The 57,005-nt window shown below is 70.9% G+C and carries 49 protein-coding genes and 4 pseudogenes (1 of these 53 running past the window's edge); 29 read left to right on the top strand and 24 right to left on the bottom strand.

Annotation, left to right across the window (positions count from 1 at the left end; genetic code table 11):
- Positions 1-953, bottom strand: the 5' portion of a protein-coding gene (locus ABZ826_RS30415; protein WP_361455293.1) for a transposase family protein. The gene continues 4 nt to the left of window position 1, outside the view; 953 of the gene's 957 nt are visible here — the first part of the coding sequence; it begins with the start codon at positions 951-953; the stop codon falls past the left edge of the window.
- Between the two features lie 377 nt (positions 954-1,330).
- On the opposite strand from ABZ826_RS30415, the gene ABZ826_RS30410 reads away from it, so the two are divergent.
- Together ABZ826_RS30410 and ABZ826_RS30405 are read left to right on the top strand one after the other, a co-directional pair.
- Positions 1,331-2,014, top strand: a complete 684-nt coding sequence (locus tag ABZ826_RS30410) for an FkbM family methyltransferase (protein ID WP_361455276.1) — start codon at positions 1,331-1,333, stop codon at positions 2,012-2,014.
- A 16-nt stretch (positions 2,015-2,030) separates the two neighbouring features.
- Positions 2,031-3,182: a glycosyltransferase family 4 protein gene (locus tag ABZ826_RS30405; RefSeq protein WP_361455273.1), complete on the top strand. Its 1,152-nt coding sequence runs from the start codon at positions 2,031-2,033 to the stop codon at positions 3,180-3,182.
- 999 nt (positions 3,183-4,181) lie between these two features.
- On the opposite strand, the gene ABZ826_RS30400 is transcribed toward ABZ826_RS30405, so the two are convergent.
- A complete protein-coding gene (locus tag ABZ826_RS30400; protein WP_361455270.1) occupies positions 4,182-4,586 on the bottom strand; it encodes a DUF5997 family protein in 405 nt (134 codons plus the stop codon).
- A 58-nt stretch (positions 4,587-4,644) separates the two neighbouring features.
- Here ABZ826_RS30400 and ABZ826_RS30395 point away from each other — a divergent pair, with 58 nt between their 5' ends.
- Complete coding sequence (locus tag ABZ826_RS30395) at positions 4,645-5,433, top strand: LysR substrate-binding domain-containing protein (RefSeq protein WP_361455267.1); 789 nt, start codon at positions 4,645-4,647, stop codon at positions 5,431-5,433.
- A gap of 77 nt (positions 5,434-5,510) precedes the next feature.
- On the opposite strand, the gene ABZ826_RS30390 is transcribed toward ABZ826_RS30395, so the two are convergent.
- Positions 5,511-6,839, bottom strand: a complete 1,329-nt coding sequence (locus tag ABZ826_RS30390) for a geranylgeranyl reductase family protein (protein ID WP_361455264.1) — start codon at positions 6,837-6,839, stop codon at positions 5,511-5,513.
- 1,041 nt (positions 6,840-7,880) lie between these two features.
- Here ABZ826_RS30390 and ABZ826_RS30385 point away from each other — a divergent pair.
- Entirely contained in the window at positions 7,881-9,356 is a 1,476-nt protein-coding gene (locus ABZ826_RS30385; RefSeq protein ID WP_361455261.1) for a helix-turn-helix transcriptional regulator, read from the top strand.
- A 58-nt stretch (positions 9,357-9,414) separates the two neighbouring features.
- Here the strand turns inward: ABZ826_RS30385 and ABZ826_RS30380 are convergent, their stop codons facing one another.
- The 4 genes from ABZ826_RS30380 to ABZ826_RS30365 form a co-directional block, all read right to left on the bottom strand.
- Entirely contained in the window at positions 9,415-12,897 is a 3,483-nt protein-coding gene (locus ABZ826_RS30380) for a M28 family peptidase (protein WP_361455290.1), read from the bottom strand.
- Positions 12,898-13,148: 251 nt separating this feature from the next.
- Positions 13,149-13,718, bottom strand: coding sequence for a hypothetical protein (locus tag ABZ826_RS30375; protein WP_361455258.1), 570 nt, complete (start codon positions 13,716-13,718; stop codon positions 13,149-13,151).
- 104 nt (positions 13,719-13,822) lie between these two features.
- Positions 13,823-15,070: a serine/threonine-protein kinase gene (locus ABZ826_RS30370; RefSeq protein ID WP_361455288.1), complete on the bottom strand. Its 1,248-nt coding sequence runs from the start codon at positions 15,068-15,070 to the stop codon at positions 13,823-13,825.
- Positions 15,071-15,365: 295 nt separating this feature from the next.
- The gene (locus tag ABZ826_RS30365; RefSeq protein ID WP_361455255.1) at positions 15,366-15,851 is read right to left on the bottom strand and encodes an Lrp/AsnC family transcriptional regulator; all 486 of its coding nucleotides are present in this window, start codon (positions 15,849-15,851) and stop codon (positions 15,366-15,368) included.
- A gap of 437 nt (positions 15,852-16,288) precedes the next feature.
- Between ABZ826_RS30365 and ABZ826_RS30360 the strand changes: the two genes are divergently transcribed.
- The 3 genes from ABZ826_RS30360 (at position 16,289) to ABZ826_RS30350 (ending at position 20,575) form a co-directional block, all read left to right on the top strand.
- Complete coding sequence (locus tag ABZ826_RS30360) at positions 16,289-17,452, top strand: acyltransferase (protein WP_361455252.1); 1,164 nt, start codon at positions 16,289-16,291, stop codon at positions 17,450-17,452.
- A 369-nt stretch (positions 17,453-17,821) separates the two neighbouring features.
- Positions 17,822-19,327 (top strand): FUSC family protein, encoded by a 1,506-nt coding sequence (locus ABZ826_RS30355; protein ID WP_361455249.1) that lies wholly within the window; start codon positions 17,822-17,824, stop codon positions 19,325-19,327.
- 177 nt (positions 19,328-19,504) lie between these two features.
- Positions 19,505-20,575: a lactonase family protein gene (locus ABZ826_RS30350; RefSeq protein WP_361455285.1), complete on the top strand. Its 1,071-nt coding sequence runs from the start codon at positions 19,505-19,507 to the stop codon at positions 20,573-20,575.
- A 119-nt stretch (positions 20,576-20,694) separates the two neighbouring features.
- Here the strand turns inward: ABZ826_RS30350 and ABZ826_RS30345 are convergent, their stop codons facing one another.
- Positions 20,695-21,618 (bottom strand): hypothetical protein, encoded by a 924-nt coding sequence (locus ABZ826_RS30345; protein WP_361455246.1) that lies wholly within the window; start codon positions 21,616-21,618, stop codon positions 20,695-20,697.
- A 112-nt stretch (positions 21,619-21,730) separates the two neighbouring features.
- The gene (locus ABZ826_RS30340; protein ID WP_361455243.1) at positions 21,731-22,804 is read right to left on the bottom strand and encodes a BadF/BadG/BcrA/BcrD ATPase family protein; all 1,074 of its coding nucleotides are present in this window, start codon (positions 22,802-22,804) and stop codon (positions 21,731-21,733) included.
- A gap of 142 nt (positions 22,805-22,946) precedes the next feature.
- On the opposite strand from ABZ826_RS30340, the gene ABZ826_RS30335 reads away from it, so the two are divergent.
- A complete protein-coding gene (locus ABZ826_RS30335) occupies positions 22,947-23,624 on the top strand; it encodes a uracil-DNA glycosylase (RefSeq protein WP_361455240.1) in 678 nt (225 codons plus the stop codon).
- A gap of 159 nt (positions 23,625-23,783) precedes the next feature.
- Here ABZ826_RS30335 and ABZ826_RS30330 read toward each other — a convergent pair whose 3' ends face one another.
- On the bottom strand, positions 23,784-24,872 hold the full coding sequence (locus ABZ826_RS30330) for an exo-alpha-sialidase (protein WP_361455237.1): 1,089 nt from the start codon (positions 24,870-24,872) through the stop codon (positions 23,784-23,786).
- Between the two features lie 171 nt (positions 24,873-25,043).
- On the opposite strand from ABZ826_RS30330, the gene ABZ826_RS30325 reads away from it, so the two are divergent.
- On the top strand, positions 25,044-25,760 hold the full coding sequence (locus ABZ826_RS30325; protein ID WP_361455234.1) for a cupin domain-containing protein: 717 nt from the start codon (positions 25,044-25,046) through the stop codon (positions 25,758-25,760).
- Here the strand turns inward: ABZ826_RS30325 and ABZ826_RS30320 are convergent.
- A complete protein-coding gene (locus ABZ826_RS30320) occupies positions 25,748-26,290 on the bottom strand; it encodes a GNAT family N-acetyltransferase (RefSeq protein WP_361455231.1) in 543 nt (180 codons plus the stop codon). The two genes, ABZ826_RS30325 and ABZ826_RS30320, sit on opposite strands and share 13 nt — an antisense overlap.
- A gap of 86 nt (positions 26,291-26,376) precedes the next feature.
- Positions 26,377-27,101: pseudogene (locus tag ABZ826_RS30315) on the bottom strand (substrate-binding domain-containing protein); the annotation flags it as partial.
- 316 nt (positions 27,102-27,417) lie between these two features.
- Between ABZ826_RS30315 and ABZ826_RS30310 the strand changes: the two are divergent.
- The 9 genes and pseudogenes from ABZ826_RS30310 (at position 27,418) to ABZ826_RS30270 (ending at position 36,515) form a co-directional block, all read left to right on the top strand.
- Positions 27,418-27,798, top strand: a complete 381-nt coding sequence (locus ABZ826_RS30310; RefSeq protein WP_361455228.1) for a hypothetical protein — start codon at positions 27,418-27,420, stop codon at positions 27,796-27,798.
- Between the two features lie 169 nt (positions 27,799-27,967).
- Positions 27,968-29,065: an NADH:flavin oxidoreductase/NADH oxidase gene (locus ABZ826_RS30305; RefSeq protein WP_361455225.1), complete on the top strand. Its 1,098-nt coding sequence runs from the start codon at positions 27,968-27,970 to the stop codon at positions 29,063-29,065.
- Positions 29,066-29,720: 655 nt separating this feature from the next.
- Complete coding sequence (locus ABZ826_RS30300) at positions 29,721-30,806, top strand: ABC transporter substrate-binding protein (RefSeq protein WP_361455223.1); 1,086 nt, start codon at positions 29,721-29,723, stop codon at positions 30,804-30,806.
- Positions 30,807-30,939: 133 nt separating this feature from the next.
- A complete protein-coding gene (locus ABZ826_RS30295; protein WP_361455220.1) occupies positions 30,940-32,565 on the top strand; it encodes a sugar ABC transporter ATP-binding protein in 1,626 nt (541 codons plus the stop codon).
- A complete protein-coding gene (locus ABZ826_RS30290) occupies positions 32,562-33,533 on the top strand; it encodes an ABC transporter permease (protein ID WP_361455217.1) in 972 nt (323 codons plus the stop codon). The genes ABZ826_RS30295 and ABZ826_RS30290 overlap by 4 nt, the downstream gene beginning before the upstream one ends.
- Positions 33,530-34,591: an ABC transporter permease gene (locus ABZ826_RS30285; RefSeq protein ID WP_361455214.1), complete on the top strand. Its 1,062-nt coding sequence runs from the start codon at positions 33,530-33,532 to the stop codon at positions 34,589-34,591. Before ABZ826_RS30290 ends, ABZ826_RS30285 begins: the two co-directional genes overlap by 4 nt.
- A gap of 94 nt (positions 34,592-34,685) precedes the next feature.
- Complete coding sequence (locus tag ABZ826_RS30280; protein WP_361455211.1) at positions 34,686-35,714, top strand: LacI family DNA-binding transcriptional regulator; 1,029 nt, start codon at positions 34,686-34,688, stop codon at positions 35,712-35,714.
- A 55-nt stretch (positions 35,715-35,769) separates the two neighbouring features.
- A pseudogene (locus tag ABZ826_RS30275) lies at positions 35,770-35,935 on the top strand (thioesterase); the annotation flags it as partial.
- A 199-nt stretch (positions 35,936-36,134) separates the two neighbouring features.
- On the top strand, positions 36,135-36,515 hold the full coding sequence (locus ABZ826_RS30270; RefSeq protein ID WP_361455208.1) for a helix-turn-helix transcriptional regulator: 381 nt from the start codon (positions 36,135-36,137) through the stop codon (positions 36,513-36,515).
- A gap of 6 nt (positions 36,516-36,521) precedes the next feature.
- Here ABZ826_RS30270 and ABZ826_RS30265 read toward each other — a convergent pair whose 3' ends face one another.
- Together ABZ826_RS30265 and ABZ826_RS30260 are read right to left on the bottom strand one after the other, a co-directional pair.
- The gene (locus ABZ826_RS30265; RefSeq protein WP_361455205.1) at positions 36,522-37,940 is read right to left on the bottom strand and encodes an FAD-dependent oxidoreductase; all 1,419 of its coding nucleotides are present in this window, start codon (positions 37,938-37,940) and stop codon (positions 36,522-36,524) included.
- Positions 37,941-38,017: 77 nt separating this feature from the next.
- A complete protein-coding gene (locus ABZ826_RS30260; protein ID WP_361455202.1) occupies positions 38,018-38,704 on the bottom strand; it encodes a DUF305 domain-containing protein in 687 nt (228 codons plus the stop codon).
- Between the two features lie 158 nt (positions 38,705-38,862).
- Between ABZ826_RS30260 and ABZ826_RS30255 the strand changes: the two genes are divergently transcribed.
- A complete protein-coding gene (locus tag ABZ826_RS30255) occupies positions 38,863-40,353 on the top strand; it encodes a hypothetical protein (protein WP_361455199.1) in 1,491 nt (496 codons plus the stop codon).
- Positions 40,354-40,481: 128 nt separating this feature from the next.
- Here ABZ826_RS30255 and ABZ826_RS30250 read toward each other — a convergent pair whose 3' ends face one another.
- The 7 genes from ABZ826_RS30250 to ABZ826_RS30220 all read right to left on the bottom strand — a co-directional run bounded on the left by ABZ826_RS30250 (position 40,482) and on the right by ABZ826_RS30220 (position 46,054).
- Complete coding sequence (locus ABZ826_RS30250; protein WP_361455196.1) at positions 40,482-40,661, bottom strand: hypothetical protein; 180 nt, start codon at positions 40,659-40,661, stop codon at positions 40,482-40,484.
- Between the two features lie 69 nt (positions 40,662-40,730).
- Positions 40,731-41,432 carry an HAD-IA family hydrolase gene (locus ABZ826_RS30245; RefSeq protein ID WP_361455193.1) on the bottom strand — a complete coding sequence of 234 codons (702 nt, stop codon included), beginning with the start codon at positions 41,430-41,432 and terminating at the stop codon, positions 40,731-40,733.
- A 19-nt stretch (positions 41,433-41,451) separates the two neighbouring features.
- Positions 41,452-42,159 (bottom strand): phosphatase PAP2 family protein, encoded by a 708-nt coding sequence (locus ABZ826_RS30240; RefSeq protein WP_361455190.1) that lies wholly within the window; start codon positions 42,157-42,159, stop codon positions 41,452-41,454.
- A 33-nt stretch (positions 42,160-42,192) separates the two neighbouring features.
- A complete protein-coding gene (locus ABZ826_RS30235; protein ID WP_361455187.1) occupies positions 42,193-43,128 on the bottom strand; it encodes a M56 family metallopeptidase in 936 nt (311 codons plus the stop codon).
- 85 nt (positions 43,129-43,213) lie between these two features.
- On the bottom strand, positions 43,214-43,807 hold the full coding sequence (locus ABZ826_RS30230) for a DUF5134 domain-containing protein (RefSeq protein WP_361455184.1): 594 nt from the start codon (positions 43,805-43,807) through the stop codon (positions 43,214-43,216).
- A 140-nt stretch (positions 43,808-43,947) separates the two neighbouring features.
- Positions 43,948-44,772, bottom strand: coding sequence for a phosphoenolpyruvate hydrolase family protein (locus ABZ826_RS30225; RefSeq protein WP_361455181.1), 825 nt, complete (start codon positions 44,770-44,772; stop codon positions 43,948-43,950).
- Between the two features lie 28 nt (positions 44,773-44,800).
- Positions 44,801-46,054 (bottom strand): Tm-1-like ATP-binding domain-containing protein, encoded by a 1,254-nt coding sequence (locus ABZ826_RS30220; RefSeq protein ID WP_361455178.1) that lies wholly within the window; start codon positions 46,052-46,054, stop codon positions 44,801-44,803.
- A gap of 104 nt (positions 46,055-46,158) precedes the next feature.
- Here ABZ826_RS30220 and ABZ826_RS30215 point away from each other — a divergent pair, with 104 nt between their 5' ends.
- Positions 46,159-47,577, top strand: coding sequence for a PLP-dependent aminotransferase family protein (locus ABZ826_RS30215; protein WP_361455175.1), 1,419 nt, complete (start codon positions 46,159-46,161; stop codon positions 47,575-47,577).
- 22 nt (positions 47,578-47,599) lie between these two features.
- Here ABZ826_RS30215 and ABZ826_RS30210 read toward each other — a convergent pair whose 3' ends face one another.
- A complete protein-coding gene (locus ABZ826_RS30210) occupies positions 47,600-47,986 on the bottom strand; it encodes a VOC family protein (RefSeq protein ID WP_361455172.1) in 387 nt (128 codons plus the stop codon).
- Positions 47,987-48,315: 329 nt separating this feature from the next.
- Here ABZ826_RS30210 and ABZ826_RS30205 point away from each other — a divergent pair, with 329 nt between their 5' ends.
- Positions 48,316-48,864, top strand: coding sequence for a GNAT family N-acetyltransferase (locus ABZ826_RS30205; protein WP_361455169.1), 549 nt, complete (start codon positions 48,316-48,318; stop codon positions 48,862-48,864).
- Between the two features lie 12 nt (positions 48,865-48,876).
- Here ABZ826_RS30205 and ABZ826_RS30200 read toward each other — a convergent pair whose 3' ends face one another.
- Positions 48,877-49,560, bottom strand: coding sequence for a glycerophosphodiester phosphodiesterase family protein (locus tag ABZ826_RS30200; RefSeq protein ID WP_361455166.1), 684 nt, complete (start codon positions 49,558-49,560; stop codon positions 48,877-48,879).
- 520 nt (positions 49,561-50,080) lie between these two features.
- Between ABZ826_RS30200 and ABZ826_RS30195 the strand changes: the two genes are divergently transcribed.
- From ABZ826_RS30195 to ABZ826_RS30175, 5 genes and pseudogenes are all read left to right on the top strand, one after another.
- Positions 50,081-51,478 carry a DUF6421 family protein gene (locus ABZ826_RS30195; RefSeq protein ID WP_361455163.1) on the top strand — a complete coding sequence of 466 codons (1,398 nt, stop codon included), beginning with the start codon at positions 50,081-50,083 and terminating at the stop codon, positions 51,476-51,478.
- Between the two features lie 26 nt (positions 51,479-51,504).
- Complete coding sequence (locus ABZ826_RS30190) at positions 51,505-52,272, top strand: SDR family NAD(P)-dependent oxidoreductase (protein WP_361455160.1); 768 nt, start codon at positions 51,505-51,507, stop codon at positions 52,270-52,272.
- The gene (locus ABZ826_RS30185; protein ID WP_361455157.1) at positions 52,251-53,330 is read left to right on the top strand and encodes a low specificity L-threonine aldolase; all 1,080 of its coding nucleotides are present in this window, start codon (positions 52,251-52,253) and stop codon (positions 53,328-53,330) included. The genes ABZ826_RS30190 and ABZ826_RS30185 overlap by 22 nt, the downstream gene beginning before the upstream one ends.
- Before the next feature lie 74 nt (positions 53,331-53,404).
- Positions 53,405-54,004: a transglutaminase family protein gene (locus ABZ826_RS30180; RefSeq protein WP_361455154.1), complete on the top strand. Its 600-nt coding sequence runs from the start codon at positions 53,405-53,407 to the stop codon at positions 54,002-54,004.
- A 26-nt stretch (positions 54,005-54,030) separates the two neighbouring features.
- A pseudogene (locus ABZ826_RS30175) lies at positions 54,031-54,699 on the top strand (phenylalanine--tRNA ligase beta subunit-related protein); the annotation flags it as partial.
- A gap of 53 nt (positions 54,700-54,752) precedes the next feature.
- Here ABZ826_RS30175 and ABZ826_RS30170 read toward each other — a convergent pair.
- Positions 54,753-55,475: a lysophospholipid acyltransferase family protein gene (locus tag ABZ826_RS30170; protein ID WP_361455151.1), complete on the bottom strand. Its 723-nt coding sequence runs from the start codon at positions 55,473-55,475 to the stop codon at positions 54,753-54,755.
- Between the two features lie 230 nt (positions 55,476-55,705).
- Here ABZ826_RS30170 and ABZ826_RS30165 point away from each other — a divergent pair, with 230 nt between their 5' ends.
- The 3 genes and pseudogenes from ABZ826_RS30165 to ABZ826_RS30155 form a co-directional block, all read left to right on the top strand.
- The gene (locus tag ABZ826_RS30165; RefSeq protein WP_361455282.1) at positions 55,706-56,020 is read left to right on the top strand and encodes a thioredoxin family protein; all 315 of its coding nucleotides are present in this window, start codon (positions 55,706-55,708) and stop codon (positions 56,018-56,020) included.
- 196 nt (positions 56,021-56,216) lie between these two features.
- Positions 56,217-56,723: a flavin reductase family protein gene (locus ABZ826_RS30160; protein WP_361455148.1), complete on the top strand. Its 507-nt coding sequence runs from the start codon at positions 56,217-56,219 to the stop codon at positions 56,721-56,723.
- 201 nt (positions 56,724-56,924) lie between these two features.
- Positions 56,925-57,005 (top strand): annotated as a pseudogene (locus ABZ826_RS30155) (electron transfer flavoprotein subunit beta); the annotation flags it as partial.

Raw genomic sequence — 57,005 nt, 5'->3', positions numbered from 1 at the left:
CAGGCCGTCGTGCTGACGGGCACGAGTTCGGTGCTTGTCCTGCGCCGGGTGGGGCGTTTGGCTGCGCGGTCGGAGGCGAGCCCGGCGATGGCTCGGTGGGTGTCGCCGTAGGTTTCGCGGCGTCCGGTATACCGCTGGAGCGGGCGCCATTGCCGGTGTTCGGCGTTGGCGTGCTCGACGCAGATCCGGCGGGAGGACTGGCGGCGGCGCATTTCGCGCCATCCGTACCTCTCGCTCAGCGGTGCGTTGTCGAGGTCCTTCGGCTTCCTCGGTGGTGCCGAGATCTGTTCGGGAAACTCGTTGGCCAGGCCCCGGTATCCCTCGTCGACCTCGGCCCTCACAGTCGGGCGTTGACGGAACTGCTCGGCGATGCCTTCGGTGCGCAGGGCGGTCTGGTCGTGCATCCGGCCGGGCCGCTGGGCACCGGAGAACAGGGTGCGGCCCTGGTGATCGCTGATCGTGGTCGTCTTGATGGTGTTCTGCCGGCGCTTGCCGGAGATGAAGGCACGCCTGCCGGGACGGTTTGCCCGGGGGCGGCGGACTTGGGTCTCGGTGCCGTCGATCCGCAGCGTGACGTCTTCGGCCTCGGCGTAGGCGAAGACGTCCTCCAGGGTTCGCAGCCGCAGGCCGGGCCGGTCCGGCACCGCGAATCCGCGCTCGGCCAGCAGCGGGCGGATCTCGCCGACGGCACGGCCGATGGTCGAAGACCCCACTTCGTAGAGCACGGCCAGGGCATCGTGAGTCAGTCCGGTCCGCAGGTGAACCAAGGTGATCAACACCCGGTCGGTGAACACGAGTTCGTATTTCGGTCCGGCCCCGGCCTGCCGCCTGCGGTTGCCCCGGCGCCGCTGGTGCCGTCCGGACTCGCAGCGTGCCTCCCAGCGTGGCGCGAGTTCTTCGATCAACTCGCCGAGATGTTGGCGCGCGAGACCGCAGAGGGCAGGATGGGACATGGCCGCGCGGGCCTGCTTGATCTTCACACCTCAAGAACCCGCGCGGCCGTTGCCATGTCACGGCCGTTCCACGATCAATCGCGGGGCAACCCGTTAGCCCTGAGAGCTACGTCTCAGGTCTGAGTTGCCGGTCGATCTGCTCCTGAAGAAGGATGGGATCGCAACACATCCGATGATGCGATAGAAGGCCGATCGCGTGCGGTGTCGCTCGGCAGCAGCACCCGTACATTCCACAGGCTGAAAGGTGTTCGATGAGTGGCAGGCCGACACGTCACCCGGAACCCTCGGGCCTCCGGACCGGCGGCCGTCGGTACTCCGGGCTGCGTGTGACGTCGGTCGCGCGCACGCTGCGCTGGGCATCCTCTCGTTGGCACTTCGTGGAAGAGGAAGTGGCGGGGCTGCGACCGGTGGTGAGACCGGGCGCCGTCTGTCTCGACATCGGGGCCGAGTACGGCCTCTACACCTGGAGCCTGTCCGCGCTGGCCGGACCGGCGGGGAAGGTGCACTGCGTCGAACCGCTGCACGGCCCCGCGCAATGGCTGGGAATCGCGGCAGCCACTCTGGGCTGCGACAACGTCACCGTGCACCGCATGGCCCTCGCCGAGCGGGCGCACGAAGGCACGATGAGCCTGCCCCGGCGCCGGTTGCTGCCGGTCCACGGGCGTGCCTATCTCACCGAGGGCGCCTCAGGGCCCGGCCCCAACACGGAGTTCGCCACCTCCCGCCCGGTCGCCACACCCGTGCGGACGGTGGACGGGCTGTGTCACCACATGGGCCTGGACCGGGTCGACTTCATCAAGGCCGATGTCGAAGGGGCGGAGGCGGCCGTGCTGTCGGGCGCCCGACGCACACTGCTGTGCCACCGGCCCGCGCTCCTGCTGGAGATCGAGGACCGCCACCTGGAGAAGTACGCCATGACGCCGGACGAACTCGTCGGTCGGCTCAACGCTCTCGGGTACGACATGTACCGCTGGTGGAACCGGGGTTGGACGCCGGTGACCCACGTGACCGAAGACTGCCGCAACTACCTCTTCTCGGCTCGCTCGACCCCATCCAGCTGAAGGATCAGGCACATTCATGGGTTCCACCCTTGTCATCACCAACGACTTCCCGCCGCGTCAGGGCGGCATAGAGACGTTCGTCCACGCCATGGTCACCCGGATACCCGACGACGACGTGGTGGTCTACACCTCGCGCGAGCCGGGCGACGCCGCGTACGACGCGGCTCTCCCGTTTCCCGTCGTTCGCGACTCCAGCGGCATGCTGCTGCCTACCGGGCGGGTCACCCGCAGAGCCGTCGAGATCGCCGAGGAGCACGGGTGCGACCGGGTCTGGTTCGGGGCAGCGGCGCCGCTGGCCCTGATGGCGCCGGCCCTGCGCCGCAGCGGCGTCCGGCGGATGGTCGCGACCACCCACGGTCATGAGATCTGGTGGGCCAGGACACCTGGTGCGCGGCGGATGATGCGCCGTATCGGCGAGGGCGTGGACGTCGTCACGTACCTCGGCCGGTACACGCGCGCCCGGATCGAGCCCGCCCTCGGCCCACGTGCACGGATGAGCCGCCTGGTGCCGGGAGTGGACGCGCAGGTGTACCGGCCCGACGCCGATGCCGGATTCGACCTGCGGACCGAACTCGGCCTTCACGGCAAGCGTGTGATCCTGTGCGTGGCCCGGCTGGTCCCGCGCAAGGGCCAGGACATGCTGATCCGGGCCCTGCCGCTGATCCGGCGGGAGGTGCCCGACGCGGTGCTGGTGGTGGTCGGCCGGGGGCCGGACGAGGCCCGGCTGCGCAAAATGGCGGGACGCCTGGGCGGGAGTGCGGTCCGCTTCGTGGGCGGGAAGTCGCACACCGAGACGCCCGCCTATTACGCGACGGCGGACGTCTTCGCGATGCCGTGCCGCACCCGGAAGGCCGGTCTGGAGGCGGAGGGGCTGGGCATCGTGTTCCTGGAGGCGGCGGCGACCGGTCTGCCGGTGGTCGTCGGCGACTCGGGCGGAGCCCCCGACACGGTGCTCGACGGCCGCACCGGACAGGTCGTGGACGGCGCCGACGTCGCGGCCGTCGCCGGCGCGCTGACCCGGATACTGCTCGATGGGGATCTGGCGGCCGAGATGGGTGCCGCAGGCCGTGAGTGGGCCCGGGAGTCCTGGTCCTGGGACGCGTCGGCCCGCCATCTGACGCAACTGCTGAATCCCGAGAGCATGCCGGCGATCGCGCCGCAGGAGTAGGTCCGGCGACGGCGGGAGCGCCGTGAGAGGGAGGTGACGCGGCCCCGGACCTTGCACGGGCCACGAAGTCCGGGCCCCGCGTCGCCCCTTGGGCGCCACGGCGGAAGGCCTCAGTACGGAGGATCTCGCCCGTCCCAGGGAGGCCCTGGCACCGGTCGTGCCAGCGGGCCACCGGTGCCCGCCGATGAGGCCGCGCCGGCGCCACCGGCGGGCGCGCCACGACCCACCGCGCCGGAACAGGTCAGGAGAACGAGCCGGAAGGAAGGGCTTGAGACCCGGTGGAGCCGTGGCGAACAAGACCTCACCGAGGAACCGCGGGCAGTGCTTCAGCGCTACCGCTCGTTCTCCGACCGCCTGCTCAGCACGTGACCGGCCCCGCGGGTACTCCTCAGGCGCGCCAGGCCGAGGTTCAGGCGCGCAAGGCCGAGGCGAACACGGCCGGCACCCACGCCCAGGACGGCCGCGGTGCCAGCTCGGTAAGGCGACGGTCCGTCATGGCGGCGCTGCGTGTGGTGACGAACCACGGTGGCTTGGGGAAGAGCACGAGTTCGCCTCCCACAACCGACCTCGGGAAGGGCCGGAACGGCCGCCGGACGACGGTCCGCTCCGGGGCGTCGATGAGCAGGGCGTGGCGGCACCCGGGGCCGCCGCCGTGACCGCCGGACGGACGTGGTCGTAGCCGGGGGGTGCGGTCGGCAGAGCCCCTCGGTCGGAAGGCGGCTCGACAGCTCATCCACCCCGGTGACCCAGGTCAGCAGGGTGACCACCTCCCCCGAGCTGTACGCGGCGATCAGCCCCCGGGGGAGGGGCAGGGGCGCGCAGCCTCTCCCGGCCCATACCCATACCCAGGCCTGTGCTTCGGGGACCCGCAGGCGTGCCGCGGTCCGCATGGCGGACGTGACGCACCTGCGCCCTTGGTGCCGACCGGGCGGGGGCGAGGCGCGGTGGCGAACGCAACACGGGGTTCTGCGACTCACCCGCCCCGTCGGCACCCGCAGGTCAGGAACGAGGCGCGCGGGACTGATCGTCGCGGGCCGCGTTCCGCTCCTTGATACGCGCCGCTTCCTTCCGGACCTCGGCCTGGGTGGCGCGTTCCTGCTGCAGCCAGTCGGGGCTTTCCTTCTTCAGCGCTTCGATCTGCTCCGTGGTGAGGGCGTCCGTGACTCCGCCACGGGCGAGCCCCGAGATGGAGACGCCCAGCTTCGCCGCGACCACCGGCCGGGGGTGCGGGCCGTTGAGTCGCAGCTCCTGCAGCCACTCGGGCGGATCGGACTGCAGCGTGTTCAGCTCGGTGCGTGAGACGACACCCTCCTGGAACTCGGCGGGGGTGGCCTCTAGGTACACACCCAGCTTCTTCGCCGCGGTCGCGGGCTTCATTGTCTGGGTGGTCTTGTGCGACGTCATGATGCCAAGGGTATCGAGCGTGTGCGCCACCTCTGACCAGGGCCGGTAACCTGGCGGAGTGACAAGCTCGGAAGAAACCCCGTCGTTCCGCCTCGCGTACGTACCGGGGGTGACCCCCACCAAGTGGGTGCGGATCTGGAACGAGCGGCTGCCCGACGTTCCGCTGACCCTCGTCGGGGTGTCGGCCGCCGAGGCCTCCGACATGTTGCGGGACCGGGGCGCCGATGCCGGACTGGTGCGGCTGCCCATCGACCGGACGGGCCTCAGCGCGATCCCGCTCTACACCGAGGCGACGGTCGTCGTGATCCCGAAGGACCACGTCATCGCGGCGGTCGACGAGGTCTGCGCCGGGGATCTCGCCGATGACATCGTGCTGCATCCGCTCGACGACACCCTCGGATGGGAGCACCGTCCGGGACGCCCCGCGATCGAGCGCCCCGCCACGACGGCGGACGCCGTCGCGCTGGTGGCGGCGGGGGTGGGCGTCCTCGTCGTCCCGCAGTCGCTCGCCCGCCTGCACCACCGCAAGGACCTCACGTACCGGCCGGTCACGGACGCCCCCGAGTCGAGTGTCGCGCTGTCGTGGCCGGAGGACGAGACCACCGACCTGGTGGAGGACTTCATCGGGATCGTCCGCGGGCGGACCGTGAACAGTTCGCGGGGGCGTCCCAAGGCCCCGGTGCAGCCCGAGAGCAAGCGCTCCGGGTCGGGCGGCGCGCGACGCAAGCCCACGGCTGCCAAGGCGGCGGGGAAGAGCGCGCGGAGCGGTTCCGGCGGCCGCACCGCGCGGAGCGGTTCCGGTGGCCCCAAGGGCGGCAAGCGCGGAAAGCCGCGCCGCCGCTCGTAGCCGGGCCCCGCATCACCCGGCGGCACCCGCCGCACCACGGTCGTCACCGCTCGATCCGGGCGGCCCGGCCCCGGGGCTCAGCGCCTGCGTCGCACCTTCGGCGCCGGAACGAGACGGACGGCACCGTTGAGCAGGTGATCGATCAGGTCGCGCGAGGGCTTGTCCGTGAGATCGGTGAGCAGCCGGGCCAGGGTGTTGAGCAGAAACGGCGACCCCATGACGTAGCGGTTGAGGACCGGCTGGAATCCCGAACGGCTGAAGACGAGGTCGGCGGCGGTGTTCCCGAGACGGTAGTGGCGCCCCCAGCGGCGGTTCATCTCGACCGGGTAGCGGTGCAGCACCTGTTCCCGCCTGGGCCCCCGGGGGAGCGCGAGGGCGAGCGTGGCGGTCTCGGCCGCGACCTCGCCGGCCTCCATGGCCTGGGCGATCCCTTCGCCGTTCCAGGGGCTGATCATGCCTCCGGAGTCGCCGACGAGAAGGAGCCCGCGGGTGTAGAGGGGATGGCGATTGAAGCCCAGCGGGAGAGCCGCGCTGCGGACGGGGCCCTCCGCGTTCTCCTCGCGCAGCCCCCACGCGTGCGGGGTGCGGGCCAGCCATTCGTCCAACGTGGCGCGCAGGTCGGCCTTTCCGTGCCGCCGGTGAGGCAGCGCACCCAGACCGACGTTGACGCGGCCGTCGCCCATCGGGAAGATCCAGCCGTATCCGGGCAGGTAGTGATCGCTGCCCGGGAAGCGGAGGTCGGCCCACAGCTCCAGATACTCCTCCCGCGAACGCTCCGGGCTGCGGTAGTAACGGCGGGCGGCCGTCGCGATCTGCCTGCTCGTGTCCCGCTGCAGGCCCATCGCGAGTGCGAGGCGTGCGGAGGCGCCGTCGGCGGCGACGACGATCGGTGCGTGGAAGGTCAATGGCTCCTTCGTCCCGGTCGTGGCGGTGACACCGGTGATGCGGCCGGCGCGGTCGGTCACGGGTCCGGTCACCTTCACGCCGCTGCGCAGCCGGGCTCCGGCGGCGACGGCGTGGCGGGCCAGGATGTCGTCGAAGTCGTGCCGGCTCCGCGAGAGCCCGAAATCCGGGTAGCGCCCGAGCGCGGGCCAGTCGATGTGCACCTGATGGTCCCCGGCCACCCACCGCATACCGCGTGAACGCGTCCACCCGGGAGCCTTGATGTCGACGCCCATTCTGATGAGCTGGTGCACCGCTCGTGGCGTCAGGCCGTCCCCGCACACCTTCTCCCGGGGGAAGTGGGACTTCTCCAGCAGCAGGACGTCGACGCCCGCCCTGGCGAGGTGGAAGGCCGCGGCCGAGCCCGCCGGACCCGCTCCCACCACGATCACCCGGGCCTCCTCGTCCGGGCCGTGGACGGTCCGATCGTCCGACGGGGACCGGTCTGGCGTCGTTTCCCGCATGGGGAACCCCTTCCTGTTCCTGGGACAGCCGGTGCCGTACCGAGGACGGCAGCCCTGTGCATCATCATCGATCAAGGAGAGCCGGTACGGAACCCGCTCCGGATGTCCGGCATTCGCCTGACACGGCGTCAACCATCGTGTGAGCAAACGACTCCGGGGTGGAGGCGCCAAGCGCACGCCCCGGTCGGACGTCGGCTCACCCGGACGGACGGACGGGCTGACGGCGGACGGCCGCATCGCGACCCGTCCCCCCATGGTGTCGACGAGGTCGGCTGCCCAGCCCGCGACACCGCCCGCGGGTTCCTGGGGGAGGCCCAGAGTGACAAAGTCCACGAACTGGCTCCGGGCCGGCGACGGAGAGACGCGCGAAGTCCGTCGCGCCCCACCGGCGACGCCAGAAAGCGCCGACCGGAGCCGGTACGAGGGTTTCCTTCGAACCGGATGATGTTCTCCGCACCCGCCACCCTGCGGTTTCCCGTAATGGCCCGGGGCGCCGGTCACCGCGCGCCGTGCCCGCACCGTGTGCCCGTGTTGTGTTTTCGCATCCGTCTCCCCGTTCGCACCGCGCGCCCGTGCCCGGTGAGGCGGCTGCCCCGGCGGTCGGGAGGCGAATCGCGGCCCGGGGTGCGCGGTTGCGGAGGGGCGTGCTCAGTACGGCAGCGGTCGGCCGGACGGAGTGCGCAGATCCAGGGGCGGAGGCCGCGAAGGCACCTGGGGACGTCGGACGATCTTGATGCGGCCCACTGCACCACCTCCTGACGGATAACCGTCATATGCCCGGCGGGTCGCCCCTTCAAGCGGATCCTTCCGGTCAACCCACCGATTGCGCACAGGTGTTATGCAGCGGGACGCCGATGAGAGCGGACACGATGGCTCGGACCGTCCGGCGCTCCGCAACCGCGGGCAGGACACCGGACCCGGTGCAGGGCCGACGACCGGACGGCGACGCGCGGACGGGGGAGATCGAGCGAAGGAGCGGGAAGGCGCCATCTTCCCGCCGCGCCGGGACAGCGCGCACACGTGCTCGCTATCCTCCCGGCTATGGGTCCTTCGCCGGATGTCCGTACCGCAGAGGTGTGGGGAGTCTTCGGGACCCGGTTGCGTCAGTGGCGCAGGCGCGCCGGGCTCACCCAGGCCCAGGTGGGCGCCCGGGTCGGGTACGACCACACGGCCATCAGCAAACTGGAGCACGGCACCCGCAAGACCCCCCTGCCACTGGCCCGCAGGCTGGACGACCTGCTGACGGCCGGAGGCGACCTCGTCGACGCCTGCGAGGCGGCGGAGGCCCAAGGGCCGGTCGGTACGGGCGAAACGGGCGAGGGGGTGCGTCCCGCACCGGCCACCGCACCTCCCGCACCGGCCACCGCACCTCCCGCGCCCCCCACCGCTCGGACAGGGCCGCTGCCCGGCGAGCCCCCGGGGGGCAACCTGCTCTCGACACTGCCACCGGACACCGTCCTGCCCACGAGCCTGCCCACCTACGGTCTGGTGTGCCCGGTGCACGGCCGCGACGGCTGCGCCGTTCCCGCACACGCCGATGTCATCGCGCTGCACTCGGCCTTCTGCGCCCTGGGCCCGGCCACCGTCTCGTGCCCGCCGCTGGACATCGATACCGTGCACGCCCTGACGGCGCTGCTCGCCGTCTGCCTGCGGGCCGACGAGGAGCGTGCCTGGCCCGGGGCGACCGCCGTGGTCGAGCGCACCCTGCACGCGATGCTCCGCTGGATGGCCCTGCCTGCCGCACCGTACCAACTTCAACTCGCCCCACTGGCGGCCGAGTACGCGCAGTCGGCCGGCTGCCTGAGGCTGCTCTGGGGCCGTAACGCCACAGCGATGGCCTGGCTCGACCGGTTGCTGGTCTGGGCGGGCATGGCCGGCCATGTCGGCACGGAGGTGGCCGCGCTCAGCGACATGAGCACACTGGCGCGGCTGGAGGGTGACGGACCCTCCGCCCTCTCCTACGGCGGCGCGATCCGGCAGGCGGCCGCCGGCCGGTACTGGGCGGGCGCCATGAGCGATCTCTACCAGGCGCGCGGGCACGCGGTACGGGGCGACGCACGGCAGACCCTCGGGCACATCGACCGCGCCTGGTCACAGATGGACCGGGTCGGTGAGCGGGACGAGACGGAGGCACCCTGGCTGTCCGTCGCCTCCGTGCGTCTGCGGGTGGAATCAGGCGTCGTCAGGGCGCTGCGGGACCTCGCCGCGGCGACCGGGGACCGCCGACTGGCGCTGCGCGCTGTCGCGGCGGCCCGCACCGCGCTGGGTCTGCTCCCGCCCGGGATGCACTCGGCCCGGATGCTGTTCCTGGTGCGGATGGCCGACGCCCACGCCTGCGCCCGGGACCCGCAGGCGGCAATCGACATCGCGGGACCCGTACTGGACACGACCGAGGTGACCGCGTCGACCCTTCTCGGCCAGGAACTGCGCGGTCTGCACGTCAGGTTGGCGGCCGGGCACGGCGGCCGGCCGGAGACCGACGAGTTCACCCGGAGGCTCGCGGCCGTCGTCCGTTGACACACCGGAGGCGGGGCGTGTGCGTACACGCCCCGCGCGGTGTCTTTCTGATGCTCGATCAGCCGGCGTTCAGCGTCACGTCGTCCACGACGAAGCTGGTCTGCAGATAGGCGTCCTCACTGCTGGTGAATGTGAGGGCGACCGTCTGGCCGGCCAGGTCGCCGACGTCGAAGGTCCTTTGGACGTAGGAGCCCGTGGCGTCCGCGTTGGAGTAGGTCGCGAGCGTCTTGGTGCCCAGCTTGACGGTGAACTTGTCGTACGCGGTCGGGTCGCCCGCCGACTCGTCGGTGTCGGTGCGCAGGTAGAACGACAGCTTGTAGGCCGAGCAGCCCGCCGGAATGGTCAGCGACTGCGAGACGGTGTCGGAGTGCGTGGATCCCCAGCCGCCGAGCCAGGCCGTGTACGCGCCGCCGTGCGCGGGCTTCTCCGACGTCCGGTTGTTGATCACACCGGCGGTCTGGGTCCACGGCGCGACGCCCTCCTCGAAACCGCCGTTGGCGACGACCTGTCGGGGCTGGCAGGTGCCGCCGCCACCGACGACGAGCGAGTACGTGGTGGCGTGGGTGGCCGTGCCGGTTCCGGTCACCGTGAGGGTGTACGTACCCGGCGCGGTCCCGTTCCCGGCCAAGACGGTCATGGTCGACGACGCACCCGACTGCACGGAGGCCGGGGAGAACGAGACCGTGACACCGCTCGGCGCCCCCGAGGCGGACAGGTTCACGGTCTGCGCGGAGCCACTGGTCGTCGCCGTCGACACGCTCGCGGTGACCGAGCCGCCCGGCTGGACGTTGCCGGAGACCGGCTTCACCGCGACGGAGAAGTCATTGGCCGGGGCGGTGGTACCGACGGAGGTCTTCCACGCCGTGTAGGCGACACCGTCGGCGCTGCGGTCGAGCGCGGTCGCGTTGATGTTGGCCGTGGTGTCGCAGGACTGGTGGTAGCAGGAGTCGTAGGACCTGCCCGCCGTACCGCCCCACTTGGCTGCCTGCGCCGACGACTTGGTGTCGCCGGCTCCGGTGGCGCACCCCGAGGTGGGGATGCCGCCCTGTTGGAAGGAGTAGTCGTCGGACCGGCCCTGGCCCTCGACGTTCTCCTCCGGCGCGAGGTTCAGCGAGTCCCAGTACTCCTTCATCGGGGCAGAGGCGGCCGAGTTGACGTTGTTGATGAAGTACCCGGCGTTGGTCGAGGCGACCATGTCGAAGTTGTAGTACGCCTTGATGGCGCCTCGCTGGGCGGCGGTGAGCTGGCCGACGTAGTACTGGGAACCCCGCAGGCCCTGCTCCTCGCCGTTCCACCAGGCGAAGCGGACGTGCTTGGTCATCGTGGGGTTCCGCTGGGCCAGGGCGAGCGCGTTCTCCAGCAGGGTGGCGGAGCCCGAACCGTTGTCGTTGATGCCGGGGCCGGCCGTGACACCGTCCAGGTGGGCGCCGAACATGACGGTCTGGTCGGACGGGCCGCCCGGCCAGTCGGCGATCAGGTTGTTGCCGCGGTAGGTGCAACTGGTGCAGGTCTGCTCGCTGACCGTGTAACCGGCAGCCTGCAGCTTGCCCTTCACATAGGCGACCGAGGCCGAGTAACCGGCGCTGCTTGCCCGGCGGTTGCCGCCGTTCTGGGTGGCGATGGTGTTCAGCTGCGCCAGATGGGCCTGCACGTCGGCGACGCTGATGTCGGGTGCGCCGCCGCCCGGGTTGCTGCCGCCGTTGTCCACCGTCAGGGTGTACTGCACGGTGTGGCTCTGGGTGCCGTCACCCTTCACCGTGAAGGTGTACGCGCCGGGCGCCGCGTTCGACGACGCGGACACGGTCATCGTCGAGGACGCTCCGGACTGCACCGATGACGGGCTGAACGACGCGGTGACACCGCTGGGCAGACCGCTCGCCGTCAGGTTCACCGTCTGAGCGTTCCCGGAGCTGACCGCGGTCCGGACCGCGGCCGTCACCGAGCTGCCCGGCTTCACCGAGCCGGACGCCGGGTCCAGGGACATCGTGAAGTCGTTGTTGCCGCTGGACGTGCACGTCGGGTCGCCGCTCTGGGCGGTGACGCTGATGGCGTCCCACGCGGCCTTGGTCCGGTCGAAGAGCACACAACTGGAGTCGAGGTTCTTGGCCGCGGTGAGCGTGGCCGTGCGGTAGCGCTTGTAGGTCATGCCACTCGTCTTGAGCAGCATCCCGCCGTAGAAGACCTTGCCGGCGCTCTGGATGCCGACGCCGGTGACGGAGGAGGTGTTGCACGTCGGGCTGGACGGCTTGCCGCCGCCCGGGTTCGACCCCTCGGCCAGCAGATAGAACCAGTGGTTCAGCGGACCGGCCGCCGCGTGCTCCTCGGTGTTGGGCATCGAGGAGCTGTAGCAGTTCGGGTCGCCGATCTGTCCCGGGTTGTACATGATCCGGATCGGCCCGTTGCCGACCAGGTTGATCTTCTCACCGACGGTGTAGTCCGGATCGTCGTACGGGGCGGGCTCATTGGTGTACGCCTCGGTGAGGGCGCCCATGATGTCGCCGGTGGCCTTGCCGAGCCCGGACTCGTTGTTCGCGCCGCCCGGCGTGTACTGGTCGATGCCGTGGCCGAACTCGTGGCCCACCACGTCCATCGCGCCGATCCACTGGTTGGCGTTGTTGTGGCCGATGGAGACCGTGGAGCCGTCCCGGTAGGCGTTGACGTCGTTCAGCCCGACCTTGACGGGCCAACTGCGGCCGTTGCCGTCGTGTCCGTTGCGGCCCAGCCAGTCCTTGAGCATGTTCCACTCGTGCTGTGCCGCCCACATGACGTCGACGCAGCCGGTCTCCTTGCTGGAGGCGTTGCCGGTGCCCCAGGAGTCGCTCGACTTGCTGAACACACTGCCGGTGCTGTAGTCGGCGCAGCTCAGACCGGGCCGGTTCGGGTCACGCAGTGAGTAGCTGCTGCCCGAGGCGGTGGTGTCGATGGCCAAGGGGGAGGGGCCGTTCCACTGGCTGTTGCCGGTACCCGCCTTGACGTCGTCGTAGCTGTCGAGCACCTTGCCGGTGCCCGCGTCGACGAAGACGTGCAGATGGCTGGGCGCCTTGGCGGTGCGCCCGGTGAGCACCGTCTCCCAGGCCAGCCTGGAGGTCCTGCCCATGGCACGGACCACCAGGCGGTGCGAGTCGACCCGCTTGACCGTGGTGAGCTTCTTGCGCGAGGTGGTTTCGGCAGCCTTGGCGGAAACGGTCGGTGTGGTCGGCAGGTTGATCCGCCGGGACACGGCCGACTGGGTGCCGCGTACCCGTCCCTTGGAGTCCGCCACCACCACGGCGTCCCCGCCGACGACCGGCAGGCCGCGGTAGGTGCGCTGATACGCCACGGAGTACATGCCCTTGACCCAAGGGGTCACCATCTGCCGCTCGTAGCGCTCCTCGGGCCCCTTGGCCAGGGTGTCCAGACCACTGGCCGCCGCCCGGTCGGCCGCCGACACAGCGGCCGCGAGAGCGGTCGGGGCGGGCGGAGACGGTTCGGCGGAAGCCGACTGGCCGCTGGTGACGACGAGCATTCCGGCGAGGACGGCCAGGGTCGTCCCGGCCGTCATCGGTCTGCGTTTCATCGAGGCTCCTTGAGTCGGGGGTCTCGATGACGGGCGGCGGCATGCGGCGACACACCTGCTGCGGCCGTTGAAGACCGGTCCCGGTCGCCCGCGTCGCCGTCGTCCGTGATCGAGCGACCGAACACTCACATGCCGACATGAACGCGTCAACGAACTGCGGCGGGAGTCGAGGGACTTGGCAAGTTTGGTCAAGCGGCGGTGGTGGGATCGCACAACGGCCCCGGCGGGCGGAGCGGTTATTCCAGACCGGAGATCGTGAACACCGTATGCGCTGTCCGGCGGTCGATACGGTCGGCCAGTTGCCGCAGCGCCGTCGCCCCGCACCGCAGTGTCCCGCGCTTCACGCAGCCTCGCGCGTCCTCGTCCAGCTGGTGCCACAGCGCCGGATTGTCCAGCAGCACCTGGGGGTCGAGCTCGACTCGGCGGCCGTCCGCGTCACGGAGCACCAGGCGCTGGGAGACGTCGTCCGACCAGTGCACCGACACCAGCCGGTCGGTGCGCACGAGGTGTTCGCGCACCGGACCCCGGCGGGAGATCCACCCCGCACCCGCACGGATCCGCGGCGGCATCAGCACCACGAACAGCAGGGCGGCCAGGCTCGTCCACAACAGTGCGCGCGGACAGGTGAAGCGACCGGCCGTCACATCGACGGCCAGGAGCAGGCCGAGGAGCGTCACGGCGCAGTGGACCGCGAATCGCAGGTCCCCGGCCCAGCCGTGGTCGTGCGCGGTCGTGCCGGCGGGAGGCTGTGCGCGACCGGTGTGACGGCCGGGCACGGCCCGGATGTTGCGTCGTTCCAGTTCCATGGCAGCGACGTTATGGAAGCCGGCCGGTCCGTCGGCATCCGTTGATGAACCGCTGACGCCCCGGCCGCCTGTCCTGACGGCCGCTTGACGGTCGGTGCCGCGCCTCAGTCCTGTTCGTCGTCCCCGTTGTTCCCGTTGCCCCAGCCGTTCCCGTTGTTGTTCCCGTCGTTCTCGCTGTTTCCGCTGTCCGGCGTCGGCCGGTCGGGGGCAGGTGCTTCGGGTCCTGTGGTCGTGGTGGCGCCGGTGTCCGGTGTGCCGGCCGAGCTGGAATCCGGCGAGAACAGGTTCATCCCCAGATAGACGGCCGCGAGGAAGGCCACCGTGCCCGCGATGGCACTGGCCACTCTGGGGCGACGTCTGATCGCCTCGCGGGCGCCGGTACGCCGCCTGACGGGCGCGGAGCGTTCCGCCGGACGCCGCCTGTGCCCGCCGGCCTGGGGCAGGCGGTACGTCGTCCCGCTCTCGGCCTGCGACGCGGAGGTGGGCGTCGGGGTGGGGCCGAACGCGGAAGCGGATGACGAGGCATAGGGAACGCCGGCTGCCGCGGGGGTGGGAGGCGGCATCGGGGCGTACAGCGGCAGGGGCTCCGGCTGCCCACGCCACGCGTCGCTCTGGAACCAGTCGGCGACCTGCTCGGCAGTGGGCCGGTCCTCGGGCTGCTTCGCGAGCAGCCCCAGCAGATAGGAGTCGAAGGCCGGGGAGAGGTCGACGCCCCGCTGCCTCAGCGGCACAGGTGCCGTGTCGACATGCTGATAGAGCGTGGCGGTCGCCGTGTCCGAACGGAACGGTGGCTCGCCCAGCAGCAGTTGGTAGATCACGCAGCCCAGGGAGTACATGTCGGACGCCGCACCGGCCGTATGGCCCAGGGCGCGTTCCGGGGCGAGATAGAGACTGGTGCCGACGATCTGCCCCGCGGTGGTCAAGGCGGCGGAGGGGTCGTCGACGAACTGGGCGATGCCGAAGTCGCCTATCTTGACGGAGCCTTCGGTATCCAGCATCAGGTTCCCGGGCTTGATGTCACGGTGCACGACGCCCTGCCGGTGGGCGGCGGCGAGCCCCGCGGCGGCCTGGCCCGCGATCCTGGCGACCTGCTCGGCGCCGAGCCGCTCCTCGGCCGTCAACAGATCGCCCAGGCTTCTGCCCTCGACGAGCTCCATCACGAGGAAGAAGCGGTCCTCCCAGGCCCCGAAGTCGAAGACGGCCACCAGGTGAGGGTGGCTCAGGCGGGCCGCGGTCTGTGCCTCCAGACGGAACCGGGCCGTGGACGACTCGTCCGCCTGGTCGCCCAGCAGCAGCTTCACGGCCACCGCCCGGCCGAGCACTTCGTCGGTGGCGCGCCACACCTCGCCCATGCCGCCTCGGCCTATGGAGGACATCAAGCGGTACCGACCAGCTACCAGCACCTGTACACCAATCTCGAATTGTGGGCCGCTTCGACTGCCACGGCGGCGACCCGATGGGGATCGGGACGGGTGGGGGGCGCGCGGCATGATCAGGATATCGGGCCCCCGGAGCTCGACGGCACGCCGATCACCCGCTCCGTCGTCCACCGGGCCCGGCCGGGAGGAGGCGGCGCCGCGTGTTCCTCACCGGGTGGGTGCGGGAATGTGTCGGGAAGTCAGGACATCCGGGGCGCCGAGCCGCTGATCACCCGGGGTTGCCGACGGCCGTGCGGCCCATCGATTCGACCAGCGGCAGCAACCGGTGCGGCACCCGCTCGCGCAGCGCCACATCGGTGCGCGTCCTGACCACGCCGGGCAATTGGATCAGCCGCTGGATCACGTCCTCCAGATGCCCGTTGTCACGGGCCACCACCCGCGCCAGCAGATCGCCGCCACCCGTGGTCGAGAACGCCTCGACGATCTCCGGAACGGCGGCGAGCGCCTCACCGACCTCGTCCAAATGCCCCTGGGTGACTTCCAGATGAACGAAGGCCAGCACCGGGTGGCCCAGTGCGGCGGGGGACAGGATCGGACCCGTGCCGGTGATCACACCGTCTCTCTCCAGCCGGTCGATACGGGCCTGGAGGGTGCCGCGGGCGACGGAGAGAAGGCGTGCGTACTCACGGACACTGGTACGCGGCTGCTCGATGAGCAAGCGCAGGATGCGGGTGTCGAGGGCGTCCACCGCCATAGTCCGTTGGTCTCTTCCTGGTAGGTCGATCCGGTCTGCGACTGTACCAATGGCCGGGTCGGCGGCCCCTTCCGGGCCGATCCCGCGCAGCCCGGCCCGCGTCTCGTACCCGTAGTCCCGCAGAGCTACGAAGACGGTTCCCTCTCCGGCAGGACGCGGACTACGGGGGCCCGTCCCTAGCTTCTGTACCCGAAGCGCTCCAGCCGTCCGGTGCGGGCGGAACGATCAGCCATGCCGTTCCGCCCGAGCACCGGCCTGCTCGCCGTGCCGGCGAAACCGACGGTGGGACGGCCGGTCCCGCGGGGGACCTCGCCGACGTCTTCGCCGACGGCGACAGCGGCCGGAGCAACCGGCTGGAGCCCGGCCCCGCACCGCTGCAGAACATCGCCCGGATCGTGGCCGCACCGGTCATGTCCGCTGAGCCCTCGGGAGAGCGCATGCGCGACTTCGTCCGACGGATCGAATCCGCCACCCCCGCCGACCGTGACCGCGCGGTCGACGGCCTGCGCGCCATCGCCATCCTCGGGGTGGTTCTCGGCCACTGGCTGGTGACCGCACTGGTCGTCGACAGCGGCACCGTGCACGGTGCCAGTCCGCTCCAGTACATGGCCCGATTCACCCCGATCTCCTGGTTGTTGCAGACCCTCGCCGTCTTCTTCCTGGTCGGCGGACAGGTAGGCGCGAAGAGTTACGCCTCCGCCCGCGCCCGTGGCGAGAGCTACGGCCGGTGGCTCCGCACGCGGATGACGCGGCTGCTGCGGCCGGTGGTCGTCGTGCTGGTCGTATGGGCCGTGACGGCGAGCGTGATGCTCGCCTCCGGGACGGACCAGGGCACCGTGCGCGCGCTGTGCAAGCTCGTGTGGTCCCCGCTCTGGTTCCTGGTGGTCTTCGCGGCACTGACGGCGGCGACCCCACTGGTGGCCGGGCTGCATCCGCTGTGGCCGTTCGCCGTCGTGCTCATCACCGACCTCCACCGGTTCGGCCTGGACGCGCCCGGCGGGTTCGCCGCGGTCAACGTGGTGGCCGGCTGGCTGGTTCCGTACTGCCTGGGCGCGGCCTGGGCCCGCGGCGACCTGCGGAGCCGCAGAACCGGCTGGACTCTCCTCCTCGGCGGAGCCGCCGCCACCACCGGACTCGTCCTGTGGGCCGGATATCCCGCGGCCATGGTCGGGGTGCCGGGCCTGGAGATCTCCAACCTCGATCCGCCGACCCTCGCCGTCGTCACCTTCGGCCTCGCCCAGTGCGGAGCGGCGCTGTTGCTGCTCGGCCCGTTGCGCCGGGTGCTGCGGCGACCGGCCGTCTGGGCGGCGGTGGCGACGGTGAACCTCTCCGCGATGACGATCTTCCTGTGGCACCAGTCCGCGGTGATCGCGGTCACCGCCACCGCGCTGTCGGCGGCCGGGCCCCTGCCGGGCCTGCACACCGTTCCCGACACCACCGGGTGGGTACTCGCCCGGCTGGCCTGGCTCCCCGTGTTCGCCCTGGCACTGCTGATCTGCCGGTCGGCGTTCCGCGGTTACGAACAGGGGCGGCCGCGAAAGAACGGCATGGTTGTCCGCGAGGGGCGTTCCGAGAGGCTCGCGGCGGCACGTCGTACATGAGACGGACTACGGGCGGAGGGGCGGACACCGGAGAAGCGCCCCACGACGGCCCCGCGCGCACCGCCCGGCGGCGTGCGGGCGCACCGCGGACTCCGTGGGCCCCGGCCGCCCCGTTCCGTGCGGGGTGCTGCCGCCCGGCGGGTCACCCCGGCCCCGGGTGCGGGCCTGTTCGGCCCGATCACCGTCCGTTGGCCCAACGATGGCACCTTTCATTTGTCATCGACTGGGCCAATGGCTCATTGGTTTGCCTCTCGGTTGAGCCACGAGTCGCGAAGATGTTGTGATGGACCCGTCGATGGCGCTGCGGATCCCCGCGGCGCCTTTTTCATGCCGGTGCACAGGGCCGGTGTGCAGAAGCGGGAGCATGCGGTGCTGAAGAGGATGTTCGTTTGCCCGGACCCGGGCCGATCGCGGCTGCGCAGCGCCGTCCGGGCCGTCCTCGGCATCGGCTTGGCCGTCACCGTGTGCGGCCTGGCCGGCCACTCGCTCGTCGCGGCCGTCACCGGCGGTCTCGCCGCGCTGCTGGCCCTGTTCACGGTGCTCGACACCACGGTGCGCGACCAGGCGGTCACCACCGCACTGCTGCCCGCCGTCGGATTCCCCGTGCTCGCGCTCGCCGCGGTGCTGCACGACTGTCCGCCGGCTCGGGACGCTGCCTTCCTCGCGGTCATGGGTCTGGGTGTGTACGCCCGGCGATGGGGGCCGCGCGGTCACTCACTGGGCGTCTTCGCGTTCATGGCCTTCTTCACCACGCAGTTCCTCCACACATTGCCCGGACAACTGCCCGAGCTGTACTCCGCGGTCACCCTCTCCCTGCTCGCCTCGTCGACCGTCCGCTTCGGGCTCTGGTGCTATGAGCGACGGTTGCCCGTCGCCGCCCAGCTTGTCCCGGTGACGGGTGAGGGGCTGGCCCGCGCGACCACGCGCCAGGCGATCCAGGCGACCGTCGGCGGAGCCGTGGCGCTGGCCGCGGGACTGCTCCTCTCCGAGCAGCGCTGGTACTGGGCCGTGGGCGCCACCTGGTGGGTCTTCGTGAACACCGCCTCGTGCGGCGAGACGCTGGTGCGCGGCTACCGCAGGATCCTGGGAACACTGCTCGCCGTCCCAATAGGCCTGGCCGTCGTCGTTCCGCTGCACGGTTCGGCCGTACCCAGCGCGGTCCTCGTCGTGCTGGGCGTCTTTGGGATCTTCTACACCGCGGCGGTCTCCTACACCTGGATGGTGTTCTCGGTGACGGTCATGGCCGGGGCGCTCTACGGACTCCTCGGCGTACTGGACCCCGCCCTGCTCGTGCTGCGGCTCACCGAGACCGTCGTGGGAGCGCTCGCCGCGATGCTCGCGGTGCTCCTGGTGCTGCCGGTCACCACGCACGCCACGACCGACGCGTGGATCCAGCGGGCGCTGCGTTGCGTGCACACCTGCACGGCGGAAGCCGCGGCGCGACTCGCGGGATCGGCGACCGCCGACCCCGCGAGTCGGATCGCCGAACTGGAGGCGCTGCTGGGGAGGGTGCGGCTGTCCCTGGCTCCGCTGGTGCATCCGCTGAGCCCGCTGCGTGCCCGCAAGTCCCGTGCCCGACAGGTGCTCGGTCTGCTGGACACGTGCGCGCGGGAGGTGCGCGGACTGGCCGGTGTCGCGGCGGACCCGGAAGCCTCCCACGACGCCCGCCTCGCGGCCGCCTGCTGGCGGGTGGAGGCCGCCGTGGAGGCGCTGACAGCCCCGGACCTGCCGCACAGGGCCCGCGTGCCGGGTGTCCCGCCGCACCCGGCCGTCGCGGAACCCGCGCTCACCCATCTGCACGGCCTGGAGCGGGCGCTCGCCGAACTCGCCACACCGTTGCGCAGCGATCCACGGGCACCGTCGATCCGTGTGTGAAGCGGCTTCCGTGGAGCCGACCGGTGGCCGAGCCGACCGGTGGCCGAGCCGACCGGCGACCGATCCCTGGTCTAGGCCTAAGAGGGTGGCTGCTACCGTCGCCCCGGAAGATCGCGACGGCGGGAAACGGCCGTGGTCAGTCGGCGGAGAGGGGCAGTTGTGGTGACGAGCAGTGCGGTGGACAGCGACGACGGCGCGGAGCGGGCATTCATCGGGTCCTTCACCTCGGCGGGCGGGCGGGGAATCACCGTCGCCGCCGTGGACCGGGAGACCGGGGCGCTGACCGTCCTCGGCGCGACGGACGCCGTTCCCGACCCCTCGTACCTCGCCCTGGGCCATGGACCGGGTCCGGGCGGCCGTGTGCTCTACGCGGTCAGCGAGACCGAGCACGGGGCGGCCGCCGCCCTCGACATCACCGGTGAGGTGCCGGAGCCGATCGGCGGGATCCGGCCGGTGGAGGGCAGCGGCCCGACCCATCTCGCGCTCGCGGGCGGTCATCTGCTCACCGCCAACTACGGCTCGGGCAGCGTCACCGCACTGTCCGTGCGGGCGGATGGTTCCCTCGGCGCCGCCATTTCCGTGCTCAGGCACGAGGGCAGCGGTCCGGACGCCGACCGTCAACGGGCCCCGCACGCCCACCAGGTGCTCCCGGACCCGTCGGGGAAGTGGGTGCTGAGCGTGGACCTCGGGACCGACTCCGTACGGATCTGCGCGCTCGACGCGGCCACGGGGGCGTTGCGGCTGCACGGGGAGACGGCCCTGCGGCCGGGCACGGGCCCGCGTCATCTGGCCTTCCATCCCGCGGGCGGCCACGCCTACGTCCTGAACGAACTCGAACCGACCGTGACCGTATGCGGGTGGGACGCCGCCACCGGGATCCTGGAACCGGTCGGTGAGACGTCCGTGCTGCCCGAGGGACCGGCGGGGGACGGGGACACGGTGACGTACCCGTCCGAGGTGGTCGTCTCGCACGACGGACGGTTCCTCTGGACCGCCAACCGGGGCCACGACAGCATTTCCGTCCTCGCGCTCGACGCGGCGGGCGCGAAGGCATCCCTGGTCACGACCGTGGCCTGCGGCGGACACTGGCCGCGCGACCTCGCGCTCGACCCCACCGGCCGACGGCTGTACGCGGCCAACGAGCGATCCGGCAACGTCAGCTGGTTCACGCTCGACCCGGCGACCGGCGTTCCGCGTCACGCGGGCTCCCTGGACGCCCCCGCCGCATCCTGCGTGATCTTCGCCTGACCGCACGGCACGACGTCACGAGATCACGCCACGCACGACGCGATCACCGGACGGGCCGGGGGAATCCGGCCCGTCCGGCGATCGGGGACGCACAACCCTGCCGGGTACCCGGCATCGGGTCAATGCGCCTGAGCACCCTGAGCCATCGCCGGCGCGATACCGAGCGCCGTCGTGTACATCGACAGCACGAGTTTGCCGATCGCGGGATACGCGCCGAGCGGCTCGGCCGTCGCACAGCCCGCTTCCTTCGCGGCGGCGTCCAGCAGTCCCTCGGGCACCTCGGGGCCGACGAGGTACGGCGCCAGCGCGAGCTGCCCCGAGCCGGAGCCCGTCAGCTGCTCGGCGATCGATGCGACGGAACCCTCCACATCGAGTGCGGCGGCCATCACCGGTACCGCGAGCCGGGCCGCGAGCAGCATGCCGGTGATCCCGGCGGCCTGCACGGCCTCCTCGCCACCCACCGTGGCCAGCACGATGCCGTCGGCGGCCGTCGCCACGGTGAAGAGCCTGGCACGGTCGGCGCGGGCCAGCCCGGCCTCCGAAAGACGTACGTGGAGCGCCTCGGCGAGCAGCGGGTGCGGCCCGAGCACATCGGTCAGCTCGACCTGCGTACCGCTGTCCATCACGGCCTGCCGTATCCGCCGGACCAGGGCGCTGTCCGGCCCCGCGAGCAAAGGCACCACGACAGCGGAGGGACCCTCGGGCTCGGCGACCTCGCGGCCGACGGCCTGCGCCTGCTCGAAGCGCGCGACGCGCTCGGCAGCGCTGTGGGCGAGTACGGACGAGAGCGCGGGGTACTCGTCGTCGTCACCGTCGAGATAGCCGATCCGGGCATTGAGGCCGGGCAGCTCGGATCGGGCGATGCTGATCACCTCTTCGGCCAGGCCGCGCGTGGCCGAAGAGGGGGCACCGGGAACGGCGAGAACGAGCGCGGCGGCGCCCTCGGGTGCGACCACGGGCTCCGGGCGGCGGTGCCGTCCGGACTGGCGAGGTCGCGGCATTCGTACAGGCAGGCCGGAAGCGGGCCCAGTGGGGGTGCTCATGGCGCCGCATGCTACTGGTTTTGGGTACGCCTCCGTTCGGGGAGGGTCCAGTCGGGCGTTATCTGTCCGCTTTTATCCGATGAGAGGCTTTCTGGTCGACTGTCCTGCTCTGTCAGTGGCTGTTCGGGCCCTGCCCAGGATCGTCACCGAGTACGCGCAGGAGCGTCGGATGGCGCGGCAGCCGCAGATCCCCGGTGGCCAACGCCTGGGCGATGGACAGCGCACCGGTCAACGGATCACCCGAACCGGGGACCGTCCGTGCCTGCGGGACCTGCCGGGACAGTTCCTCGCGCAGCGGTACGAGCAGCGGATCGCCCATTCGGAACAGGCCACCCGTCAAGGCCACTTCGTACCGTTCGTCGTCGGCTCCGGCCTTCGGGCACACCGCCGCGGCGGCCTCCGCGATGTGCCCTGCGGCTTCGCGCAGAATGCCCGCGGCCACCGGATCGTGCCCGGCGCACGCGGCGACCTCGGGTGCGAACGAGGCCAGCACGGCAGGGCGGTCGGTACGCGGGTAGAGAAGTCCGGGCAGTTCCGGCGCCGGCCCGAACACCGCCTCCAGCCGGGCCAGCAACGCGGCGGACCCGCCGCGCCGGCCGTCGTGGGCGCGCATGGCCGCGTCGAGGCCCGCCCGCCCGATCCAGGCGCCGCCACCGCTGTCGCCCAGCAGATGCCCCCAGCCGTCGGCCCGGTGCCAGTCGGTCAGATCCGTGCCCAGCGCGATCATGCCCGTGCCACCCGCGACGACCGCCCCCGGACGCTGACCGACCGCACCCGCGTACGCGGTCACCGCGTCGGCGGCGAGAGCCAGCCGACGCACCCCGAGCGCGTGCTCCAGGGCCGAGGGCAGCTCGGCGCGCAACTGTCCGCCGAGCGTCGCCATACCGGCGGCGCCGACCGCCACGGCGGCGATCTCGGGGCCGGTGCCCGCGCCGTGCCGCTCCAGCATCCGGCGGGCGGCGGGCAGCAGTTGCTCCAGCAGATGGCCGGCGTCGATCCCCGTGGCTCCGGTGCGTACCGGCTCGGCGCAGAGCGTCGTGTCCACCGGGGCGGACGCGCCGACGGTGCCCAGCGCCACCCGCAGCCCGGAGCCGCCCGAATCCACGCCGAGCACGTACGGGTCCGTCGCACCGTCCTCACGCGCGCCGGCAGCGCTGCTTTCCGGCGAACGCCCGCGTGAGCTCATGGACCGGCTCCAGGAAGAAGGGAAAGGACGGCGGCAGCCTACCCCCGGTACCGCGAGCCGTGACGGGCGGCGTGGAAGATCGGCCTCCACGCGGCGGCTCCGCGCGGGAAGCCGGTCGTGTACGCCGGTAGAGTGATGTTTCGTGGCACCACGACCGTTGAACGAAGTAGTCGAGTCCGGCTGGGCCGATGCGCTTGCCCCCGTGGCCGATCGCATCGCCGCGATGGGCGATTTCCTGCGCGCGGAGGTAGCGGCACGTCGCACCTATCTGCCGTCCGGAGCGAACGTGCTGCGCGCGTTCCAGCAGCCCTTTGACGACGTGCGCGTCCTGATCGTCGGTCAGGACCCCTATCCGACGCCCGGGATGGCGATGGGGCTGAGCTTCTCGGTGGCCCCCGAGGTGCGTCAGCTGCCCGGCAGCCTGGAGAACATCTTCCGGGAACTGCATACGGACTTGGGGCTTCCGAGGCCGTCCAACGGCGATCTGACGCCCTGGACACGTCAGGGCGTGCTGCTGCTGAACAGGGCGCTCACCACGGCACCTCGCAAACCCGGCGCACACCGCGGCAAGGGCTGGGAGGAAGTGACCGAGCAGGCGATCCGGGCTCTGGCCGCCCGCGGCAAGCCGCTGGTGTCCGTGTTGTGGGGGCGTGACGCGCGCAATCTGCGACCGTTCCTCGACGGCTTCCCGGCGATCGAGTCCGCGCACCCGTCGCCCATGTCGGCGGACCGCGGATTCTTCGGCTCGCGCCCGTTCAGCCGTACCAATGAGGCATTGCTCCGCCAGGGGGCCCAGCCGGTCGACTGGCAACTGCCGTAGTCCGCGGCAGTCGCACGGCCGCTCCGCCGGACGTGGCGTGGCACCGGCTCCCTTCCCACGGGCGCGGCCCCGGCCGATGCTCCGTCACTCCGGAGTGTGCGGGGGAGTGACGTGGTGCTCCGGAGTCGTGCTCAGGCGACTGGGAAGCGACCCCGGTCGTCAGGGGCCGACGACCGCCGCCCGGACACAGAGGACATCCGGCAGATGCGAGGCGAGCTGCTGCCAGGTGTCACCGTCGTCCGCGCTCGCGTACACCTCGCCGTTGCGATTGCCGAAGTAGACGCCCGCCGGGTCGGCGTCGTCCGTGCACAGCGCGTCGCGCAGCACCGTGCCGTAGTGCGTCTCCTCGGGCAGGCCCGCCGACAACGGCTCCCAGGTGCCGCCGGCGTCGCAGGTGCGGAACACCCGGCAGCGGTGCTCGGCCGGTACGCGGTCGGCATCGGCGTTGATCGGGAAGACGTACGCCGTGTCCGCGCGGTGCGGGTGCGCGGCAGCGGCGAAACCGAAATCGGACGGCAGGCCCCGGCCGATGTCCGTCCAGTTGTCCCCCGAGTCGTCGCTCCGGAACACCCCCCAGTGGTTCTGGAGGTAGAGCCGGTCTGGATCGACGGCGTCCCGGGCCACCTTGTGGACGCACTGGCCGAACTCCGGGTTCGGGTCGGGGAGAAAGACCGCCGACACCCCCTTGTTCGACGGAGCCCAGCTCGCGCCGCCGTCCTTGGTGCGGAACACACCGGCCGTGGAGACCGCGATCGTCACGGCGTGGGCATCCCTCGGATCCGTGAGGATGGTGTGCAGACCCTCGCCGCCCCCGCCAGGCACCCATTTCGCACGCGTCGGATGCTCCCACAGCGGTCGGACCAGCTCGAAGGACGCCCCGCCGTCCTGGGAACGGAACAACGCGGCGGGCTCCGTCCCGGCGTAGACGACATCGGGCGCCTCGGGTCCCGCAGGGTGCAGCTGCCAGACGCGCTCCAGCGATGCCTCGGTGAACCGGGGGAACCTCACGGCCGGTTGCTGCGGCTCGACCCAGGTGCTGCCGAGATCGTCGGAGTGGAACACCGAAGGGCCCCAGTGCGCGCTGTCCCCGCCGACCAGCAGCCGGGGGACGCGCCTGCGGGTGTCGATGGCGATCGAGTAGATCGCCTGGGCATTGAAATGCGGGCCGTCGAACTCCCATGAGCCACCGCGCCGGTGGCCGATGAAGAGTCCCTTGCGGGTGCCCACGGTGAGCAGTACGTCGGTCATGGCCGAACCTCCCGAAACGCCGTTGTGTCGGATACGCGCCAGTCTGCACCCCACCACTGACAGAGGCCCGCAAGGTGGCCCGGACTCCGGGCCCTGTTGCTTCCACGGCCGGTGAAGTACGGTGCAGAAAGCGCTTGCCGAATGCCCTGGCCGAGAGACCGAGGAGCACTTGTGCCGACCTTCGAGGGGCTGCCCGGCTCCGTCGCCGTCTCGCATCTGCGGGTATACGACTGGCCCACCGAGGACGGCCTGTGCGGCGGGACGCCCCACGTCCATCTCGCCTGCTCCGAGGGGTATGTGGTGGTCGCGGGCGCGGGCTCGGTACAGACCCTCACCGCGTCGGGGTTCCGGCAGACACCACTGACGCCGGGCGCCCTGGTCCGGTTCACGCCCGGCACGATCCACCGCCTCGTCAACGAGGACGGGCTGCGCATCGTCGTCCTCATGGAGAACAGCGGACTGCCCGAGGCCGGTGACGCCGTCCTCACCCTGCCACCCCGTTACCTGGCGGACCCCGACGCCTACCGGGCGGCGGTCGTCCTCCCCGTCGACGGCTCCGATGCGGAACAGGGACGGGTCGCCCGCGCCCGCCGTGACCTCGCCGTCGAGGGGTTCCTCGCGCTGCGCCGGGCCACCGAGGCGGGTGACCCCGAACCGCTCGCCGCCTTCCACCGGGCCGCCGCCGCACTCGTGCGTCCGAGGACCGAGGACTGGCGGGAGCGCTGGCGGAAGGGAGCCGCCGCCGCGTCCGAGGTGACCGGTGGCCGGCTCGACGCTCTGGCGCGTGGCGACGGCGGATACCTCGCCGACGCCTGTGTGCACGCCGAACATCCCGCCGCGTACGGCAAGTTCGGTATGTGCGGGCGCCTGGATGTCTACCGCGGCTGACCGGTCCCGACGCCGTCAGCGCCTGCGGTGCGCACCAGTATCCGGCTCGTGCCGCCGTCGTCCTCCCGCGTGTCGCCGACGTGTCGGAATCCGATCCGGCCCAGCAGCGCCAGCGACGCCGCGTTCTCGGGGGCCACCGTCGCGTACACCTCGCCGAGCCCGAGGGCGTCGAATCCGTACGAGGTCAGTGTCCGCGCGATCTCGGTACCGAAACCCACCCCCCACGCGGCCGGAGCCAGGGCGTAGACGATCTCGTGGCCGTCCACCTCCGGGGACGGGGAGGGCTTGATCTCCGCGTGGCCGACCAGGCGGCCGCCGTGCCGCACGGCCCACACGTCGAAGAGCTTCTGTGCGTACACCTTGCTGAAGACCCGCCCGAACAGGGCGCGGTCCTCGGCCTCGGTCTGCGGCCCGTCACCCATCCACCGGGAGACCCGGCTGTCCTGGAAGAGCGCCACGAAGTCGTCCTCGTCCGGGGGTGTGTACGGCTCCAGGAGCAGTCGCCCGGTGTGCAGCGTGGGAGTCGTCATGACGCGGGACGCTACGTGGCTCCGGCCCGGCCCGCAATGGAATAGGAGTGCAGGCCGGACCGGGTGAGCGGGGCCGGCGGAAAGGGTCAGTGGCGTGGCTCGGCGGTTCTGCTGCGGACCACCGGCTTGGTGGCCAGGTCGACGCGGGGGTTCGCCGGGCGTTCGCCCCGTGCGAGGTCGAGGAGCAGACGGGCAGCGGTCTCCGCCATCTCGACGAGCGGCTGACGCGCCGTGGTGAGCGGCGGCCCGATCCACCGGGTGGGAGGCAGATCGTCGGAGCCGACGACGCTGAGGTCCTCGGGGATGCGCAGCCCCAGCTCGCGGGCGGCCTCGTAGACGCCCAGGGCCTGGAGATCGTCGCCGGCGAACCGGGCGGAGGGCGGGTCGGGCAGCCGCAGGAGTTCGAGCCCCTCCGTGTAGCCGGCCTCCTGGCGGAACTCGCCCTCCCGGATCAGTTCCGGATCGATGGGCAAACCCGCCGTCTCCAGCGCGGCCCGGTAGCCGTCCACCCGGGCGCGGCTGCACATCATGCGGGACGGCCCGCTGATCACGCCGATGCGGCGGTGCCCGAGGCCGGTCAGGTGGCGGCCGGCCCGCCCTGCCAGTTGGTGGTTCCGACCGACGGTACGTCGTCACCGGGGTCGCTCGCCGGGTCGACCACGGCGTACGGGATGGAGCGGCCGGCCAACTGGGCGCGCTGGGCGGCCGTCAGATCCGAGAGCACCAGGATGACCCCGACCGGCCTGCGGGCCAGCACCCCGTCCACCCAGGTCCGGCCGGGGGTCAGTCGGCCCGCGCTCTTGGAGAGCACCGGAGAGCCTCCCCGCTCCGGGAAATCCCGCGTGGAGATCCGGCCTTGCGGTCGGCTGTACGGGACAGGTTCCGAAACTTTCGAAGCGGTATTGCTCTGACCGGCCGGTGGTCGTTGGTGCCTGTCGGCGCGCACTGATGACCCGCCCTCCGACGGGCCGGCGCGTGTGCTGAAATTCTGGATGGCCGACCCGGCGGTGCTGCCACGGACCCGGTGGTCGGCCCGGTGGCCGGGGGCTTCAGCGGTCCGCGTCCGCCGGAGAGCCTCCGGCCGCATCCGGTCGAGGGGTGCGCCGGGCAAGGGAAGAGGCAGAGCGATGACGCATGGGATCGAGGATCGTGAGGGACGCGGTGTGGACCTGGAGATGGTCCCCGTCGGCTCGGGGGTCGAGGTCCGGGTCACGGGGCCGGCGGGCGAGTTCGTGCTGGTCTGTACCCCTGACCGCGCCCGGGAACTGGCGGCGGCCCTCGCCCTGGCCGCGGACGGGGCCGAGAGCGCGGGGTCGGCGGAGCCCGTCACCGTCCGGGCGCGCGAGCTGCGCCGGGGGGACGTGCGGGACGGCGACCGGGTCATGACGGTGGAGGGCGTCAGGGTCGACGGCGCCACCGCCCATGTGACCTGGAAGTCCGGCGCCGGGCGCAGCTGGACGCAGGGGTACGACGCGGACGCGGTCATCACGCTCAGGCGTCGCGGATAGGCCGCGTACGCGCGCGTACGGCGAGCGGTGTGTGAGGCCCGTTCCCGCCCGGGAACGGGCCTCATGCACGTCCGCGCCTTTGTACGAGGACCTTCGTAATTTGACGGCTCTCGTAGTACGGTAGCTATCGTACTAGTGAGTCTTTCGTGTCGTCGAAACGGAGTCCGACGTGAGTGCCCTCTTCGAGCCCTACACCCTGCGGTCGCTCGTCATTCCCAACCGGGTGTGGCTGGCGCCCATGTGCCAGTACAGCGCCGAACCGGCGGGGCCGAACGCGGGCGTCGCGACCGACTGGCACTTCGCCCACCTCGCGGCGCGAGCCATCGGCGGAACAGGACTCATCCTCACCGAGGCGACGGCCGTCAGCCCCGAGGGCCGGATCAGCCCGGCGGACCTCGGCATCTGGAACGACACCCAGGTGGCCGCCTTCCGCCGGATCACGGACTTCATCAAGGGGCAGGGGTCGGTTCCCGGCATCCAGCTCGCGCACGCCGGCCGCAAGGCGTCGACGGCGGCCCCCTGGCTGGGCGGCGACCCCGTCGGCCCGGACGCGCACGGCTGGACGCCGGTCGCCCCCAGCCCGCTGCCGTTCGACGACGGTCACCCCGTGCCGCACGAGCTGACGGTGGACGAGATCTGGGGCGTCGTCGATCAGTTCCGCGAAGCCGCCCGCCGCGCGCTCGACGCGGGCTTCGAGGTCGCCGAGGTGCACGGAGCCCACGGATACCTCATCGGGCAGTTCCTCTCCCCGCACAGCAATCGGCGTGACGACGAGTACGGCGGCAGCTTCGAGAACCGCGTCCGCTTCGCGCTTCAGGTCGTCGACGCGGTGCGGGAGGTCTGGCCGGAGGAACTGCCCGTCCTTTTCCGGATCTCCGCGACGGACTGGCTCACGGAGAACGACGAGGACGAGCGCGAGGGCTGGACCGTCGACGAGACCGTGCGGCTGGCCAAGGAACTCCAGGCCCACGGCGTCGACCTGCTGGACGTCTCCAGCGGCGGGAACGCCCCGCGCGCCCGCATCGGGACCGGGCCCGGCTACCAGGTTCCCTTTGCCGAACGGGTCAAGGCGGAGACCTCGCTCCCCGTGGCGGCCGTGGGTCTGATCACCGAGCCGCAGCAGGCCGAGAAGATCATCACCGAGGGCCGGGCGGACGCGGTCCTCCTCGGGCGCGAGCTGCTGAGGAGCCCGTCGTGGGCCCAGTACGCGGCCCGTGAACTGGGCGGCGAACTCCGCACGCCGGACCAGTACCTCCGCGCGGTCTGACCGACCGTACGACTCCGCTCCCGGCACCGGGCCTCGTCCCGAACAGGGCGCCGTGTCCGCCGCCACTCCTGAAGTCGTATCGGGCACCGTATGTATCCGGGCCTCCGCCGTACTTCCGGTGGGGGCCCGGTGGTGCGTTCCCTCGCGGGGGAGGGGGCGCTCCGGGCCCCGTCGGCGCTGCCCGGCGCCGAAGAGGCCGCGCAGTGGAGCAATCCAGGCGCCGTGGTGCAGCAGTTCCTGAAGCGGCGATTCGGCCCGGTGGATCGGGGACGGACACGGCGTGACTCCCGGAAGCCGAGGTCATTGCCCTTCGGAGAGTCATGAACTTTGCCCCGGGCAGGGTGACTTGGGTGAAACCCCGCACTCCCGGCGGCAGCGGTGCGATGCCGGGAGGACGTCCTCCGGCACATTTCGGAAACCCGCCGTACGCACTCTTGCCGCCCGCGTCACACCGCCTATATAACGTTGTAAACCGAGCCGCCGACAGGCTGTGCAGGCGTTCGCGACCACCGTTTCCACGGCTGTTCAAGCAGCTCGGAGTGGGATCGTGAGGAATGCAGTGGCATCGGCTGCCCGGCGGTTGATGCATCGTCCGGTCATGCCCCGACCGCACGCCTCGAAGCGTGCCGTCACCTCGCCAAGGAGCGTCCCGCGCATGATGATCCAGCGCCGATCCCGTCCCCTCGCCGTGGCCTGCCTCCTCGTCGCCACTTTTACGTTGGCCGCCTCCGGCTGCGCCAAGTCGGAAACCTCGGACAACGCGGGGGGTGACGGCGGCCAAGGGGCTCAGACCGCCAAGTCCCCGGAGAGCAGCTCCGGTTCGGGCTGCTCGCTGCAGGCCTACGGCGCGCCGAAGCTGGACCTCAAGGACGCGGTGGTCGGCTTCTCCCAGTCGGAGAAGGAGGCCAACCCGTTCCGTATCGCCGAAACCCAGTCCATCAAGGACGAGGCCGAGAAGGTCGGCGTGAAGAAGCTGCTCACCACCAACGCGCAGTCGCAACTCTCCAAGCAGATCAGCGACATCCAGGACATGCTGTCGCAGGGTGCCCAGTTCCTCATCGTCGCCCCGCTGAACTCCGACGGGCTGGAGCCGGCGTTCAAGGCGGCCGCGGCCAAGCAGGTCCCCGTCCTGACCATCGACCGCAAGGTCAACTCCACCGCCTGCAAGGACTATGTGGCCTTCCTCGGCTCCGACTTCGTGGAGCAGGGCAAGCGCGCGGCGGACGCGATGATCAAGGCGACCGGCGGCAAGGGCAAGGTCGCCATCCTCCTCGGGGCCTCGGGCAACAACGTCACCACCGACCGCACCAAGGGCTTCGTCGACCAGCTCGAGGCGCAGGCCCCCGGTCTGGAGATCGTCGCCCGGCAGACCGGCGAGTTCGCACGTGACAAGGGGCAGCAGGTCATGGAGCAGCTGATCCAGTCCAAGCCCGACATCACCGCCGTCTACGCGGAGAACGACGAGATGGGGCTCGGCGCGGTCACCGCGCTGAAGGCGGCTGGGAAGAAGCCCGGCAAGGACGTCAAGATCGTATCCGTGGACGGCACCCGGAACGCCGTACAAGCCCTGGTCGACGGCGAGTACAACGCCGTCATCGAGTCGAACCCGCGCTTCGGACCGCTCGCCTTCGCGACCGCTCAGAAGTTCTACGGCGGCCAGGAGATCCCGGAGAACGTCATCATCTCCGACCGGGCGTATGACGAGTCCAACGCCAAGGCCTCGCTCAGCGGCGCGTTCTGACCGCAGCGGTCCGCAGGGATCCGCGACGTCCTGGTCCACCGCCGCCGCGGCGAAGCTCTTCGGCGCGGCGACCCCCGCCCCGCCGCGGCGGCACGGGCCCACCTCCTGGAACAGCGGAAGGCCGATACCGCCCATGGCACCACCCGAAGCAGTACCGCAGGCGCCGGAGCCCACCGTCCACCCGACGGAGGTGACCGTTTCGCCCGCCACCGTCCTCGAAGCCCGCTCGGTGAGCAAGCGGTTCCCGGGCGTCGTCGCCCTCGACGACGTCTCCTTCACCCTGCGCGCCGGAGAGACCCACGCCCTGGTGGGGGAGAACGGCGCGGGCAAATCCACCTTGATCAAGGTGCTGACCGGCGTCCACCGCCCCGACGAGGGCGAACTGCGGCTGAGCGGTCGCCCCGTGGTGTTCGCCCGGCCGTTCGAGGCACAGCAGGCCGGGATCTCCACGATCTACCAGGAGGTGAACCTCGTCCCGCTGATGAGCGTGGCGCGCAACATCTTCCTCGGCCGTGAACCCAAGAACCGCCTCGGCCTCATCGACTTCTCCCGGATGCACCGCGAGACCACGGAACTGCTGTACGGCTTCGGCGTACGTGTCGACCCCCGAAGGCCCCTGCACACACTGGGCATCGGCACGCAGCAGATGGTCGCCCTGGCCCGCGCCGTCTCGGTCGACGCCCAGGTCGTCATCATGGACGAGCCCACCTCCTCGCTGGAGCCGCGCGAGGTGGAGACCCTCTTCCGGGTCATCGAGAACCTGCGCGGCCGGGGCATCGCCGTTCTCTACGTCAGCCACCGCATGGGCGAGCTCTACCGGATCTGCGACCGCGTCACCGTGCTGCGCGACGGCCACCGCATCCACACCGGCGACCTTGCCGACCTCGACCGCATGCGGCTCGTCTCCATGATGCTCGGCCGCGATCTGTCCGAGGTCCGCCGCACCGGCCTCACCAGCTTCGACGACGAGGGACACGACGCGGCACGGGCCCCGGCACTCACCGCGACCGGCCTCAACCGGCGCCACCGACTCCACGACATATCGCTGTCGTTGTACGGCGGCGAGGTGCTCGGCCTCGGCGGCCTCCTCGGCTCCGGCCGCAGCGAGACTGCGAAGGCACTCGCGGGCGCACTGAGCCTGGATTCCGGCGAACTCACCATCGGGGGACGGAACCTGCGCAGGATCAGCTCGGCCGGTGCCATCCGCTCCGGAATCAGCCTGCTGCCCGAGGACCGCAAGGCCGAAGGCATCGTGCCCGGCCTCTCCGTGCGTGAGAACATCGTGCTGGCCGCCCTGCCCCGGCTTTCCCGCTTCGGGGTGGTCTCCCGCCGCAAGCAGGACCGCGTCGTCGACATCTTCATGAAGCGGCTGAGGATCAAGGCGGCGAGTCTTGAACAGAAGGTCGGCGAGCTCTCCGGAGGCAACCAGCAGAAGGTTCTTCTCGCCCGCTGGCTCTGTCTGGAGCCCAGGGTGCTGCTGCTCGACGAACCGACCCGCGGCATCGACGTCGGCGCCAAGGCCGAGGTCCAGGGCCTCATCGACGACCTCGCCCGTGAGGGCCTCGCCGTCCTGCTCATCTCCTCCGACATCGAGGAACTCATCGAGGGCGCCGACCGCGTCGTCGTCCTGCGCGGCGGCTCCGTGGCGGGCGAACTCGCGGGCGACGAGGTGACCGAGAGCCATCTGCTCGAAGTGCTCGCCGACCACGCACCGGCGCCCGTCGGAAAGGCCCCGGCCGCCCAGGAGGACCCCCGATGACCCAGGCCGCCCTCGCCACCTCCGCCCGCCCCCTGGCGCGGCTGCGTGACCCCGCCTGGTACCAGGAGTACGGCGTCTACGTCGCCGTGGCGGTGGTGCTCGTCTTCAACGCCCTGTTCACCGAGCACTTCCTGACCGCCGTCAATCTGCGCACCCAGCTCGTCCAGGTCGCTCCCGTCGTCATCGTCGCCCTGGGCATGGCCCTGGTCGTCGGTACCGAGGGCGTCGACCTGTCCGTCGGCTCGACGATGGCGCTCGCCGCCGCGCTCCTGCCGCTCTACCTCGGATACGGGCTCGTGCCCGCGCTTGTCGTGGCGCTGCTCGCCGGCGCCGCCGTCGGCGCGGTCAACGGCGCACTGGTCTCGCTCATCGGGCTGCAACCGATCGTCGCCACACTCGCGCTCTTCGTCGGAGGCCGGGGCCTGGCCCTCGTGATGGCCGACGGTCGGCTCAAGCAGATCGTCAACCCGGACCTGCTCTCGCTCGGCACCGGCTCCTTCCTCGGCGTCCCGCTGGTCGTGCTGATCGCCGCGGTCCTCGCCGCGGCCGTCGCCTTCCTCGTGCAGCGCACCACCTTCGGCCGCCGGGTCGTCGCCGTCGGTGGCAACCGCTCGGCCGCGGCCCTCGCCGGACTGCCCGTACGGCGCGTCCTCATCGGTGTGTACGTGCTCTGCGGCGTACTGGCCGCCCTCGCCGGCATCCTCGCCACCGCCAGACTGACCGCCAGCGACCCCTCCTCGCTCGGCACCCTCATGGAACTCTCCGCCATCACGGCGGTCGTGGTCGGCGGCACCCCGCTGAACGGCGGTTCCGTCCGGGTGCTCGGCACCGTCGCGGGCGCCCTGCTGATGCAGCTGCTGCGCGCCACTCTGGTCAAGCACGACCTGCCCGACTCCACCGCACAGATCGCCCAGGCGGCCATCATCATCGCCGCCGTCTACGTCGCCCGGGAGCGTCGGTTGCGATGAACGAAACCCCACCTGCCGCGGTGGCCCAGTCACCGGCACCGCGAAAGAGCCCGGCGGCGTCCGGGAACGGAGAGCCCAGCCGGGCATCCGATTCCGGGCCCGCGATCACACGGCGGCTCGCCGGACTCCTCCAGCGCCAGGGCGTGCTCGCCGTGCTGCTGACCGTCGTGATCACCGCCTCGTTCGTCTACCCGACGTTCGCGACGCTGGACAACGCCCGCGGTGTGACCGTGCAGGCGTCGTTCCTCGCCGTGGTCGCCCTCGGCATGACGCTGGTCATCATCACCGGCGGCATCGACCTGTCCGTCGGCTCCGTCTTCGCCCTCGGAGGTGTGCTCGCCGCCTGGGCCTCGCAAGGGGGATTCCTGCCCGCGCTGCTCGTGCCGCTCGTGGTGTGCGGCGCGATCGGTCTGCTCAACGGTCTCCTGATCGCCCGTGCCTCGATGGCTCCCTTCATCGTCACCCTCGCCACCCTGCTGGCCGCCCGTGGCATGCTCCTCGCCCTCACCGACGAGGGCGCCACCACCTATCTCGTCCCGAAGGGCTCCGCCTTCGCCGAACTGGGCCAGGGGAGCATGGGGGGTTTCGGATACCCGGTCCTGATCGCCCTGGTGCTCTTCGGTGCCGGCGGACTGCTCCTGCAGCGCACCTCGTTCGGCCAGTCCCTCTTCGCCGTCGGCGGCAGCAGCGACGCGGCCACCCTGATGGGCCTGCCCGTGGCCCGTACGAAACTCCTGGTCTACACGCTCAGCGGGCTGCTCGCCGGACTCGCCGGTGCGCTGAACGCGGCCAGACTGTCCTCCGGCGTCACGATCGTGGGTGGGGGCATGGAACTCGACGCCATCTCCGCCGTCGTGATCGGCGGCACTCTTCTCGTCGGCGGCGCCGGATCGATCAGCGGCACCCTCTGGGGCGTCCTGCTGCTGGCCGTCATCCAGAACCTCATCAACCAGATCGGTTCGCTGAACTCCTCCTACCAGTCGGTGGTCAGCGGAGGGTTCCTTATCGTTGTCGTGGTGGCCCAGCGCTGGCTCGCGCGCGGCCGCAGAACCACCTGAGCCGTGCCCGGCGGGGCAGCGCCCCGCTCCTCGAAGCGCGAGCCAAGCCGATCCAGTGCGCACCGACGCGCACCGAGCCGAGTCAGGGAGTGCCGTGGGCGTCAGCCTCAAGGACGTTGCGCAACGGGCGGGCGTGTCCATCAAGACCGTGTCGAACGTGGTGAACAACTATCAGCACGTCACACCACAGATGCGCGCCAAGGTGCAACGGGCCATCGACGAACTCGGTTACCGGCCGAACCTCACCGCCCGCCATCTGCGCAAGGGCCGCACCGGCATCATCGCCCTGGCCGTGCCCGAGTTCGGCAACCCGTACTTCGCCGAACTGGCCGGCGCGGTCGTCGACGCGGCCGCCCGGCACGACTACACCGTCCTGGTCGACCACACCGCCGGCCTCAGGGAGAAGGAACTCCTGGTCAGCCAGGGCTTCCGCTCCCATGTCATCGACGGCCTCATCCTCAGTCCCATCCATCTGGAGACCGAGGACCTCATGGCGCGCACCGAGACCGCGCCCCTGGTCCTTCTCGGCGAGCGGGAGTACGAGGCCCCGTACGACCACATCGCCATCGACAACGTGGCCGCCGCCCGTGACGCCGTACGCCATCTCATCGACCGCGGCCACCGCCGGATCGCCTTCCTCGGCTCCCGCACCGGACGCGAACGGCAGCCCGCCCACCTGCGGCTGCGGGGCTGGCGCGAGGAGCTGGCCGCGGCCGGCATCGAGCCCGACGAGTCACTGGTGGTCGTCACCGACGGATACGGACGCGAGGACGGCGCCACCGCCATGGCCGCACTCCTGGACCGGGGAGAACGGCCCGACGCGGTCTTCGCGTACAACGACCTCATCGCCATCGGCGCCATGCGCACCCTCACCGCACGCGGCCTGCGCATCCCCGAGGACGTCGCCGTCGTCGGCTTCGACAACATCGAGGAGAGCCTGTACGGAGCCACCACCCTCACCACCATCGCCCCCGACAAGGAAGCCATCGCGCGGCTCGCCGTCGACAGCCTCGTCGAACGGCTCTCGGGCAACCCGGTGCCGGAACCGCGTCGTCCCCGCCCCGGCTACACCCTCGTCGTCCGCGAGTCCACCGCGCCCCGGCCCGCCGCGGAAGGGCACTGATCAGCGTTCCGGGCCCCGTCTCCGGCCCGGCTGCTTGAGGTAGGGGCCGGCCGAGGAGACGTTCGCGGTGGCCGCAGGAGATCATCAAGGAGGACGGCACGGTCGCGGCGCAGGTCACGGGCGTGGCGGGGCTGCTCGATCTGACGGCCCGCAAGCTGATCGCCGATCCGGCCGGGCCTCTCATCTCACTCGCCGACAACCCGGACCTGCTCAGCGGCTGACAGCCCGGCTCCGGAACCCGCGCCCTGGTCATCGACCGGCCGACGGGCTGATGTCCTTGGCCGGCCGGCCGGTTCGGCCATGGCTGCTACGGGGCCGCTGCGTACGGTCACGCCCAAGATCCTCACCGTACGGTGCATGTCAAACTACGAAGAGTCTCGTATTATGGGAGACCGGACCAAGCCAGGAAAGGGAGCCGTCGTGACCCCAGCCAGCGCCCCTGCCACAAGCGCCGCTGCGGTGGGTGGCCGCGCGCTCGACCATCCCACGCGGGACGAGATCCGCATCGAGGCGGTGCTGCACGCGCTCTCCGACCCGGTGCGGCTGCGCGTGGTCCGGGAACTGGCCGTCGCCGGCTCCGAACTCACCTGCTCCCGCTTCGACCTGCCGGTGTCCAAGTCGACCTCCACGCACCACTTCCGGGTGCTGCGTGAGAGCGGCATCGTCCAGCAGATCTACCGCGGCACGGCCAAGATGAACGGGCTGCGCCGAGACGATCTGGAAGCACTGTTCCCCGGGCTCCTCGACACCGTCCTCGATGGCGCCAACCGGCAGGTGCAGCGCATCGGCGAGGACCGATAGACAGCCTCACGATCCGCCCCGCTCGGCACCCTCCGAGGCGTCCAGCAGCCCCGCCCAGTCCGGGATCTTCACCGGCCCCCGGCCCAGCGACACGCCCAGTGCCGCCTCCGCCCGCTCGATGGATTGCCAGCCCTTCCATTCCACCGGCCGCAGCCCCCATGCCCGCAGCGCGGTCACCGGATCGGGCACCGGCGGTCGCCCGGCGAGCAGCGGGGCGTCGTCCAGCAAGGACGCCACCGTCTCCTTCGCGCACGACCGGTTCGAGCCGATCACTCCGGTCGGCCCCCGCTTGATCCACCCGGCGACGTACTCCCCGGGCGACGGCACGCCGTCCCGCAGCACCCGCCCCGCCAGATGCGGCACCGTCCCGCGCGCCGCGTCGAACGGGAGGCCGGGCAGCGGCAGCCCGCGGTAGCCGACGGCCCGCAGCACGAGCTGGGCATCGATGTCCTCGTACGCACCGGAGTCGCGTACACCCCCGCTGCCGTCCGGCACGGTACGGGCGAACCGGACCCCGGCCACCCGGCCGTCCCGCTCCAGCAACTCGACGGGCCGCAGAAAGAAGCGCAGGTGGATGGTGCGCGCCGGATCTCCTCCCGGGCTCGCGCCCCTGGCACCGGCCGAAGCCCATCCGCGCAGCACCTCGACGTTGCGTCGCGCCGCCGCAGTCAGGGGCGGCACGTCGGGCGGAGAGGACAGGGCCGTCGCCGGCCCCGGGGACGGATCGACATAGGCCGGATCGAGCGCCAGCTCCGCCTCGTCCACCACCACCCGGGCGTGCGGCAGCCCGCCCAGCTCCCGCAGCTCCTTGGTGGTGAACCTGGCCTGCGAGGGCCCACGCCTGCCCGCCATGTGGACCTCTCGGACCCGGCTGCCGGCCAGCGCGCCGAGCGCTCCGTGCGGTACGTCGGTCGGGCGCAGCTCCTCCGCGCTCCGCGCGAGAATCCGCGCCACGTCCACCGCCACGTTGCCGACGCCGATCACCACGACCGAACGGGCCCGCAGTGCGAAGCCGTTGGCGGCGGCGTCCGGGTGTGCGCTGTACCACGAGACGAACTCGGTCGCGGAACAGCTGCCGGGCAGGTCCTCGCCGGGGACGGCGAGGCCGCGATCGGTCGCGGCCCCGACGCAGTACACGACCGCCTGGTAGAGCTCACCGATCCGTTCGGGCGGGATCCCGCCGCCGCCCACCTCGACATTGCCGAGGAAGATGATCCGCTCGTGCTCCAGGACGGTCCGCAGACTGTTCTGCAGCGATTTGATCTTCTCGTGATCGGGGGCCACGCCGTAGCGCACCAGGCCGTACGGGCAGGGGAGCCGGTCCAGCACATCGACCCGGACGCCGGGCACCCGGTCCTGCTCGACCAGGGCCTGCGCGGTATAGACCCCGCTGGGACCGGAGCCGATGACGGCGACACGGAGCACGGCGCACCTCTTCCCGCAGGATGCCTCCAGCATGACACCGGCGGTCGGAACGGGGGAGAGGCGCGCCCGGGGCGCGGTCAGGACGACAGCGCGCGCATCCGGTCGATCTCCACGGTCTGCTGGGCGACGACGTCCCCGGCCATCTCCTCGATCTGTACGTTGTTCCCCTGCGAGAGCACTTCGGTCGCCATCGTGATCGCGCCCCGGTGGTGGGTGGTCATCAGCTTCAGGAAGAGTTCGTCGAAGGCCGTGCCCTTCGCCGCCCGCAGCTCTTCGAGCTGCGCCGGGGTCGCCATGCCGGGCATCGCCGCGTGGTCATGGCCGCTCGCGCGCCTCTCTCCGCCGTTGTGCTTGAGCCACCCCTGCATGGCGCCGATCTCCGGCTTCTGGCCGGCGGCGATGCGCTCGGCGAGCCGCTTGACGGCGGCGGAGCCGGAGCGGCCGGGGGCGAGCTCGGTCATCTCCAGTGCCTGGGCGTGGTGTTGGATCATCATCTGCACGTACCGGAAGTCGGCGGAGTTGGGTGTGTCGTCCCCGGCAGCCTTCAGCGCCTCCTCGGCGGACAGGGTCCGCGCGGGCTCTCCCGGCTTTCCGGGCGCCACCACCGAAGGGCCCGCGTCCGTCCCTGCCTTCGTACGGCTGTCGCCGCTCCCCGCGTCGCATGCGCCCAGGGCGAGAATGGCGGACACGATGGCCGCGACGAGCACGGAGCTGCGGACACGCCTGGTCTGACGGCGGATCAACAAGTGGACCTCCATTGCCATATGGGGTGGTTGCCCACTGTCCTAACACGCTTCCGCACGACAGCGATCAGAAAGTTTCATTACGTCTCTGTTGCCATCTGTTGGGATGGCCATGGGGAGGACGATACTGCCGAGGTCCGTGAACCGTTCAACTACGTTCGGATACATGGGAGGACGCAGTGATTTCGTTGCACACGAGCCCGGTGCGGCGCAGACGCCTCGGGGCCGCAGCAGCGGCCGCCGGGCTGCTGGCCACGCTGTTCCTGGCCGGTCCCGCGGCCGCGACGCCCGACCCCGGTGACGCGGCCGCCGCCCGTACCGATGTCTCCGCCGCCCAGGAAGCCGAAGCCACGGCCGCCATCAGGAGCGGTGAGATACCCGGCGTGGACGAAGTCGTCCACAGCGGCAACATCACCCATCTGGCCAACGTCCCGAAGGACGCGCTCAAGGGGCTGAACACGGACCTGGCCTTCCAGGGGAAGTACGCCTTCGCGGGAAACTACGACGGCTTCCGGATCTACGACATCGGCAATCCCAAGTCCCCCAGGACCGTTGCCCAGGTCCTCTGCCCCGGTTCGCAGAACGACATCTCGGTGTCGGGAAACCTGCTCTTCCTGTCCACCGACTCCTCGCGCAGTGACAACTCCTGCACCAGCACCACCCAGCCCGCCACCGAGAAGTCCTCCTGGGAGGGCATGAAGGTCTTCGACATCAGCGACAAGCGCAACCCGAAGTATGTCGCCGCTGTCGAGACCGCCTGCGGATCGCACACCCACACGCTGGTCCCCGAACGCAAGAACGTGTACGTGTACGTCTCCTCGTACGCGCCGAGCGAGGCATTCCCCGACTGCCAGCCGCCGCACGACGGGATCTCCGTCATCAAGGTGCCGCGCAACGCACCCGAGAAGGCCGCCGTCGTGAACTTCCCGGTCCTCTTCCCGGACGGCGGCAACCCGGGAGCCCCGACCAACCCGGGCGTCTCCAAGACCACCGGCTGCCACGACATCACGGTGCTGCCCTCGAAGGACCTGGCCGCCGGAGCCTGCATGGGCGACGGTCTGCTGTTCTCCATCAAGGACCCGGAGCACCCGAAGATCATCGACCAGGTGCAGGACAACGTGAACTTCGCGTTCTGGCACTCCGCGACGTTCAACCAGAAGGCCGACAAGGTCGTCTTCACCGATGAACTCGGCGGCGGCGGCGCGGCCACCTGCAACGAGGAGGTCGGCCCGAACCGCGGCGCCGACGGCATCTACGACATCGTCGGCAAGGGAGACCACCGCAAGCTGGTCTTCCGCAGCTACTTCAAGATCGACCGCCCGCAGGCCGACACGGAGGTCTGCGTCGCCCACAACGGTTCGATCGTCCCGGTCAAGGGTCGCGACGTGATGGTCCAGGCCTGGTACCAGGGCGGAGTCTCGGTGTGGGACTTCACCGACTCCTCGAAGCCGAAGGAGATCGGCTACTTCGAGCGCGGCCCCGTCAGCACCGACGCGGTCACCACGGCCGGCCCCTGGTCGGCGTACTACTACAACGGCTACATCTACTCCAACGACATCGCCAAGGGCTTCGACGTGCTGAAGCTCGACGACCGACGGACCGACCCGGCGAAGCGGGTACGACTGGACGAGCTCAATGTGCAGACGCAGCCGGACTATTTCGACCGCTGATCCGGCCGGTCCCTCCCTCGCACCTGCGCCGGTCGGTTCCACCGCGCACCGGTGCCTCCCGCCGGGCGGATTCCCCGCCCGGCGGGAGGCACGGTCCGTCCGGAATCCGCTCGGAGCCGACAGGCGTGTCAGGCGGCGGGCCTGGCGCTCCCGCCGGTCGCCGCCGCCCACTCCACCAGCAACCGCTGGTAGTGCTCCTCGTCCTCGGGGGACAGACAGCCGCCGGAGCGCTGCCACAGGTCACGAATCTCTTTGTTCACCACGGCGGCGGGACGCACGGAATCGGGGGAGCACGGAGAACGGGACATACGTACAGGCTAAGGCCCCGATGTGACAATCGGACCCATTGCGCGTCGGGGACATCTCTCACATGTCTCTCAGGCAACGCCCGGCAGCAGTCCGAGCGTCCGCAGCCCATCGGGCCGTTCCTCCAACGGCAGATGCCGTACAAACCGTACGTCACAGCCCACTGCCGCCGCCCCGCCGTCCGCGTGCGGTTCGTCGCCGACCATCACCACATGCGTCGGATCCTGTCCGAGAAGTGTGCAGGCCCTGTGGAAGAGCCGTGCGTCCGGCTTCTGGACGCCGTGCTCGTACGACAGGACGTAGGCGTCCACCAGGGCGTCCAGCCCGTGCGCCCGGAACACCGGCCGAAGGTCCCAGCCGATGTTGCTGACCACACCGACGCGGGTGCCGCTGTCGCGCAGTGCGCCGAGCACCTCCGCCGCGTCCGGGTACGGCTGCCAGGCGACGGGTGACCGGTGCCGCTCGTAGAGCGCGTCGTACAGTCCCGGATCCGGCAGGGCCACCTGCCGGGCCAGTCCGGTGTACGCGGCCCGGTGGAGTTCCGCGCTCTCGTCACGGGTGGCCCACACGGAGGCGAGCCGGGCGGGCACCTGCCGGGGATGCGGACCGCCCGGCAGTGCCCCGGCCTCCTCCAGCTCCTGCGCGTACCGCTCGAAGTCGGCCCCGCCGACGGTCACCCCCCGTTCGGCGAGGACCGCGCGCAGCCAGGACCGGACCGGTTCGATGCGGAACAGAGTCCCGGAGAAGTCGAAGAGCACACCCTTGATCTGCATGGGCGCGATCCTCCCCGGTTCAGGAACGCCGGGGCAAGGCCGGACGATCCGGACCGCCACGTCCCTCGTACCGGGCGAAGCCGGCGACGGAGAACCCGGCCAGGGCCGCCCCCAGCAGCCAGCCGCCCAGCACGTCGCTCGGCCAGTGCACCCCCAGATAGAGCCGGGTGACACCGACACCGACCACCGACACCCAGCCCACCACCAGAGCCGTCCGCCACACCAAGGGCCCCGTGCCGTGCCGACGCAGCAGCCAGAGCAGCAGAGCGCAGCTGACCGTCGCGGTCATCGCGTGACCGGAGGGGAACGCGGCGTAATGGGCGGAGTCCACCGGATCCGGCCACCGCGGCCGTTCCCGGCCGACCGCGGACTTCAGTCCTTGCTGCAGGAGGGCGGACAGCACGCTCGTCACCGCCACCCACACCGCGAGCGCCCGCGCCCCGCGCCACCACAGCGCCACCATGGCCACCGCGATCAGAGCGCGCATGGTCCACGGATCCCACACCCAGTCGGTCAGGATCCGGTTCACGTGGACGAGACCGGGTTCGGTGACCGCCCTGCGGTGCAGGGCGTCCGCGACCGTGCGGTCGAGTGTCATCAGCGGCGACCAGCGCGCGGCGACCAGGATCAGCAGGATCAGTGCGAGGGCGGCGCAGATCGTGGCCGTACCGAACGGCGTGGCGCGGAAACGGGGGCGGCCCGGTGGTGCGAGAGGCGGGGACGGCATGGGGCGATCTTCGCGGAAGATCCGCGCATCCGGCTATCCCAGTGCGCTGAGTCCCGGAAGGAAGGCCACCAGCAGCGGAACCACCGGTACCAGGGCAGCCGCCGCGGTCAGCCGGAGCCGACGGCCCGCGGTGAGCCGTTCCACCGGGGTCAGCAGCCGGTTCACCCGCCGCGGCAGCTGCGCGTCGGGCGACGGGCAGGGGCCGAACACCCCTCGGTCCTCGTTGAGTTCGACGAGGGCCAGGGCGATCGTCAGCCGTCCGAAGCGCCTCGACGCCACATCGTCCGCGGCCAGTTCGACCAGCCGGTGCATCTCGTCACGGAAGGCGGCGAACACCGGCACCTGCGGAAAACCGGTCGCCAGCGCACCCGAACAGTGCAGCAACCAGTCGTGCCGGGCCTTCGCGTGCCCCTGTTCATGGGCCAGCACCGCATCCAGTTGACTGCCCTTCAGGCGACCGAGTGCCGCGGTGGTGATGACCAGTTGAGGTGCCGCACCAGGCAGCCACCAGGCGTCCGGACGCTCTCCCTCCAGGACGACGAGCCGGCCGCTGCCGGGCTCCTCCCCAGGCATCAGCGGGGAACGCACCAGCAATTCCGCCCGGCGCCGCCTGCGGCGCACCTGAGCCCGGTGGATCTCCCGGGTCAGCATCGCCGCCGTCCACACCCCGCCGAGCGCCAGCAGCACGGCCATGGCGGCGGTCCACTGCCCGTACCCACTCAGCGCATACGCTTCCACCACGCCACGCGGTGCCGGTGCGAACACGTGCCCGCGCACCGCCTGCCAGGCCGCTGCCGCGCTGAAGGTCATGGAGAGCGCGAAGGAGACCAGCACTGCGGCCACCACGCACTGCCATACCCACAGCGCGACGACCGGCTCGCGCTCCGGCCACTGCGCCCGCGCCATCAGACGCGGGGTCACGACGGCGGTCAGGGCACCGAGCAGCAACAGGGCCAGGGAGACCAACATGGCGTCAGCCTATGAGTGGCACGGTGGTCACGGTATGGCTGTGCACGGCAAGTGACGTACGCCACGGTTTGCTCGTCCCCCTGTCTCACAGAGTGAGCAGCATCGCGAACATGGCGATCCCCATCGTCAGCCGGCAGGCGAGCGCGAGCTCGGGCCGTGCGCCCCAGCCGCCCCCGGCCGGCCCCTCCCCGACCGGTCCACCGCCGCCCGCCGTGGCGGCCACCGGTATCAGCCGGGCCCCCGACCGCAGTACGTACACCGCGTAGTAGGCCAGCAGCAGCCCGGTCAGCAGAGGTACGCCCCCGGCCGTCGCCACGCCGCCATGGCCCGCGTGCCCGCCGTGCCCCCCTCCACCGCCGGGCGCCATCGTCAACGCCATGTAGACCATCGCCGACGACCCGATCAGATGGTGCAGATGGTGCCCGCTGCGCCGGGAGAACCACAGCGCGCGCAACGCGGCCGCGCCGAACAGCACCGCGTACACCGCCCACCCCCACCCGGGTGGTGTCACGACGGCGGCCGGCATCGCCATGGCCGCCATGCCGAAGCCCATCAACGCCTCCGCACGCGCCGCCCTGCGCCCCTCCGCGGTCTGGCTCCCCGTGCGCAACAGGCAGTACGCGCCCGTCATCGCGCACAACGCCATGAGCAGCCAGCCGGACATCGCCGGTCCGTGCACAGCGCACCTCCCCCTGGACGTACGACTTGGGTCCCCCTGGTCGATGCCCGGGCCGGGACCGTCGTACGCGGCGCACTGGGGTGTACGGGGAGCGCACGGAGGGGGTGTTCCCCGCCGCGCGCCGTACTTACCCGGCCGGGTCAGCCGAGGGTGAGGGACTTGAAGGCACGCGCCTGGTCGGTGATGGCGCGCTCGGTGGGAAGCCGTTCCATGGACGACGCGCCGAAGAAGCCGGCGATCCCGGACGTGTGCTCCAGGACGTAGCGGGCGTCCTCGGGCTCGGCGATCGGGCCGCCGTGGCAGAGCACGATGATGTCGGGGTTGACGCGCTTGGCGGCGTCGTGCATGTCCTGTACGGCGGCGGCGGCCTGATCGAGCGTGAGCGCGGTCGAGGCGCCGATGGACCCCTTGGTGGTCAGCCCGACATGCGGTACGAGGACGTCCGCGCCGGCCCGCGCCATGTCGTCGGCCTGCTCGGGGTCGAAGACGTAGGGGGCGGTGAGCAGGTCGCGTTGGTGTGCCTGGCGGATCATGTCGACCTCCAGACCGAAACCCATGCCCGTCTCTTCCAGGTTCTCGCGGAACTTGCCGTCGTACAGACCGACCGTGGGGAAGTTCTGCACGCCGGTGAAGCCGATGGCCTTCAGCTGGTCGAGGAAGTTGCCCATGATCCGGAACGGGTCGGTGCCGCACACACCGGCGAGCACGGGGACGTCCCGCACCACGGGGAGGACCTCGCCGGCCATGTCCAGCACGATCGCGTTGGCATCGCCGTAGGGCAGCAGGCCCGCCAGGGAGCCCCGGCCGGCCATCCGGTAGCGCCCCGAGTTGTAGATGATCAGCAAGTCGACGCCGCCGGCCTCCGCGCACTTGGCGGACAGACCGGTGCCCGCGCCTGCGCCGATGACTGCCTTGCCCGCGCCGACCTGGTCGGTCAGGCGTGCCAGAGCTTGGTTGCGGTTCACGGAAAGGCTCCTCTTCGGTAAGTGTGACTCAGACGTTCGCGGACGAACGGTCGTGAGCGGTGATCAGCTCGTGGAGGTGGTCGGCCGCGGCCACGGCGAAGGACGGGTCGTTCAGATGCGCGTCGATCTCGCGCAGCTCGACGGCGCTGCCCCGGAGTGCCGCACGTAGCGACGCCAGCCCGGCCGCGTCGGCCTCCGGATCGTGAAAGGGACCGTCCGGGGCATCGACGGCGGAGACGCCGCCGAGCGGCCAGAAGACCGCTGCCGGGCCGCGTGCCGAGGCCAGCTTCCGCCCCATGAGGGTGCCCAGGTCCGTCATTTCGTCGGCCGTGGTGCGCATCAGGGTGACGGTGGGGTTGTGCACCAGGAGGCGGCGTTCGGCGAAGCGCTCCGGAACCGTCTCGCCGGCGCCGAAGTTGACCATGTCCAGCGCGCCCGGCGCGACGACCTGCGCGATGCCCGCCCGGCCCGCAGCGGTCAGCCGGTCCGGTCCGGCGCTCAGCACTCCGCCGACCAGTTCGTCCGCGAGTTCGGTGGTGGTCAGGTCCAGGACACCGGCGAGGAACCCGCCCGCGGCGAGCTTCTCCAGCGCCCGGCCGCCCGCCCCCGTGGCGTGGAAGACCAGGACCTCGTAACCCAGTTCGTCCAATCGGCGCCGGGCCGCGTCGACCGCGGGCGTGGTGACGCCGAACATGCTGGCACCGATCAGCGGCCGCCCGCCGGGGTACGGGCGGCCGACGCTCCGCTCGTGGTGGGCGGCCATGCCGGCCGCCGCGGCCACCGCGTTGCCCAGGATCCGGGACGACACCGAGTTGATGCCCGCGACGTCGACCACGCTGTACATCATGGTGATGTCGCTGCTGCCCACGTACGGCGACACGTCCCCGCCGGCCATGGTGGACACCAGCAGCTTCGGAACGCCGACGGGCAGCGCCTGCATGGCACGCGCGGCGATGAACGACCCGCCGCTGCCGGCCACCGCCAGCACCGCGTGCAGCCGGCCCTCCCGGTGCAGATCACCGACGACCAGTTCGACGCCGTCGGCCATGGCGGTCACGGCCGCCCCGCGGTCCCCGGCGGCGCGCAGCGCCTCCAGATCATGTCCGGCGCGATGTGCGACGGCGGCGGCGCCGATGTCCCCCGCGGGGGCACCGACGGGCGGCGGCATCACACCGGCGTCGACGAGGACGACGTCGCATCCCGATTCGCGCAGCCGCGCCGAGAGCCACGCGTACTCCGCCCCCTTGGTGTCCAGTGTCCCGACGAGCACCACGGTCGCCATGTTCTGCTCCTTTGCAACGGCGTTCTCCCGATCATGTGCCAGGCGCCGGAAAGCGGCCAAGACCACTTGGCGGCAATTGGCCTGCGGCGGGTGATGATGGGTGCATGGACCGCATTCCTCCCACCCGCCTGTCGCGCCTGCTGACCGGGTGGTCCAAGGGTGGCCCGGGTGCGCTGCCGCTGCTGCTGGCTCAGGCACTGCGCGAGCTGGCGCAACGGGGGGACGTGGCTCCCGGCACGGTGCTGCCCTCGCAGCGCGCCCTCGCGACGGCGCTCGGCGTCGGCCGCAGCACGGTGACGGCGGCGTACGGACTGCTGGAAGCGGAAGGGTGGCTGGACAGCCGGCAGGGGAGCGGCTCCCGGCTGCGGGGTTCGGGCGCGGTGGGCGAGCCCGCGACCGAGGGACGGCTGGCCAGTTTCGGGACACGGGAAGGGGTCATCGACCTGTCCAGCGGTGCGCTGGACGGCCTGCCCGCGGTCGCGGAGGCGATCGGTGCCCTGTCCGCCCAGGACCTCGCCGCCGCGCTGGCCGGAGACGGGTACCAGCCGTACGGCTTGCCCGAACTGCGCGAGGGGATCGCCGAGTACCACCGCTCGGCGGGCCTGCCGACCTCGCCCGAACAGATCCTGGTGACCGCCGGGTCCCAGCAGGCCGTCTGGTTGATCACCCAGGGTCTGGTCCAGCCAGGCGACACCGTGATCGTGGAGGACCCGACCTACCGCGGCGCTCTCGAAGCGCTGCGGGCCCGCGGCGCCCGGCTGGTCCCGCTGCCCGCGGACACCACCCACGGTGACAACGCCGCCGCACTCGCACGGCTGGCCGGCCACATCCGCCCGCGCCTCGTCTATCTGCAGCCGTCCGTCCACAACCCCACCGGACGCGGCATGGACGAGCACACCCGCCGTGCCTGGGCCGCAGTACTGGCCGAACAGGGCCTGTACACCGTGGAGGACAACGCCTATGCGGAACTGTCCCTGCGCCACGACACCGCGCCGGTCTCCCTGGCGGCCCAGCTGCCGCCCGCCGCCACCGCCACCGTCGGCACCCTGTCCAAGCTCTTCTGGGGCGGCCTGCGACTGGGCTGGATACGCGCCTCCACCACCGTCGTCCGCCGTCTGGCCGACATCAAGAAGTCCGTCGACCTGTCGTGCCCGGTGGTGGACCAGATGCTGGCCGTGCAACTGCTCCGCCGACTGCCCGCGGCGCGCGCCACCCGCCGCGCCCGGCTGCGTGAACGCCTGACAGAGACCGAACGGCTCCTGCGCGCCCAGCGGACCGGATGGCGATGGGACCGGCCCGCGGGAGGCTCCGCCCTGTGGGTGGAGATCCCCGGCGCCGACGCCGAGGCCACCGCCCAGCTGGCCCGCCGCGCGGGCGTACTGATCGTGCCCGGACCCGCCTTCTCCGCCGTAGACGGCTTCCGCCACCACCTGCGGCTGCCGTTCGCGGACCACGACGGCAGTCTGGAAAGGGCCCTGCCCGTGCTCGTCGACTGTGCGGAGCGAAGCCGCACCGGGCGCTGACGGCCCCGCTCCGGCGGCCCCGTCAGGGGCGGTGGCGCAGTGGGTGGTCCGCCGGTACCTCCACCATGACGATCCGGTGCCCGTCCGGATCACGGATCCACATCTCGACGAGCCCCCACGGCTCGCGCACCGGCGGCCGCAGCACCTCGACGCCGCGGGCCGACACCTCCTCGTGCGCCGCCCGGACGTCCGCGACCTGCATCCAGAGTTCGAGACCGGGCACCGGCGGTGCGGCGGCACGCCCGGAGACCTCCAGGAAGCCGCCGCCGAGGAAGTAGACCGTGCCCCGCTCGGGGCCGGTGCCGAACTCCCGGTAGACGGGCAGCCCGAGGGACTCCCCGTAGAAGACCCGAGACCGCTCGGGATCGGCCGGACGCAACAGGATCCGGCTGCTCAGCACATGAACCATGCGCCGCACTCTAGTGCTGTGGCCAGGCAGGTCCGCCGGGAAGCTCGCGGCGTCCGGTGCGGTGCGTCGCACGGCGGAGGATCGCCCTCGTCGGACGTACTCGGGCGATGCGACAACGCGGCGAGGTGCCGTGCCGGGCGCCACGAGCCGGTGAACCCTTCCGGTCACGGCACCAGGGGTCTTTCCTCTGCAACGGGGCGGGATGGCGAAGGGCCCCCGGTGCCGGGGCACGCGAGCCCGGCGTGATCCGAACGAGCGGGCCCGGGTGCGGAACACGCGGGTTACGCTGCTCCGGCACGGCCACAGCAGAGAAACGGAGAGCCATCGCCATGGACACAGCCCCCGCCCAGGACTTGCAGCTGACCTTCCGCGATGCGGCCGACGCCGATGTGCCCGCACTCGTGACGCTGATCGAGTCGGCGTACCGCGGGGACTCCAGCCGGGCCGGATGGACCACCGAGGCGGACATCCTGCAGGGGCAGCGGACCGACCCGGACGGCGTCCGCCAGGTCGTCGAAGCGCCCGGCAGCCGACTGCTCGTGGTGGAGCGCGACGGCGCGCTCATCGCCTGTTGCCAGCTCGAACACCGCGGCGACGCCGCCTACTTCGGGATGTTCGCGGTCCGTCCCGAGCTGCAGGGAGCCGGCCTCGGCAAGGTGATCATCGCCGAGGCCGAGCGCGCCGTCCGGGAGGGCTGGGGGGTGACGGAGATGCACATGACCGTGATCTCGGTGCGCGAGGAACTGATCGCCTGGTACGAGCGCCGCGGCTACCGCCGTACGGGCAGGCTCAGCCCCTTCCCGTACGGCGACGAGCGCTTCGGTATCCCGCAGCGTGACGATCTCACGTTCGAACTCCTGGTCAAGGACCTGGTGTGACCGCGGCGGTGATCAGGCGGTGAAGCGGCTGGCGCGGCGGATCTCCGGGTAGTCGGTGGTCGCGCCGTCCAGCCGCAGGGCGCGTACCAGCCGCAGATGATCCTGGGTGTTCACCACCCAGCCGATGACCTTCAGTCCTTCGGCATGCGCCTGCTCGACCACCTCCAGGGTGAGGCGGCGGATGTTCAGTGCCAGCGTCTGCGCACCCACCGCCTTCGCCCGGTCCACCACGTCGTTGCGCCAGCGGCTGGCGATCAGCACGGTCCGTACCCCCGGCACCAGCTGCGCGATCTCGGCGACCGCCTCGTCGTGGAAGGACGACACCTCGACCCGCTCGACGAGACCGCGTCGCAGCATCACTTCGGCCAGCGCGCGGGCCGCGGCCACATCCTTGATCTCTGCCTGTACGGGGGACCGTACGGCGTCGAGCACCTCTTCGAAGACCGGCACCCGCTCGCCCTGCCCGGCATCGAGTTCGCGCAGCTCGGACAGGGTCTTCTCGGCGATCGGACCGCTGCCGTCCGTCGTGCGGTCCACTTCGGTGTCGTGCATGACGGCCAGCGCGCCGTCCTTGCTCAGGTGCAGGTCGAGTTCGATGGCGTCCATCCCGGCCCGTTCCGCGTGGACGAATGACCGCAGGGTGTTCTCCGGCTCGACGCCCATCACTCCGCGATGACCGATGGTGAGAAAGGACAAGGCAACTCGCTTCCGTCGACGGCGTCTCCCCGCAGGCTGCTCCTACCCACGAAGCACCGCGGCATTACGGCAATCCGGCAGCCTACGGCCCGCTGTCGGGAGGCAACCGCCCGGCGCCGGGGGAGCGGCGCCGGGTTCCCGGACATCGGTGGCACCGAGCAGGAGCCCGGTGATGACGCCTGCGGCACGGACGGCACGGATGCTCACGCGGCGGGTCTCCGGTGGTGGAGCGAAAGGCGGATGCCGTCCGTCCTACCGGTCCGTGGCCGTACCCGGCGAGCCGTGTCACCCATGCGTGGGCGCGTCCGCACAGTTCGATCGTTCGCGCGTTCGATCGTGTGGGGTCGGCAGTGCCGGAATGCGTCGGGTCGACGGAAGTGGTCGCCCGGGAGGTTCTATGCAGGAAGAATCGCGGTGACCACGGGGGGTCGACAGGATAATCTTCTGGGGCCCACTTGTCCGAAGGAACCGCACACGGATACGGTTGCTTGACGCGAGGTTCTCCCGTGGAGGAAGTGTTATGACGGAAATTCTTGTGCACGACGTCGCCGCAGGTGACATAGCTACGGATCAACGAGTGGTCGATCACCCCGCCTGGCCCGCGCTCAAGAATGCCGTGGAGGAGATCCGCCCCTGGCAGTCGAAGGACGGATCCATCGACTTCGACGCCGAGGACGCGCCGTCCCCGGCGGTCGCCGGGGCGACCCTGGAACGCGTGATCGCCGCGGTCGAGGAGCTCTCCCCGCTGCTACCGCACGACGCCGCCTACCACCGCGCCCTTGTCGCGGACCTGCGCCGCTGGGCCGCGGACGGCTTCGGCGTGCCGGACTTCCTCGATTCGCTGCTCGCCTTCCAGCCGGCCAAGGACCGCGCCGACGGGGTGCAGCACCTGGTCCTCTTCGCGATGTACACCCAGAACGGCAACCCGGACCGCAACCTCGAAGCGGTCGTGCTGCGGATGGTCTGGCCCGAGTGGCTGGCCGAGCTCGAAGCCACCCGCTACGACAACCCGCTGTTCTGCGGCATCACCTTCGAGGGCTTCACCTCGGGTTACGACACCAATTCCGCGGTGCTTTTCCCGGAGACCGTCGCCGTGCGTGAGGCCCCGGAGCGGTTCAGCTGGGGCGGGATCTTCTGCGACCGCGAGGCCGCCCGCTTCCGTCGGGTCACCGAGGCGTCGGTCGAGCTGCTCGGCGTCGAGCTGCCCGCCGACATCCGCGAAATGATCGGCGACCAGCAGCGATGCGAGCAGGCCTTCGTGCTCTGGGACATGGTTCACGACCGGACGCACAGCCACGGCGACCTGCCGTTCGACCCCTTCATGATCAAGCAGCGCCAGCCGTTCTGGATGTACGGGCTCGAAGAGCTGCGCTGTGACCTCACCGCCTTCAAGGAGGCCGTGAAGCTGGAGGCCGACGGCTTCCCGCAGGGCCGCGACGTCCAGTACGCCGTGCTGTTCGACCGGATGTTCCGCTTCCCCGTCACCGGTGAGCGCGTCCGCAACTACGACGGCCTCGGCGGCCAGCTGCTCTTCGCGTACCTCCACAAGCACGACGTCGTCCGCTGGACCGACAACAAGCTGCGGATCGACTGGGACCGTGCCCCGCAGGTCACCAATCAGCTCTGCGCCGAGATCGAGACGCTCTACCGCGACGGTATCGACCGTCCCAAGCTCGTGCACTGGTTCGCCGCGTACGACCTCGTCTCCACCTACCTCGCCCCCCACCCCGGCTCCCGCTGGGCCAAGGGCCCGGACGCGCTCGATGTGTCGCAGCCGCCGCGGAAGCTCGTCGACGAGGTGCTTCCGGACGAGTTTCCCCTGAGCATGTTCTATGAGGCGCTCTCCAAGAAGCTGAAGAACGTGATCGCCTCGACCAAGGGGATCACCGCCGCGGATGCCGAGCGGGCAGCCGCGTGAGCGCCGGTCCTGAGGAGGCGGTGGTCATGAACGGAAACGGAAAGGGCAGCGGGAGCGGTGCTCTCGAAGGTGCCGTGGTCGCGGTCGCCGGGGCCGCCGGTCCGGCGGGCCGGGCCGCGCTGCTGCGGCTCGCCGAGGCCGGTGCGACCGTCGTCGCCTCCGACGCGGACGCCACCCGCCTGGCCGAGGCGGTCGACGCCGCCCGCTATGCCCACGGCGGCGCCACCGTCACGGGTGACACGGTCGATCTTCTGGACCTCGGCGCCACCCGCGACTGGGCGGACAAGACGGAGAAGGAATTCGGCCGGATCGACGGCCTGGTCCACCTCGTCGGCGGCTGGCGCGGCAGTTCCACCTTCGGTGGGACCGACCTCGCCGACTGGAATCTGCTGGAGAAGCTGCTGATCCGCACGGTCCAGCACACTTCGCTGGCCTTCCAGGAGGGCCTGCAGCGCAGCGACCGGGGCCGTTATGTGCTGATCAGCGCGGCCGGGGCGAGCAAGCCCACCGCGGGAAACGCGGCCTACGCCGCGTCGAAGGCCGCGGCCGAGGCCTGGACCCTCGCCCTCGCGGACGCCTTCCGTAAAGCGGGGGGCGAGGAAGGGCCCAGAACGGCGGCTGCGATCCTGGTCATCAAGGCACTGGTGCACGACGCGATGCGCGCCGAGCGCCCCCATGCGAAATTCGCGGGCTTCACGGACGTCAAGGATCTGGCCGACGCCATCGTCGGCGTCTGGGACCGGCCCGCCCCGGAAGTGAACGGAAAGCGCCTGTGGCTGACCCCACAACCGTAAGGACCGACGCGCGACGCCACCACGACCCACAGGTACGCGGTTTCGCCAGCGACAACTACGCGGGCACGCACCCGGAGATTCTCGCGGCCATCGCCCTCGCCAATGGCGGTCACCAGATCGCCTACGGCGAGGACGAATACACCGGGCACCTCCAGCGCGTCATGCACAGCCACTTCGGCCCCACCGCCGAAGCCTTTCCGGTGTTCAACGGAACCGGTGCCAACGTCGTCTCCCTCCAGGCGATGACCGACCGCTGGGGCGCGGTGATCTGTGCGGAATCCGCCCACATCAATGTCGACGAGGGCGGTGCCCCGGAGCGGGTGGGCGGTCTCAAGCTGCTCACCGTACCCACGTCGGACGGCAAGCTCACGCCCGAGCTCATCGACCGGCAGGCGTACGGCTGGGACGACGAGCACCGGGCCATGCCGCAGGTCGTCTCGATCACCCAGAACACCGAGCTGGGCACGGTCTACACACCCGACGAGATCCGGGCGATCTGCGAGCACGCTCACGGCCACGGCATGAAGGTCCATCTGGACGGGGCCCGGATAGCCAACGCCGCGGCGTCGCTGGACGTGCCGATGCGCACGTTCACCAACACCGTCGGCGTCGACGTCCTCTCCTTCGGCGGCACGAAGAACGGGGCGATCTTCGGCGAGGCCGTGGTCGTCCTGAACCCGGACGCCGTGCGTGCCATGAAGCACCTGCGCAAGCTGTCGATGCAGCTCGCCTCGAAGATGCGCTTCGTCTCCGTGCAGTTGGAGGCGCTGCTCGCCGGGGACCTCTGGCTGCGCAATGCCCGGCACGCCAACGCCATGGCCCAGCGGCTCGCGGACGGCGTGCGTGCGGTGGACGGGGTGGACATCCTCCATCCCGTCCAGGCCAACGCCGTCTTCGCCCGGCTGCCGCACGAGGTGAGCGAGCGACTGCAGAAGCGCTTCCGCTTCTACTTCTGGGACGAGGCCGCCGGCGATGTGCGCTGGATGTGCGCCTTCGACACGACGGAGGACGATGTCGACGCGTTCGTTCTCGCGCTGAAGGACGAGATGGCGAAGTAATTCGTCTGAATAAGTATGCGGTCGTTCGGAAAGTCATTGACATCCGGTCGACCGCATACTTACGCTCGGCGGTCATGGAGCTGATCCAGCAAGTCCCGGATATGTCTGCTTACCTTGCCGCGGACGAGGCCATCGACCACGGGCACCCGGTGGTGCAGGAGGCGGTCGCCGCTCTCCGTGACAAGACCGCCGACGCATACTCATACGCGGCTACCGCCTATGTCTTCGTACGCGACACGATTGCGCACTCGGCGGACGCGGGGGACCTGCGGGTCGCCTGGCGTGCCTCCGACGTCCTCGCGACACGCAACGGCATCTGTCACGCCAAGTCCCATGCCCTGGCCGCTCTCCTGCGCGCGGCGGGCATCCCGGCCGCCCTCTGTTACCAGGCGCTCTGCGAGGGCGGCGGGGAGCCCGGTCCCGTGCACGGGCTGATCGCGATCAGGCTGCCCGGCCGTGACCGCTGGGACCGTCAGGACCCACGCGGCAACAAGCCGGGCGTCGACGCCCACTTCTCGCTCGATGGCGAGCGGCTGGCGTGGCCCGTTCGGTCAGAGTTCAATGAAGTAGACTATCCAGTACTCTATGCTGCACCGCATCCGGCGGTACTGCACGGCCTGAGGTCCGCCGAGGACCGCCCGCAGCTGTGGCGCACTCTCCCCACAGCGCTCTGAGATCCCGTCCCGAGACAAGGCAGTCGATGACCCTGACGTTCACCGTCTCCGACGACGTACGCACCCTCGCCCCCGGCTTCACCCATATCGCCGTCGAAGCGCGTGGCCTGGTCAACGGGCCCAGCAGCGACGACAGTTCGGCGCTGTTGGACGAGGCCGGCCGCCGACTGGCCGAACGGCTCGATGGCCGGGCCCCGCACGAGGACCCGCACCTCGCCGCCTGGCGCGAGACGTACACCGCCTTCGGCGCCAAACCCTCCCGCACCCGCAACTCCGCCGAGGCCCTGGCCCGGCGCGCACTCACCGACGCCGGGCTGCCGCGCATCAATCTGCTGGTCGACCTCTACAACGCCATCAGCGTCGCCCATCTGATCCCTGTCGGCGGCGAGGACACCGACCGCATCAGCGGCACGATGCGACTCGTGCGTTCCACCGGTCGGGAGCCGTTCGTCACCGTCGCAGGCGGCGAGGAGACCGTGGAGCACCCCGAGCCCGGCGAAGTCGTCTGGTGTGACGACGAGGGCGTCACCTGCCGTCGCTGGAACTGGCGTCAGGGGCTGCGCACCCGGCTCACCGAGGAGTCCGTGAACGCCGTGTTCCTGCTGGAGCGCCTGGCGCCCATGACGATCGGTGAACTCGAAGCCGCAGGCGCCGAACTGGCCGAGCGGCTGGAGAAGCTGAGCCCCGGAGCACGGTCACCGTCGGTGCTCCGGAGTGACGTTTCAGCCGTGGTCGTGAGCCGGTCGCATCAGCTCGCCCCGCGCACCTCGGCGGCCGTCGGAGCCGTACCGCCGAGGTGCGCGGGCACCCACCAGGTGTCGCTCGCGTCCTTCGGACGTACGGGATAGGCGCGCTGGGCCGCTTCGAGGAGCTCCTGAACCCGCTCCCGCAGCCGCCGGGTGATCGCGCCCGCGTACTGGTCGGTGGGCGCCTCCACCGGCTCGCCGACCCGGATCGTCACGGGGAGGTGGTTGCGCTTGAAATTGCGCGGCCGTCCCTTGGTCCACAACCGCTGCGTCCCCCACAGCGCCATCGGGATCAGTGGGACGCCGGCCTCCTGGGCCAGTCGGGCGGCACCCGACTTGAAGCTCTTCAGCGTGAACGACTCCGAGATCGTCGCCTCGGGGAACACGCCCACGATCTCCCCGGACCGCAGCGAGGCGAGCGCGTGCGCATACGCGTCCTCGCCCTGTTTGCGGTCGACCGGGATGTGCTTCATCCCGCGCATCAGCGGACCGGAGACCTTGTGCCGGAAGACCGATTCCTTCGCCATGAAGCGGACGAGGCGCTTCTGGGGCAGCGCCGAGAGCCCGGTGAAGATGAAGTCCAGATAACTGATGTGATTGCTGACCAGCACCGCGCCACCGGTCTTCGGGATGTGCTCGGAACCCTGAGTATCGATCTTCAGGTCAAGCGCCTTGAAAAATGTACGAGCGGCGCCGATGACCGGTCGATAGACGAGTTCTGCCATCTGGGGAAGACCCTTCTTCAGCGCCTGGGGAGGATTCTCCCGGCGGAAGTTACGCAGCCGTAGGTTTGCGGCATTGCGCCGATCGTGCCCCATGCGCGACGCGGTGGCCAGTCTCAGGGGGCGTGGGGCGGGAGATTCTCGTCACGTGGAAGCGCGGGGAATGCCACGGTGCTCGGCGGTGCTGACCTCTTGCGAAGAGCTCTGACAGGAGGCCGCAGGTGGACGGGCAGATGCACGGGGGAACGCTGGACGCGGCCCGACTCGGCGCGGAATTGGGGGAGAAGGCGACCCTGGTGCAGTTCTCCAGCGCGTTCTGTCAGCCGTGCCGGGCCACCCGGCGCACTCTCGTCGAGGTGGCGCGCATGGTGGACGGCGTGGCCCACGTCGAGATCGACGCCGAGGCGCATCTCACTCTCGTGCGCGAGCTGGGGATCAGCCGGACGCCGACCGTACTGGTCCTCGACCCCGGCGGCCGGATCGTCCGCCGGGCCGTCGGGCAGCCGCGCACCGTCGACGTCGTTGCCGCACTGGGGCAGGTGATGTGACGGACCGTGATGCATCTCCCACATCGCGGAACGCTCTTGACTGCACCCACCACGCATCGTCAGTCTGACGCTATGCCGCCGGAACTCCTTCTCTACGGCCGAACCCATGTGGATCTCGCCCGAAATGCGAGTGCGCGCTGTCCGGGTGCCTGAGCAGACAAGGCCCCGTACACCTCTTCCGCAGAAGGATATTTCCATGGCGGCTACGCCCGAGCTCGGCACCTCCCGCACGGCTTCCCCCGAACTCCTCCGCTCGGTCTTCCGGCAGCACGCCGCCGGCGTCGCAGTGATCACTGCCGCAGGCGACCGGCCGGTCGGCTTCACCGCCACCTCATTGAACTCCGTCGCCGCCGAGCCGCCGCTGATCTCCTTCGGGGTGGGAACCTCGTCCTCCAGCTGGCCGGTCGTGGCCGAGGCCGAGCACATCGGCGTCCACATACTCGGTGAGCACCAGCAGGATCTGGCCGCCACATTCGCCCGCAGCGGCGCCGACCGGTTCGGCCCGTCCACCTATTGGCGCAGTGGCCCCGAAGGAGTGCCGGTGCTCGACGGCGTGCTGGCGTGGCTGGTCTGCCGTGTGGTGGCCCGGATCCCGGCGGGCGACCATCGGATCGTGATCGCGGAGGCCGTGATCGGAGATCCGGCCGGAGGCGGTCGCCCGCTCCTCTATCACCAGGGCCGTTTCACCGCCCTGCGGGACTGAGAACTCCCAAGCGGCACATGGGTGCGGCACGTTGGCCAGATCACAGTTCCAAGCGCTTGCTCATGGGTGAGGCACTGGGTGTACTGGCTAGTAATATTTCCTTCGGAGCGTCGGTCGCCCCGACCGGAAACCGCCCCATCAGGCGCCTATGCTGCGTGCAACAAGGCAGCCCAGAAATGACGATGCAGTAGGAGAGCCGGCGTGAGCTTGAGGATCGTTGTCTGTGTGAAGTACGTGCCCGACGCCACGGGTGACCGGCATTTCGCCGATGATCTGACGTTG

The organism is Streptomyces sp. NPDC047515, assembly GCF_040643055.1.
Classification (GTDB): Bacteria; Actinomycetota; Actinomycetes; order Streptomycetales; family Streptomycetaceae; genus Streptomyces.
Note: the sequence above shows the minus strand (reverse complement) of the source record. Positions and strands in the feature narration are given on the sequence as shown.

Coding starts and splice junctions, on each gene's coding strand:
- ABZ826_RS30405 (WP_361455273.1), top strand. CDS start 2,031: ATGGGTTCCACCCTTGTCATCACCAACGACTTCCCGCCGCGTCAGGGC.
- ABZ826_RS30400 (WP_361455270.1), bottom strand. CDS start 4,586: ATGACGTCGCACAAGACCACCCAGACAATGAAGCCCGCGACCGCGGCG.
- ABZ826_RS30390 (WP_361455264.1), bottom strand. CDS start 6,839: ATGCGGGAAACGACGCCAGACCGGTCCCCGTCGGACGATCGGACCGTC.
- ABZ826_RS30385 (WP_361455261.1), top strand. CDS start 7,881: ATGGGTCCTTCGCCGGATGTCCGTACCGCAGAGGTGTGGGGAGTCTTC.
- ABZ826_RS30380 (WP_361455290.1), bottom strand. CDS start 12,897: ATGACGGCCGGGACGACCCTGGCCGTCCTCGCCGGAATGCTCGTCGTC.
- ABZ826_RS30375 (WP_361455258.1), bottom strand. CDS start 13,718: ATGGAACTGGAACGACGCAACATCCGGGCCGTGCCCGGCCGTCACACC.
- ABZ826_RS30370 (WP_361455288.1), bottom strand. CDS start 15,070: ATGGGCGAGGTGTGGCGCGCCACCGACGAAGTGCTCGGCCGGGCGGTG.
- ABZ826_RS30365 (WP_361455255.1), bottom strand. CDS start 15,851: ATGGCGGTGGACGCCCTCGACACCCGCATCCTGCGCTTGCTCATCGAG.
- ABZ826_RS30360 (WP_361455252.1), top strand. CDS start 16,289: ATGCGCGACTTCGTCCGACGGATCGAATCCGCCACCCCCGCCGACCGT.
- ABZ826_RS30345 (WP_361455246.1), bottom strand. CDS start 21,618: ATGAGCACCCCCACTGGGCCCGCTTCCGGCCTGCCTGTACGAATGCCG.
- ABZ826_RS30340 (WP_361455243.1), bottom strand. CDS start 22,804: ATGAGCTCACGCGGGCGTTCGCCGGAAAGCAGCGCTGCCGGCGCGCGT.
- ABZ826_RS30330 (WP_361455237.1), bottom strand. CDS start 24,872: ATGACCGACGTACTGCTCACCGTGGGCACCCGCAAGGGACTCTTCATC.
- ABZ826_RS30320 (WP_361455231.1), bottom strand. CDS start 26,290: ATGACGACTCCCACGCTGCACACCGGGCGACTGCTCCTGGAGCCGTAC.
- ABZ826_RS30310 (WP_361455228.1), top strand. CDS start 27,418: ATGACGCATGGGATCGAGGATCGTGAGGGACGCGGTGTGGACCTGGAG.
- ABZ826_RS30300 (WP_361455223.1), top strand. CDS start 29,721: ATGATGATCCAGCGCCGATCCCGTCCCCTCGCCGTGGCCTGCCTCCTC.
- ABZ826_RS30295 (WP_361455220.1), top strand. CDS start 30,940: ATGGCACCACCCGAAGCAGTACCGCAGGCGCCGGAGCCCACCGTCCAC.
- ABZ826_RS30290 (WP_361455217.1), top strand. CDS start 32,562: ATGACCCAGGCCGCCCTCGCCACCTCCGCCCGCCCCCTGGCGCGGCTG.
- ABZ826_RS30285 (WP_361455214.1), top strand. CDS start 33,530: ATGAACGAAACCCCACCTGCCGCGGTGGCCCAGTCACCGGCACCGCGA.
- ABZ826_RS30260 (WP_361455202.1), bottom strand. CDS start 38,704: ATGGCAATGGAGGTCCACTTGTTGATCCGCCGTCAGACCAGGCGTGTC.
- ABZ826_RS30250 (WP_361455196.1), bottom strand. CDS start 40,661: ATGTCCCGTTCTCCGTGCTCCCCCGATTCCGTGCGTCCCGCCGCCGTG.
- ABZ826_RS30245 (WP_361455193.1), bottom strand. CDS start 41,432: ATGCAGATCAAGGGTGTGCTCTTCGACTTCTCCGGGACTCTGTTCCGC.
- ABZ826_RS30240 (WP_361455190.1), bottom strand. CDS start 42,159: ATGCCGTCCCCGCCTCTCGCACCACCGGGCCGCCCCCGTTTCCGCGCC.
- ABZ826_RS30235 (WP_361455187.1), bottom strand. CDS start 43,128: ATGTTGGTCTCCCTGGCCCTGTTGCTGCTCGGTGCCCTGACCGCCGTC.
- ABZ826_RS30220 (WP_361455178.1), bottom strand. CDS start 46,054: ATGGCGACCGTGGTGCTCGTCGGGACACTGGACACCAAGGGGGCGGAG.
- ABZ826_RS30215 (WP_361455175.1), top strand. CDS start 46,159: ATGGACCGCATTCCTCCCACCCGCCTGTCGCGCCTGCTGACCGGGTGG.
- ABZ826_RS30210 (WP_361455172.1), bottom strand. CDS start 47,986: ATGGTTCATGTGCTGAGCAGCCGGATCCTGTTGCGTCCGGCCGATCCC.
- ABZ826_RS30205 (WP_361455169.1), top strand. CDS start 48,316: ATGGACACAGCCCCCGCCCAGGACTTGCAGCTGACCTTCCGCGATGCG.
- ABZ826_RS30195 (WP_361455163.1), top strand. CDS start 50,081: ATGACGGAAATTCTTGTGCACGACGTCGCCGCAGGTGACATAGCTACG.
- ABZ826_RS30190 (WP_361455160.1), top strand. CDS start 51,505: ATGAACGGAAACGGAAAGGGCAGCGGGAGCGGTGCTCTCGAAGGTGCC.
- ABZ826_RS30180 (WP_361455154.1), top strand. CDS start 53,405: ATGGAGCTGATCCAGCAAGTCCCGGATATGTCTGCTTACCTTGCCGCG.
- ABZ826_RS30170 (WP_361455151.1), bottom strand. CDS start 55,475: ATGGCAGAACTCGTCTATCGACCGGTCATCGGCGCCGCTCGTACATTT.
- ABZ826_RS30165 (WP_361455282.1), top strand. CDS start 55,706: ATGCACGGGGGAACGCTGGACGCGGCCCGACTCGGCGCGGAATTGGGG.
- ABZ826_RS30160 (WP_361455148.1), top strand. CDS start 56,217: ATGGCGGCTACGCCCGAGCTCGGCACCTCCCGCACGGCTTCCCCCGAA.